Origin of the sequence: Tepidimonas fonticaldi, from assembly GCF_001675355.1 — a bacterium.
GTDB lineage: Bacteria > Pseudomonadota > Gammaproteobacteria > Burkholderiales > Burkholderiaceae_C > Tepidimonas > Tepidimonas fonticaldi.
The window spans coordinates 56,800-112,780 of sequence record NZ_LZDH01000034.1; the positions used below are offsets into that span (position 1 = coordinate 56,800).

The following is a 55,981-nucleotide window of genomic DNA, read 5'->3' on the forward strand; positions in this document are numbered from 1 at the left end:
GACGATGAGACCGATCCCCACCACGACGACCACGCCGGTGATCGCCAGCATGATGCGCTCCGTCCGCGCCACCCCGGCCGCGGCCGAGGTGGCCGCGCGCGCCGTGCCGCGCAGGTTGAACTGGTGGATCGACTCCATCGCGGCATAGGCTTTGGCGAACGCGGCCGGTGTCTCGCTGTCGAACGCATCGCGGGCCAGTTCGACCAGTTCTTCGGTCGCCCCTGCGTTCTCCAGCGCGGACAAGCCGGCTTGGGCCGCGGCGCGGTACGCATCGTGCGCCTGCCGGTAAGTGGCATACAGCGCCTTCTCCTCGTCGGCGAGCGGATCGCCGGGAAGGTACGTCTCCAATGTCTGGGCGTAAACGTCGGTGGCCTGCGCCAGCTGGCGCTCGAGCGCCTCGACCGCGGTGCGAAAGTCCGCCCATGTCCGGGTATCGCGTCCCGCCATGCGATCGGCCACCAGGCGGTAGTGATCCGAGAGCGTGCTCTTCATGATGCCGAGGTTTTCCAGCGCCGGGATCCACGAGTTGGCCACTTCGCCCGTTTCGTACTTGATGCGCTGGTTCTGCCAGAGCGTGATACCGGCGCTGAGCACGGCCAGCGCCAAAATGAGCCCGAGGCCGACGGCAATGCGCGTGCGGACACGCCAGTCGTGGATCCTCATGCGTTCACCTCGGCGGGCGGCAGCGGCGGGGGGCGGCGCCTAGCCGTGCCGGAACGGTGCAGATCTTCGACGCGCAGCCGCTGGATGTGGGCGTGCCCCTGATCAGTGGCGTCGAGCCGGAAGCGCCGCACCACCTCCGACAGTTGGCGGGCTTGCTCGCTCATGGCCGTCGCCGCCGCGGCGCTCTGCTCCACCAAAGCCGCGTTTTGTTGCGTCATCTGGTCGAGTTGCCCCAGGGCCGCGTTGATCTGGGCGACCCCCTCGGCCTGCTCGGTTGCGGCCGAGGACATGGACTGAATGATGTCGCGCACCCGCACCACCTGCTCGACGATGGCCTGCATGACCTCACCGGCGCGGTGGACCGCATCCACGCCCGCGCCGACGCGCTCGACGCTGTTTTGGATGAGGTCTTTGATCTCCCGGGCGGCCTGCGCGCTGCGCTGGGCCAAGGCCCGCACCTCGCTGGCCACGACGGCAAAGCCGCGGCCCGCTTCGCCGGCACGGGCGGCCTCCACCGCGGCGTTGAGCGCCAGGATGTTGGTCTGGAAGGCGATGCCATCGATCACGGCGATGATGTCGCCGATCTTCTGCGAGGCCTGCTGAATGTCGGTCATGGTGTGCACGACACCGCTGACCACGTCGCGGCCCTGCTCCGCGCTGCGACCAGCCGCCGTGGCCAGCTCGCTGGCCGATTGCGCGGCCTGGGCCGAGTGGCGGATGCCTTCGGCCATTTCTTCCATGCTGGCCGCGGTCTGCTCGAGGTTGCTGGCGGCCTGCTCGGTGCGACCGCTCAGGTCCTGGTTGCCCGCGGCAATCTCGTGGGCCGCCACGGTGATGTTGTCGGTGCCTTGCCGGACGTCCGCCACCACCTGCGAGAGCTGATCCCGCATGGCGTGAAGTGCATCGATCATTTGGCCAAACTCGTCGCGGCGCGTGGACGCCAGCCGCGCCGTCAAATCCCCGTCGGCAATGCGCTGCGCGAAGGTCACCGCCTCTTGCAGGGGCCGCCGGATGCTGCGGATCAGCACGGCCGCTCCGCCGATGATGGCCACGACCAGCGCGGCGACGAGAACGGCCGCGGTCAGCACATTGCGGACACGGCGCTCGGCAAACTCGGCCTGCGACTGTTGCAGCAACTGCGCCTGCAGATCGGCGAACTCCCGCAGACTGGCGATGTAGGGGGGGACGCCCGGGTTGAACCGCTGCTCGATCTCCTGCAAGGCCGCGTCGGGTTGGCCATCGGCCTTCAACTGTCGGGCCTTGGCCAAGGAGTCGAGCACCGCCTGGCGTTGCTGCGCGATGCGCGCCATCAGGGCACGCTCGGGCTCCGTCAGCGGCATGCCCTCCAGGCGTTTTTGCAGCTCCGAAATTTGCTGGACGGTCTGCGGGATCAGATCCTTGTACAACGCCTCGAGGGCAGGACTGCCCGAGACGAACGTGGCCTGCACCCGGGTGACGTTGGTTTCCGTCAGACCCGCCCACCGCGTGGCCAGCTGCACTTTCTCGCTCATCAAGGCCAGCACGGCCTCGGACTCCCGGGTCAACTGCCGCGAGGTCAGCGCCGCCAGCAAAACCACCGCGACCAAGCCCAAAACGACGGCTGCAACACCCGCCCACAGCTTGGCGCCCACCGACCAAACTTGTGTTTTTCGATCACCCACACCCATAGACGTCCTACGCATTCATGATTGTTGTGACAGCATATGCGCACGCCGCGCCACCGGTCAACGGTCGCGGCCTGGCGCTCGCCACCGTCGGTCCCAGCCCGAGTTCATCCGCCTCGCGACGCGGGGACTGACGTGGCTAAGATGACCGGAAAGCGACACGACCAAGCCAGTTCCGTGTGGTAAAAATATCACAATAATCGGTCTGTTCATTGACGGAGCCGTGTGCGGCTCACCATGATGACTGCCTCCGTGTCAGCAAAAACCATGCCGTCGACGACTTGCCACACCCGATGACGCCGCCTGCGATGACCCCAGCCTCCTCGGCCGACGACGATCCCCTGCTGTGGGGAACGGACGACGCGGGTTCAGGCGTCCCCGCCGCATCGGGATTGGGCGGCTGGCGTGTGCTGGTCGTGGACGACGATCCCGATGTGCATGCGGCCACCGATTTCGCGCTGGCCGACACCTGGTTGCTGGGCCGCCCGGTCGAGTTGCTGCACGCCCATTCGGCGCAGCAGGCCCGCGCGCTGCTGGCACACGAGCGGGATCTGGCGGTGATCCTGCTCGACGTGGTGATGGAGACGCCCGACGCCGGCCTCGGCCTGGTCGACCACATCCGGCGTGACCTGGGCATGACGGCGACGCGCATCGTGCTGCGCACCGGGCAGCCCGGCTACGCCCCCGAGCACGAGACGCTGCAGCGCTACGACATCAACGACTACAAATCGAAGGGCGAGTTCACCCGCCACCGGCTGCTGACGACCCTGACGACGGCGCTGCGCTCGTACGAGCAGATTCGCACCATCGAGGCCAGCCGCCGCGGACTGCAGCGCATCGTCGAGGGCTCCGCCTCGCTGTTGGAGATGGCGGGGCTGCAGCGCTTCGCCGACGGCGTGCTGACCCAGCTCGCCGGGCTGCTGGACGTACCGCCGGAGGGGCTGGTGTGTGCACAGGGCGCGAGTCCGACACACGGTCTGACGGTGCTGGCCGCTGCGGGGCGCTACACCAGCCTGATGGCGCAGCCGCTGGAGCGGCTGCACGACCACCCCGCGGTGGACCGGCTGCGCGACGCGCTGGACCGGCGTACCTCGCTCTTTGGCCCCGACGACACGGTGCTGTTCATCCCAGGCGGCGCCGGCGGGCTGGATTTGGCCGCCTACTTGCCCACGGGCCGCTCGTTGGATGCGGTGACGCAGCAACTGATCGACGTGTTCTGCGTCAACCTCAGCGCCTGTCTGCGCAATATGGAGCTGATCGAACGGCTGCACCACCTGGCGTACGAAGACGGGTTGTTGCGGATACCCAATCGCACCCGTCTGGTCGAACGCATCGACGAGGACGAGCGCGATGCACGACAGCCCCGCCGGCTGACACTGGTCGACATCGACGATTTCAGCGGCATCAACGAGCTGATGGGCCATGAGTTTGGCGACCGCGTGCTGCAGGCGACCGCGCAGCGCCTGCGCGCGCTGTTGCCCCCGGGTGTGCTGGTGGCCCGCGTGGCGGGCAACGCCTTTGCGGTTTACGGTCCACAGGTGGCCTTGGATCCGGCCCGCCTGAGCGCCGCGCTGGCCGAGCCGCTCGACGTCGATGGACAGCCCTTTCGGGTGCGGGTCTCGATCGGCTCGTGCGACGACGACCTGTTCGAGGGCCGGGGTGTCAACGCGGTGCGCAACGCCCAGGTCGCGCTCAAGCACGCCAAACAACAGCATCGCGGGCGCTGGGTGGCATTCGACCGCGACATGGCGGTGCGCTCCCGCCACCAGGCAGAGCTGCTCACCCGCCTGAACGCCGCGTTCAACGAGAATCAACTGTTCGTGGTCTACCAGCCGCAGATCGAGCTGGCCAGCGGTCGCCTGGTCGGCATGGAAGCGCTGGTGCGCTGGCGGCGCGAGGACGGACAGCTGATCCCGCCGGACACCTTCATCCCGGTGGCCGAGCGGTCCGGCCTGATCGATGCGCTGGGCGAATGGGTGCTGCAGACCGCTTGCCACGACCTGCTGCGGCTGTTGCGGATGGGGCTCGATCCCGGGCGCGTGGCGGTCAACGTGTCGGTGATCCAGTTCGGGGGCGCCACGTTTGCCGACCGCGTGCTGGCGACGCTGGAACGGCTGGGCCTGCCCCCGCAGCGGCTGGAACTGGAGATCACCGAGTCGGTGGCGATGCTGGGCGAAGACGTCGTGCAGAGTGTCCTGGCGCGGCTGCGCGCCGCGGGCCTGTCGGTGGCGATCGACGATTTCGGCACGGGGTACTCGTCACTGGCGTATCTGGAGCGGCTGCCGCTGGACTGCCTCAAGATCGACCGCGCGTTCGTCCGTCGTCTGCAACAGGGCGACGAGGCCCGTGTCGCCGAGCTGATCACGCAGCTCGGCCACAAGCTCGGCCTGCGCGTGCTGGCCGAAGGGGTCGAGGACGACGCTGTGCGCCAGCGGCTGTTGGCGCTGGGCTGCCACGAGGGCCAGGGCTTCGGCATCGCCCGCCCGATGGCCTTCGAGCCGCTGCAGGCATGGCTCGAAGCGCGCGCCCGCACAGCGCCAGCAGGGGCCGCCACATGAACCGGGCGACCGCGTTCACGCGCCGACGTTGGCTGGGGGCCGCCGCTGGCAGCCTCTTGGGGGTGGGTGCCAGTCCTGCCCTGCTGGGTTGCGGCCCGTCGCGCCCCCCCCGCTTGGCGCTGGTCGCGGGTCTGACCGGGCCCACCAGCGACATTGGCGTGGCCTTGCGCAACGGGGCTTTGCTGGCCGTGGCGCAGTCCAATCCGGCGGTGGAGCTGGTCGAGTTCGACGACCGGCAGCGGCCCGATCAAGCCGCCGAACTGGCCGATGCGGTGCAGGCCGCCGGCTGCGTGGCCGTGATCGGCCCGGCCACCAGCAGCATGGCCGCGGGCTGGATTCCGCAAGCCGAGCGGCGAAAGCTGCTGTCGGTCTCGCCGACGGTGACCAGTCATGACTTCGCCGGACAGGACGACCACTTCTTTCGCATCTGCTCGACGACGCGCCAATACGCGCGCCACTCGGCGCTCCACGCGGTGCGACGGCACGGCTGGCGCCGCTTCGCCCTGGTGCGCGACGACAGCAACCACGCCTACACGCGCAGTTGGAGCGAGCACTTCATCGCAGCGGTGCGCGGCGAGGGGGCGGTCGTCGTGGCCGAGACCGCCTACGGGCCAGGCACGCCCCATGACGGCGCAGAACAGGCGCTGGCTGCCGCGCTGGCCAGCGGCCCCGAAACACTGGTCATCGTGGCCAACGCGCGCGACACGGCCCTGCTCGCGCAAGCCATCACCCACCACCCGAAGCGCCCGGCGCTCATCGCCGCCGAGTGGGCCGCCACCGATCAATTGATCCTGGGCGGTGGTCGCGCCGTGGAAGGCGTGCTGGTCACCCAGTTTTTCGACCGCGACAGCCAGGCCCCGGCGTACCTGGCCTTCGCGCAGGCGTTCCAAACGCGTTTTGGGCGCATGCCCGGTTTTGCCGAGACGGCGGCCTACGACGCCACCCGGATCGTGCTGCAGGCGTTGGCCGAGCGACGCCGGGACGAGCCGCTCAAGGCCACGCTGCTGCGCTTGCGGCGCTTCGATGGGGTGCAGAACGCCATCGTGTTCGATGACTACGGTGACTGCGACCGTCCGCTGTATGTCACCGAGGTGCGTCAGCAACGCTTCATGACCGTGCCCGCATGAACCGCCGCCGCACCGTCCCGCTGCGCACGGTGCTGATTGCCCAGTTTGCGCTGGTGATCGCCGTGGCCATCGTGGCGCTCGCGGTGTTGATGGCGAACTGGCGCCTGCCCCAGGCGCGCGAGCAGCAGGCGCAGGAACAGCGCCGCGCCGCCGGACTCGCCCTTTTGCGGGTCGAGACCGACCTCGATCTGGCCGAGCGCACGCTGCGCTTTCTGGCCCGCCTTTCCGCAGAGGACCGTCCGGCCCCCACCGCCGCCAGCTCGCTGCGGCTGCAAGCCATCGCCAGCGAGGCCGCGTTCCTGGGGTTATACGACATCGCGCCGGATGGCCACATCCGGCGCGGCGCCACCACGGTGGCCCGCACACGGCCCGACCTGCGGGGTTACGACCTGGGCAATCTGCCGGTACTGCGCGCGGCCGCCCAACGCGACGGCGTGGCCTGGAGCGACCAGTACCTGTCGCCGGTGGTCGGCGAGCCGGTGGTGGCCCTGGCACTGCGCACCGAGGACGGCTTCTGGCTCGCCGAACTCTCGGTGGATCGACTGGGCGACTCGGCGCTGGGCCTGCAGGCGCTGGAAGGGGTGCACCTGCTGATCACCGACCGCGCGGGTGAGGTGATCCGTTCCCCCGACCCGACCGACCGGCTGCACCGCCGCAACCTGGGGCACCTGCCCCCGCTGTTCGACGCCCGGCTCAATGGCAGTGCGCAGGGCCGCCTGGAGCTGGCCGGCCTGCGCCTCGAAGGGTATGCGCTGCAACTGCCGCGGCTGGGGTGGGTGGTGTTCGCCGGCTATCCGCTGGAAGTGGCCGAGAGCGCGGCGCGCGGCGCCCTCTGGGTCACCGCCGTCGTGGCCGGTCTGGCCGCGCTGGCCGCCTTGGGCACCGTATCGGTCAGCTCGGCGTGGGTGCAGCGTCGCCTGCGCACCAGCATTCGCTTTGCAGAGGCCGTGGCGCGCGGCGACTACTCGCAACCGCTGCCGGACAGCCGCATCGAGGAGCTGGCGCGGCTGGAACAGGGTCTGGCGGATATGGTGCGCCAGATCCGCCAGCGGGAGCAGCAGTTGCGCTCCATCGTCGATCTCGGCCCCACGGTGGCGATCCAGGTGTACGACCGCCACACCCGCATCCTGGACTGGAACCCGGCGAGCGAAAAGATCCTGGGCTTCACCCGAGACCAAGCGCTGGGGCGCCGGCCCTTGGAACTGTACTACACCCCCGAGCAGCAGGCCCAGTTCGAGGCTATCCTGGACGAACTGGCCCGCTCGGGGGGCGCGTACGGGCCCTTCGAGGGGGAGGTTCAGACCAGCCGGGGGGAGCGCCGCTGGATTTACTCGACGACCTTTCCAATCCCTGGCCCCACCGCGGATGAACCGCTGTTCGTGTGCATGGACATCGACATCACCGAACTCAAGCGGCTGGAGGAGGAACTGCGTGTCCTCAACGCCAGCCTGGAGGAAAAGGTCCAGCACCGCACACGCAGTCTGACGGAGGCCAACGAGCGCCTGCAGCGCGCCCTGGATGAGCTGCGCCAGGCGCAGGCCCAGCTCGTCCAGGCCGACAAGCTGGCCGCGCTGGGCAGTCTGGTGGCGGGGGTCGCCCACGAACTCAACACCCCCATCGGCAACGCGCTGATGGCCATCTCCACCCTGCGCGAGCGGGCCGCGGGCTTCGCGCAGCGGCTCGACGCCGGTGTGCGGCGCTCCGACGTGGCGCGGTTGCTGGAACAGATCGGCACCGCCGAGGACATCGCCGAGCGCAACTTGCATCGCGCCTCGGAACTGCTGCGCAGCTTCAAACAGGTGGCGGTCGACCAGACGAGCACCCAGCGGCGCATCTTCGATCTGCGGGAGCTGGTCGCGGAATTGGCGCTGACTCTGCAGCCCACCCTGAAGCGCACCCCGTACCGGCTCGACATCGACATTCCCCCCGGCATTACGCTCGACAGCTACCCCGGCCCTTGGGGTCAGGTGCTGGCCAACCTGATCCAGAACGCGATCGTGCATGCATTCGAGGGGCGCGACCATGGCACCATCTCGGTCACGGCGGCGGCCGATGACGAGTCGGTGATCCTGACGGTTGCCGACGATGGCCGTGGTATGGAAGCCGAAGTGCGGGCCCGGGCCTTCGACCCGTTTTTCACCACGCGCCTGGGCCGCGGCGGCAGCGGGCTGGGGCTGCACATCGTCCACAACTTGGTGACCGGCATGCTCGGGGGGCATATCGATCTGAGCAGCGCTCCGGGATGCGGTACGACCTTTCACATCCGTTGCCCCCGCATCGCGCCCCGATCCCCCGCGGGCGAGAACCCCAACCCCGACGGCCGAGACGGTGCGGCCGCCGACACGCGCGATTGACATAGATCACCCCAACGTCAAAAAAATCGGCGACACTGGCCGCGCTTGCTGCATGACGTCGTTGAAGAAGGGGGTGACCGCGAGGTACCCCCGGACCGTTGCCTTGGAGAACCTCCGTGACCGCCGCCACCCCGCGCGACCCGTTGCTGCCCATCTACCGCCGGGGTGACCTGGCCATGCTCGTCGCGCTGGCGCTGTATGCCGTCGCATCGGTGCCGATTCTGCTGCTGATGCAGCGGCCGGGCCTGAGCCTGGGGGCGGAGCTGGCGTGGCTGGTCGGCCTGTCGCTACCGGGGGTGATCGGCTTTGCGGTGCTGCGCGGCACGCTGGCCAGCCGGCTGCTGCTGGCCACGTCGCTGTCCACGCTGGTGATGCTGCACATCCAGGTCTCGGCCGGGATGATCGAGTTCCACTTCGGCGTGTTCGTGACGCTGGCGCTGCTGATGACCTACTTGGACTGGCGCCCGGTGGTGTGGTCGGCGGGGCTGTTCGCGGTGCACCACGTGGCGTTCGACCGCCTGCAGGCGGCCGGCTGGGGCCTGTACTGCCTGAGCGAGCCGAACTTTCCGGTCATCCTCCTGCACGCGGCCTACGTGGTCGTGCAGACCGGCTTCGAGGTGATGTTGATCCTGTGGCTGGCACGCCAGGTGCGCGACAACGCCGAAGTGGCCGCGCTGGCCGACAGCCTGTCCCGTGGCGGGCATGTGGTGCTGGACGTGGCCCACCTGCGCGCCACGACGCCGCTGGCGCAGCGGCTCAAGGACGTCATCGGCCGCATCGCCAGCGCCGTGACCGGCATCCGCAGCGCCGTGCAGCAAATCGAAAATGCCGCAGGCGAGATCGCGGGCGGCACGCAGGACCTGAGCCGCCGTACCGAAAGCGCGGCGGCGAGCCTGCAGCAAACCGGTGCCAGCCTGCAGCACCTGACCGACAGCGTGCAACACAGCGCCGATGCGGCGCGCAGCGCCAACGAGCTGGCCGCGCAGGCCGCCGACACCACACGCCGCGGCGGCGAGACGGTGGCGCAGGTGGTCAGCACGATGGCCGATATTCAGACCAGCAGCCAAAAGATCGCCGACATCATCGGCGTCATCGACGGCATCGCGTTCCAGACCAACATTCTGGCGCTCAACGCCGCGGTGGAGGCCGCGCGCGCCGGCGAGGCCGGGCGCGGCTTCGCGGTGGTGGCCGGCGAGGTGCGCGCGCTGGCCCAGCGCAGCGCCCAAGCCGCGCGCGAGATCAAGGCGCTGATCGAGACCAGCGTCGCCAAGGTGCAGGCCGGCAGCGCCCAGGTGCAGCAGGCCGGTCAGACCATGGACGACATCGTGCAGGCGATCCAGCGCGTGGCCGACACGATCGGCGAGATCACCCACACCGCGCGCGATCAAAGCGAAGGCATCGGCCAAGTCAACGCCGCGATGGGCCAGCTCGATCAGAGCACGCAGCAGAACGCGGCGCTGGTGGAGCAGTCGGCCGCGTCGGCCGAGGCATTGCGCGAGCAGGCGCAACGGCTGCTGCAGGCGGTGTCGGTGTTTCAGCTGGGCGCGGCCGAGGCCACGGCGCCCGCGCCCCGCGGCCCGGCGCTGGGCGTTCCGATCAGGGCACAGCTTCCAGCGCGATGACGCCGGTGGCGGTGTTGGAGATGGGGATGTGGTAGTTGCGGTGCACCAGCCGCACGCCGCTGCCGGCCTCGGTGAGTGCGGCGCGCATGGCCAGCCACATCAACAGCTCCACCCCTTGCGTCCCGGCCAATTCCACCAGCTCGCGGTCGCTGAACTGGGTGGCCCACTCGGGGTTGGTCTCCATGCTTTGCAGAAACTGCAGGTCGAAGCGCTTGTTGATGAAGCCCGCCCGTTCGCCTTCCAACTGGTGACTCAGCCCGCCGGTGGCCATCACCGCGACGCGCCGGGCGTCGCCCCAGCGGCCGATGGCACGCCCCACCGCCCGCCCCAGCGCATACACGCGCCGGGCCGGCGGCAAGGGAAACTGCACCGTGTTGATGTGGATGGGCACGATGCGCACCGGCGCGGGGTGCTGGTCGGGCCAGAACAGTTGGAAGGGAATCGTGCAGGCGTGGTCCACCTGCATCTCTTGGCAGACCGTGAGGTCGAATTCCGCCGCGGTGAGCTGCTCGACCAGGTGCCACGACAGCTCCGGGCAACCGGCCAGCGGCGCGGTGGTCGGGATGCCCCAGCCCTCGTCGGCATGGTGGTACTCGGCCGCGGCCCCGATGGCAAAAGCCGGTAGCTTGTCGAGAAAGAAGTTCAGCCCGTGGTCGTTGTAGAACACGACGACGACCTCGGGCTGCACCTGCCGCAGCCAGGCGTGGATGGGGGGAAAGCCGTCGAAGAACGGCTTCCAGTACGGCTCGGCCTGTTTGCCTTTGGCAATCGCGTTGCCGATCGCGGGGATGTGCGAGGTGGCCAGGCCACCGACGATCTGGGCCATGGGAACGTCTCCTGGGGCGGTAGGCCTCAACACTGCTGGTTGGCGGCCACCAGCTTGGCTTGGAACTCGGCCTTGGTCACGCCGGTCTGTTGCGCGCCGATGTCCTGCATGTCCCAGCCGAAGATGCCGGCCAGCTTGGCCAGGTAATAGGCGTTGCCGCCTGCGGCCAGCATCCGCAGCACCTGACCGCTGCGCACGGCGGCTTTTTGCTCCTCGCTCAGGCCGAAGCGGGCCATGTAGGCCTCCGGGTCGGCGCGGAAGGCCTCGCGGTTGGCCGCCTCGTTGAAGGAGTAGCACATTTTGTTGAGCGCATAACCGCGCTGTGCCAGCGCGCCGTCAAAAGGTTGCGTGCCGGGGATGGTGCGCGTCGCGGGGGTGTGCGGGTTCATGGGCTTGCGGTCTCCACGGGTCGGGTCCCGCTGCGGTGCACGGCAACCGCTCGGGGGGTGTCAGAAGCGCTCGGTATCCACTTCATCCTCGCCCTGGGCGTTGTAGCGGGCGCCGCTGACGGCCTGCGGGGTGAAGGTGGCGTCCAGCTCGGCCAACAGCGCCGGGCCGGGCCGCACGCGCAGGGCCTGCAGATCCTCCTGCAGATGGTCCAGGCGGGTGGTGCCGGGCAGCGCGTGCACATGCGGCCCGCGCGCCAACACCCACGCCAGCGCCAGTTGCGCCGGGGTGCAGCCGGCCTGCTGCGCCAGCGCCGCCAGCCGCTGCTGCAGTTGCAGGTTGTGCGCCCAGTGCGGCGACTCGAAGCGCGGCATGGTGCGGCGGATGTCCTTCGGATGGAAAGCCGCCGGGTCGGGCGGGCTGGCGGTCAGCACGCCACGCCCCAGCGGGCTGAAAGCGACGAAGGCCACACCCAGCTCGCGGCAGGCCTCCAGCACCGCGATCTCGGGGTTGCGCGTCCACAGCGAATACTCCGACTGCACTGCGGCAATCGGGTGCACCGCATGCGCGCGGCGCAGCGTCGCGGCCGAGACTTCGCTCAGGCCGATCGAGCGGATCTTGCCCTCCCGCACCAGATCGGCCAGCGCGCCAACACTGTCCTCGATGGGCACGCGCCGGTCCCAGCGGTGCAGGTAGTACAGGTCGATGACGTCGGTGCGCAGGCGCTTGAGCGCCTGCTCGCAGGTGGCCTTGAGCGTGGCGGGCCGGCCGTCGATGACGCGCACCTTCACGCCGCGCTCATTGGGCTCGCCGGTCATGCCGCACTTGCTGGCCAGCACAAAGCGCTGGCGGTGCGGCGCCAGATGGCGGCCGATCCACTCCTCCGACAGGCCAAAGCCGTACAGCGCCGCGGTGTCGAAGTGCGTCACGCCCGCGTCCAGCGCGGCGAGCAGCAGCCGCGCGGCGTCGGCCTGCGGCACCGGCTCGCCGTAGGCGTGGCAGATGTTCATGCAACCCAGACCAATGGCCGAGACCTCGAACGGCCCCAGGCGCCGCGTCGGCCACGGCGTCGGCGGCGCGATGAGGGCGGGCGCCGTCTGGCCACCCACGGAACGGCCGGTCATGCTCGCATCTCCGGGCTCAGCGCGGCGCCGGGCCGTTGTCCGCCAGCAGCTGCTGCTCCAGCTGGTGCAGCACCTGGTAGCACGGCAGCACCTGCGCGACGCTGGCGTTGGGCTCGCGCCCCTCGCGGATGGCGGCGAAGAACTCGCGGTCCTGCAGCTCGATGCCGTTCATCGACACGTCCACGCCGCTGACGTCCACCGGCGTCTCCGGCCCCTTGCTGTGGCTCTGCACCAGGTCGTCGTAGCGCGCGATGTAGGTGCCCGTGTCGCCGATGTAGCGAAAGAACGTGCCCAGCGGCCCGTCGTTGTTGAACGACAGGCTCAGCGTGCAGATGGCGCCGCTGGCGGCCTTGAGCTGGATGCTCATGTCCATGGCGATCTTGAGCTCGGGGTGGTACGGCCCCTGGATCGCGTGCGCCTGCACGATCGGGCTGCGCGTCTGATAGGCGAACAGGTCCACCGTGTGCGCCGCGTGGTGCCACAGCAGGTGGTCGGTCCAGCTGCGCGGCTGGCCCAGCGCATTCATGTTGGTGCGGCGGAAGAAGTAGGTCTGCACGTCCATTTGCTGGACGGTGTAGTCACCCGCCACGACGCGCCGGTGAATCCACTGGTGGCTGGGGTTGAAGCGGCGCGTGTGCCCCACCATCGCCACCAGACCCGTCTGGCGCTGCAGGGCCAGCACCTCCTCGCCCTCGCGCAGCACGTCGCACAGGGGGATTTCCACCTGCACGTGCTTGCCGGCCTGCAGGCACGCCTTGGCCTGCGCGGCGTGCAGCTGCGTCGGCGTGCACAGGATCACGGCGTCCACCTCCTTCATCGCCAGCGCCTCGGCCAGCTCGGTGGTGGTGTGCGGCACACCGTAATGGGCGGCCACCTCGGCGGTCTTGGCCGGCTCGCGGCCGATCAGCGAGACGACCTTGACGTCGGGGATGTTTCGGATCGCGTCCAGATGTTTCTGGCCGAAGGCGCCCGGCCCGGCCAGGGCGACGTGGATGGTCATGCGGCGTTCTCCAGGATCAGGTGGCCCACGGCGGTGTTGCTCGCGGGCACGTGGTAGAAGCGGTGCGCGACGCGGGGCTTCGGGCCGCCGGCCACGTCGGCCATCGCGCCGCGCGCGATCAGCCACATGACCAGCTCGATGCCCTCGCTGCCGGCCTCGCGCACATACTCGATGTGCGGCACCTGCGCGAGGCCCGCCGGATCGTCGATCAGGCGGTCGAGGAAGCGGTTGTCCCACTCGCGGTTGATGAGGCCGGCGCGCGGGCCCTGCAGCTGGTGGCTCATGCCGCCGGTGCCCCAGATCTGCACGTTGAGGTCCTCGTCGAAGCTCTCGACGGCGCGGCGGATCGCCTGCCCGAGCGCGAAGCAGCGCCGCCCCGACGGCACCGGGTACTGCACCACGTTGACCGCGAACGGAATGACCTTGAACGGCCACTCGGACGGCTGGCCGCACATCAGCGACAGCGGCACGGTCAGGCCGTGGTCCACCGCCATCTTGTTGACGATGGTGAGGTCGAAGTCCTCTTGGATGACGCTTTGCGCGATGTGGCTGGCCAGCTCGGGGTGGCCGATCACCGGCGGCACCGGGCGCGGCCCCCAGCCTTCGTCGGCGATGGGGAATTCGGCCGCGGTACCGATGGCGAAGGTCGGGATCAGCTCCAGGCTGAACGCGGTGGCGTGGTCGTTGTAGACCAGGAACACGACGTCGGGCGTGTGCTCGCGCAGCCACTGTTTGGAAAACTCGTAGCCGGCAAACAGCGGCTGCCAGTACGGCTCGTGGGTTTTGCCCAGGTCGATGGCCGCGCCGATGGCGGGAACGTGGCTGGTGTAGACGGAGGCGGTGATGCGTGCCATGGGGGTCGTCTCCGGAAGGGTGGGGGTCAGAGCAGGCGGCCGCTGCCGTGGCCCTGCGGCTGGCGGTGCGGCTGGGCGTCGCCGTCCTCGCCGAGGCGGCGGTTGCCGTCGATGCGCCGGCCGCCGGCCAGCATCATCGCGCGGTACTCCTCCTCGGTCATGCCGGTCATCGAGCCGGCCATCTGCTGAAAGCTCTTGCCGTGCGTGGCGCCGAGCTTGGCGAGGAAATAGATGTTGCCGCCGAGCTGGATGCAGCGGTTGAGGTCGCCGTCCAGCACGGCCTGCTTCTGCTCCTCGGTCATCGGCCACTCGTCGAGGTAGGCGCGCCGGTCGGCCAGATAGCGCTGGCGGTTGGCGTCCTGCATCAGGCTCATGCAGAACTGGTTGAGCCAGTAGCCCTTGCGGCTCTGGTCGGCGTCGAAGACGACGGTGCCGGGGATGTCGGCGTAGGGCTTGTGCAGGGCCATCGCGTCAGGCTCCTTTCCACTCGTCGGGCCAGTACAGGCGCATCGGGTTGTCCACCAGCAGCCGGCGCAGGTGCGCCTCGTCCGGGACGATGGACGCCAGCCAGTCGACCAGCAGCCCGTCGTCGGGCATGTGGTCCTTCAGGTTGGGGTGCGGCCAGTCGGTGCCCCACAGCACGCGGTCGGGGAAGGTCTCCACCAGCCGGCGCGCGAACGGGATCACGTCGGCGTACGGCGGCTGCTCGGGCCCGCAGCGGCCCGGCAGCGCCGGCGGGCCCGAGACCGACAGCCGCTCCGGGCAGCTGACCTTGGTCCAGACGTTCTCGTGCTCGCGCAGCAGGCGCAGGAACAGCCCGAACTGCGCTCCGTCCACCGGCTGCGTCACGTCCGGGCGGCCCATGTGGTCGACGACGACGGTGGTGGGCAGCGCGGTGAAAAAGTCCCACAGCTCCGGCAGGTCCTGCGCCTCGAAGTACACCACCACGTGCCAGCCCAGCGGCGCGATACGCTGCGCGATCTCCAGCAGCTCGTCCTTGGGCGTGAAGTCCACCAGGCGCTTGACAAAATTGAAGCGCACGCCGCGCACGCCGGCGCTGTGCAGGGTCTGCAGTTCGGCGTCGGTGACGCTGCGCCGCACGGTGGCCACGCCACGCGCCCGCCCGCCGCTGGCGACGCAGGCGTCCACCAACGCGCGGTTGTCGGCGCCGTGGCAGGTGGCCTGCACGATGACGTTGCGCGCAAAGCCCAGGTGGTCACGCAGGGCAAAGAGTTGCTCCTTGCTGGCGTCGCAGGGGGTGTATTTGCGCTCGGGCGCGTAGGGGAAACGCTCGCCCGGGCCGAAGACGTGGCAGTGGGCGTCCACGGCGCCGGGGGGCAACTGGAAGTGCGGCTGGCTCGGGCCGTCGTACCAGTCGAGCCAGCCGGGCGTTTTGACAAAGCCACCGGTGGTGGGTCGGTCCATGCTGCCCTCCCGCTCAATCGACGTAGCGCAGGCCGGCCTTGGCCAGCGCCGGGCGCATGTCGTACATGTCCAGCCCCAGCACGCCCGCGGCGAGCTGGGCGCGCTTGTCGGCCTCGGCGGCCTCGCGCTTGCGTGCCGCCTCCAGCGTCGCGGCGGCCTTGTCGCGCGGCACCACCACCACGCCGTCGTCGTCGGCGACGATGACGTCACCCGGATTCACCAGCGCGCCGGCGCACACCACCGGGATGTTGACCGAGCCGAGCGTGGCCTTGATCGTGCCCTTGGCGCTGATGCACTTGCTCCAGACCGGAAAGCCCATCTCGGTGAGCGTGCGCACGTCGCGCACGCCGGCGTCGATCACCAGCGCGCGCGCCCCGCGCGCCTGAAAGCTCGTGGCCAGCAGGTCGCCGAAGTAGCCGTCGCAACACTCCGCGGTGAGGGCCGCGACGACCACGTCGCCGGGCTGGATCTGTTCGGCCACCACGTGCATCATCCAGTTGTCGCCGGGGTGCAGCAGCACGGTGACCGCCGTGCCGCCGACCTGCGCGCCGGGGTAGATCGGGCGCATGTAGGGCTTCATCAGGCCAACGCGGCCCATGGCCTCGTGCACGGTGGCGCTGCCAAAGGCAGCCAGCGCGTCGGCGACATCGCGTGGGGCGCGCTCAATGCGGCGGTACACGACACCGAGTTCGTAGTGCATCGGGAGTCCTCCTGCGTCAGTGGGGGTGGGTCACAGGCCGCGCGCCTTGAGCTTGGCGTCCAGGCGCGGGAAGACCCGCCGCGCGTTGGTCTCGAACACCTTGCGGCGCGCCTCATCGTCCAGGTGCGGCGTGGCCAGCACGTAGCGCTTGGTGTCGTCGTAGTGGTGGCCGGTTTCGGGATCGATGCCGCGCACCGCGCCGATCATCTCGCTGGCAAACAGGATGTTGTCCACCGGCACGACCTTGGTCAGCAAATCGATGCCCGGCTGATGGTACACGCAGGTGTCAAAGAACACGTTGCCCAGCAGGTGTTGCTGCAACGGCGGCTTTTTGAGCTCCTGCGCCAGCCCACGGTAGCGGCCCCAGTGGTAAGGCGCGGCGCCGCCACCATGCGGAATCAGAAACTTGAGCGTCGGAAAGTCCTTGAACAGGTCGCCCTGGATCAGCTGCATGAAGGCCGTGGTGTCGGCGTTGATGTAATGCGCCCCGGTGGTGTGGAAGCACGCGTTGCACGAGGTGCTGACGTGGATCATCGCCGGGATGTCGTACTCGACCATCACCTCGTAGATCGGGTACCACCAGCGGTCCGTCAGCGGCGGCTCGCGCCAGTGGCCGCCGGAGGGGTCGGGGTTGAGGTTGAGGCCGACGAAGCCGTACTGCTCGACGCACTTGCGCAGCTCGGGGATGCAGGTGCGCGGATCGACGCCGGGCGACTGCGGCAGCATCGCCGCGCCGGCGAAATGCTCGGGGAACAGCTGCGTGACGCGGTAGACCAGCTCATTGCAGATCGCCGCCCACGTGGCCGAGGTGTTGAAGTCGCCGATGTGGTGCGCCATGAAGCTGGCGCGCGGGCTAAAAACGGTGAGGTCGCTGCCGCGCTCGCGCATCTTGGCGAGCTGGTTGGTCTCGATCGATTCGCGGATGGCGTCGTCGGGAATGTGCAAATCGGCCGCGGTGGGCGCGACGGCCGGGTCTTGCAGGCCGGCGATCTGCCGGTTGCGCCAATCTTCCAGCGCCTTCGGCGCGGTGGTGTAGTGGCCGTGGACGTCGATGACGAGCGGGGGTCGCATGGGGGGTTCCTGGGGAATCGGACGGGGATCACGCCGGGCGCATGCCCTGGCGGCGTTTGGCGGCCTCGGCCGCTGGCGAGGCCATGAAGGCGAGCAGCGCACGCACCGCCTCGGGGTGCTGGCTGGTGCGGGCCACGGCCCCGGAAAACACGGTGACGATGCCGATTTCGGGCGGCAGCGTGCCCAGCAACCGAATGCCCTCGACGTGGATGAGTTCGCTCAGTTGCTGAAAGCCGAGATCGATTTCGCCCCGCGCCACCAACGTGCCCACGGGCACGCCCGGCGGGGGCACCACCAGCTTGGGCGCAACCTGGTCGGCGATGCCCCAGCGCGCAAAGCGTTGCGCCAGCGCCTGCCCGCTCGGGCCGGTCGAATACCCGATGCGCCGGGCGGCCAACACCGCGGCACGCACCGCGGCCTCGGTGCCGATGTCCGGCGCCGGGGCATCGGCGCGCACCGCCACGCCCACGTCGGAGCGCACCAGATCGACCCGGCTGCCGGGCAGCAGATGGCCGGCCGCCATCAAGCGGTCGATGGCATCGGCCGCCAAAATCACCACATCCACGGGCTCGCCCGCCTCGACGCGGCGGGCGGCATCGACCCCGCCCAGCGATTCGATCTCCACCGGGCCGCCGCCCGCGGCGCGCCACGCGTCCACCAAGTCGGCCAGCACCAGCCGCGTCGCCATGGAGGACAGGCCACGCAAGGGGGGTGGAACTACGGCCGACGGCAGGGAATGGGGCATGGACGGAATGGCGGTGTCGCGGGTCACAGGGCACCATTCTGGCGCGGATTGGGTTATGCCAGAATACGCTTAGCAGTCTATCTGGTATCGCAATTTTGTATCTATAGGAGCCGCCGACGCGGCGGGACAGCCGTGGATCTGAAGCAGTTGGAATACTTCGTGCGCGTGGCCGAGCTGGGCAGCTTCACGCGCGCGGCGCATGCCCTGGGCGTCGCCCAACCCGCGCTGAGCCGGCAAATCCGCCAACTGGAGGTGGAGCTGCGCCACAACCTGCTGCTGCGCAACGGCCGCGGGGCCGTCCCGACCGAGGCCGGCCAGGTGCTGCTGGCGCACGGACGCGGCATCCTGCACCAGGTCGAGCGCGCGCGGGAGGAGCTGGGCCGCGTGCGCGGGGCGCTGGCGGGGCGCGTGGCCATCGGCCTGCCCCCCAGCCTGGCCCGGCTGCTGGCGGTGCCCCTGACGCGCGCCTTCCGCCGCGCCCTGCCGGAAGCCACGCTCACCATCGCCGAGGGCCTGTCCGCCGCCATGTGGGACCAGGTGCACCAAGGCCGGCTCGACCTGGCGCTGGTCTACAACCCGCCCGTGTCGGCCGACCACCAGGTCGAGCCCCTGTTCGACGGGACGCTGGCGCTGGTGCAGGCCCGACCGCCGGGCCTGGCCGACGATCCGCCGCTGCCCATTCCCCTGGCCGACGTCGCCGCCCTGCCCTTGATCATCCCCAGCCGCCCCAACGCGCTGCGCATGCAGGTGGAGACGGCCCTGGCGGCGCTGGGGCACAAGCCGCACGTGGTGCTGGAAATCGACGGCGTGGCCGCGATCCTGGAACTGGTGGCCGAGGGGCTGGGCTGCGCCATCCTGTCGTCCCATGCGGTGGCGAGCTGGACGCGGCCAAGCGCCCTGCAAACCCGCCCGATCACCCAGCCGGAGCTGCGCCCGCGCGTGGCCCTGGTCAGCAGCGCCCACCGGCCCGGCACGCGCACCCAGCAGGCCGCCGCCGATGTGATCCGCGCGCTGTGCCAGGAACGCCTGGGCGCGATCAACGGGGCATCGGATCGTCGCCCGGGCGCCGTGCCGCCAGCAGCGCATCCGCCCACTGCTGCCACACCGCCGGATCGCTGACCCCGGCAAACGCGCCGGCGCGCCGCTGCGCCGCCATCCAGTCGTCCTTGTCGGCGATGGCACGGGCCATCAGCGGCTCGAAGCCCGCCTCGGCCACGGTGCGGGCGACTTCGCGCATCTCCTCCGCGCGACGCTGACCGTGCTGCGCCACCCGGCTGTAAAAATAGGCCGCCTGCGCCGGCCAGTCGATGCCCGGAAACGTCTCTTGCAGCGTGGCGATCATCGCCTGCTCCACCCCGTAGTGGCGGGCCGCGGTGAAGCTCTCGATGACCAGGGCCTCCAGCCCTTTGATCATGACGCTGCGGCACATCTTGGTGGCCGACGCCACGCCCAGGCGGTCGGACGCCACCTGCACCTGCATGCCCCAGCCTTGAACGATGGGCTGCAACGCCGCGGCGTGGGGGCCGCCCAGCAACATGGGCACGCGAATGCCGTAGGGCGGCACCGAGGTCATTACCCCGGCCTCCACGTAGCGCCCACCGGCCGCCTCGATGGCGGCGGCCGCCTGCTGCTTGGTGCCCGGCGAGGCGGAGTTCAGGTCCAGAAACCAGGTGCCCGGCCGCAGATGCCGGGCCGCCTCCTGCGCGACGGCCAGCGTGTTGGCGGCCGTCACGGCGCAGACGATGCATTCGGCCTGCGCACACAGCGCGGCCATGCCGTCGCACGGCTGCACGCCGGCCGCCTGGGCGCGCGCGAGCACTTCGTCGCGGGTGTCGGCGTGGGCGAGCTTGACGTCCCAACCACCCAGCCAACGCAGGCCCTGGGGAGCCAGGGCCCGGCCCAGGATCGTCCCCACCTCCCCCAGCCCGACCAGGCCGACGCGCGTGACCGCCGGCTCGGTCTCTGCGGCATCGCTCACGACGTTATCCACAGCGCAAACAGGGTGATGCTGGGGAAGGCCGCCAGGATGGCCGTGCGCACCAGATCGCTGATCACGAACGGCATGACCCCGCGGTAGGTCTGCACGATCGGCACGCTGCGCGCCATGTTGTTGATGACGAACAGGTTCATGCCCACGGGCGGGGTGATCAGACCGACCTCCACCACGATCAGGACCAGGATGCCGAACCAGATGGCGGTCTCCTCCGGCGTCATGCCGAAGTCCAGCCCCATGATCATCGGGAAGAAGATCGGGATGGTGAGCAAAATCATGGACAGCGAGTCCATGACGCAGCCCAGCAGCAGATAAATCACCAGGATCAGGGTGAGCACCAGCCACGGGCTCAGGCCCTGGCCGATGACCCATTGGGCCAGTTCCTGCGGCAGTTGCGACAGCGCCAAGAAGGTGTTGTACAGCCCCGCGCCCAGCACGATCATGAAAATCATGCCCGTGGCGATGGCGGTGCCGTAGATGGCCTCGCGCAGCGTCTTGGCATTGAGCCCGCCCGCCAGCCACGCCGCCAACCCGGTGCCGAAGGCGCCGACCGCGGCCCCTTCGGTCGGGGTGAAGAGGCCGGTGTAAATCCCGCCCACGACGGACAGGAAGATGACGATCACCGGCCAGGTGCTGCCCAGGGCTTTCCAGCGCTCGGCCATGGGCACGGGCGCCATGCGCCCGGCGCTGTCGGGCTTGAGGCGCACATAAATCGAAATCACGATGATGTAGCCGACGGCGGCCAGAATGCCCGGCACGAACGCCGCGAGGAACAGCTTGGCGATGTTCTGCTCGGTCAGGATGGCGTAGATGACCAGCACCACCGACGGCGGGATGAGGATGCCGAGCGTACCGCCCGCGGCCAGACAGGCCGTGGACAGGGCGCCGGAATAGCCGGCCCGCCGCAGCTCGGGCAAGGCCACCTGCCCCATGGTGGCCGCCGTGGCCAGCGAGGAGCCGCAAATGGCCCCAAAGCCCGCGCATGCCCCGACGGCGGCCATGGCGACACCGCCCTTGTAGTGGCCGATCCAGGCCTCTGCCGCCTTGAACAGCGACCGCGACAGCCCCCCCAGCGCGGCAAACTGCCCCATCAGCAGGAACAGCGGGATCACCGACAGGTTGTAGTTGGAAAAGGTGGTGAACGTCACCTGCTTGAGCTGATTGAGCAGCGGCACGGGGGTGCCGTACACCAGGTACGCCCCGACCAGACCGCACACGGCCATGGCCAGCCCGATGGGCACGCGAATGAAGATCAGCGCCAGCAGGACCGGAAACGACCACGCGGCCAGTTCGATTCCCGTCATCTCAATGCACCCCCGCGGATTCGACCGGCCAACCCTCGGGATAGCGCGCCAGTCCGAGATTGATCAACGTCTTGGTGAGGTAGGCCAGGCAGCCGATGACCGCGCCCACGAAACACGCGGCATAGGCCCACCAAACCGGCATTTGCAGGATGAAGGTGGTCTCCAGGTACTCGCGCTTTTCGAGCATGCCGTCCCACAGCTTCCAGGTCAGTGCCAGCCACAAGACCAGCATCAAAACATCGCACACCATCGAGACCGTCTTTTGCAAAAAGGCCGGCAGGTGGTTGTAGAGCAGGTCCACGGTCGCGTGCCCGCCGCGCAGATAGGTCCACGGCAGGAACAAAAACACCGCCACGCCGGTGCCGACCTCCACCAGCTCGAAATCGCCCGGCACCGGTCCGAGCCCCACGCCGGAGAGCGCCCGGCCGGTGATGCTGGTCACGCTCATGAGCGTGATGGCGCACAGCACCACGCCGCCCACGATGGCCGACCAGCGCGCGAGTCGAAATACCCAAGTCGTCATGTTGATCTTCTCGTCTGTGAGGCGCCCCGGCGCGGGGGCTGCAGTTGGCAAAACGCGCATGGCGAATCGCCATGCGCGCGCCCACTGCACGACAGTTTACTTGGCGTACTTGGCCAGCAGGGCGCGGGCCTCCCTCGCCAGTTGCGCACCGTCGATGCCCTTGGCCCGGACTTCCTTGACCCAGTCGTCCTCCACGCTGCCTGCGATGCGCAGCCAGCGCTGGGTCTCGGCCAGCTCGAGCTGGGTGATCTTGTTGCCGGCCTTGGTGGCGATTTCCCGGCCGCTCTTGTCACCCTGGTCCATGGCCTTGCCAAAGAAGGCCGACGTCTCCGCCCCGGCGTTGTCGTCGATGACCTTCTTGAGATCGGGCGGCAGCGACTCGTACTTGGCCTTGTTCATCGAAAACGCAAAGGCCATGTTGTAGAGCGCCTTGTCGCCGGCGAAGGTGGTGTGGTTCTTCACCATCTCGTGCACGCGCAGGGACGGGCCCACCTCCCAGGGAATGGTGGTGCCGTCGATCACGCCCTTGGACAGCGCCTCGGTGACCTGCGGCACGGGCATGCCCACGGGCGTGGCGCCCAGTTTGGTCAGCATGTTGTTGACGATGCGCGTTCCACCGCGGATTTTCATGCCGCGCACGCTCTCCAGCCCGGTGACGGGCTGCTTGGTGTGGAACAGGCCCGGGCCGTGGGTGTGCACCGCAATCAGCTTGACGTCCTTGAACTCGTCGGCCGCAAAGCGTTGCGCGAACTCCCAGGCCGCTCGCGAGGTGATTTCGCCGGCGCGGTCGCTGTTCGGGGTGATGAAGGGCAGCTCGAACACCTCCATCTTCGGGAAACGGCCGGGGGTGTAGCCCAGCACCGTCCAGGTCACATCGGCCACGCCGTCGCGCGCCTGGTCGAACAACTGCGCCGGCGTGCCGCCCATCTGCATGGCCGGGAAGATCTGCACTTTGATGCGGCCGCCGGACTCGGCCTCGATCTTTTTGGCCCACGGCTCGATGGCCAGGCGCGGCACGTTGGCCTGCGCGGGCAGGAAGTGGTGCACGCGCAGCGTCACCTGCTGTGCCCACGCGGCACCGGCCAACACCGCGCCACCGAGGGCGACGGTCAGTGCACGAAGCGACCAGGGGGTTTTCATGTCATGTCTCCTGCGGATTGCGATGGCGCGGGTGGCCGCGCGAGGGTGGGTATGCCGAAAATAAACAGCACACTGACGATTATTGCAATGAATCAATCGGTGTGTCGATTTCCAACCTAGGGGTTTGCCCTAGGCGCCCGGGACCGTCGGCCCAACGGTCGTGCGCATGAACTGTAGTGCGTGCCGTTGGCTTGCAAAATTGCCATGGCAAACAAACTGCTATAGCAAAACGCAATACCCGGTTCAACGGCACGCCATGGCCCGGCGGCCGGTCCTCGGGGTGGGGGCCCATCATCAGCCGCGGGCGGGCAGCACCGTGCCCCGGCACTCGCCAAAGCCGATGCGCGCCGCGCCCGGCGCCTCGCACCAGCCGCGCAACACGACCGTGTCGCCGTCCTCCAGAAAGGTGCGCTGCTCGCCACCGGGCAGGCTCAGGGGCTGTTTGCCGCCGAGCGTGAGCTCGATGAAAGCCGCCGCCTGCTCCAGCGTCGGGCCGGAGAGCGTGCCGGTGCCCAACAAATCCCCCGGCTGCAGATTGCAGCCATTGACCGTGTGGTGGGCCACCATCTGCGCCACGGTCCAATAGGCGTGGCGGTAGCTGGTCTGCGCCACCACGTGATCGGCCATCCCCTGCTCGCGCATGCGCGGCGTCTGCCAGCCGATCGACAGGCGGATGTCGAACGCCCCCTGCGCGCGGTTGGCCGGATCGTCCAGATACGGCAGCGGCTGGGGGTCGGTGACCGGCCGCTCGAAGGGGACACGGTACGGGGCCAGCGCCTCCAGCGTCAAGACCCAGGGCGAGATCGTGGTGGCAAAGTTCTTGGCCAGGAACGGCCCGAGCGGCTGGTATTCCCAGGCCTGGATGTCGCGCGCCGACCAGTCGTTGAGCAGCACGATGCCGAACACATGCGCCTCGGCCTCGGCCACGGGGATCGCGTCACCCAGCGCGTTGCCGGGCCCGACGAAGACGCCCAGTTCCAATTCGATGTCCAGCCGCCGGCTGGGCGCGAGGGTGGGGGCATCGGCGTCCGGCGCCTTGACCTGCCCGCGCGGCCGGTAAAAGGCCTGCGGCGACACCCCGATGCTGGAGCTGCGGCCGTGGTAGCCGATGGGCACCCATTTGTAGTTGGGCAGCAGCGGGTTGTCGGGCCGGAACTGGCGGCCGATGTTGGTGGCGTGGTGAACCGAGGTGTAGAAATCGGTGTAGTCGCCGATGCGCGCCGGCAGGCCGTACTCGGCCTCGGCCTGCGGCACCAGACAGGGCTCGATGACGGTGCGCTGGGGGCTGCCCTCGCGCAGCGCCCGCGACAGGGCCAGCCGCAGCGCGCTCCAGTGGGGCGGCCCCAAGGCCATCAGCGCATTGAGCTGCGGCTGTGCCGCCGCAGCCAGCGCCTCGGCGGCCAGACCCTCGAACGGGTGGGCCCGGTGCAGCGCCGCCAGATCGACGATGGCGTCGCCGATCGCCACCCCGCCGCGCCAGGATTCGCCGCGATCGCGTCGGCGAAAGCTGGCAAACGGCAGGTTCTGGATGGGAAAGTCGTGACCCGGGCGGTTGGCACCGTCCACCCAGCTGCGCAGGGCGGGGTCGTGGGTTTCGTTGAGCAAGGACATGGGCGGCAAGGGTGTGGGCGGGGGTATCGCGCTCGAAGGCATCCGGCCGGGGTGGCGTTCAGCCGGCCGTCGCGAGGGTGTTGGCGCGGGCCAGCGCGATCGCCTCGGACAGCACGGCGCGGTCGCCGACGTGGTTGGCCAGAATCAGCACGAGCTTGGCCAAGAACATCTCCGCCTGCTCGTCCTGGAGGTCGCGCTGGGCGTGGATCAGTTCCTCGTAAAAGGCGTCGGGCTCGGCGATGTTGGGTTGACGGTTCAGAGACATGGCTTCACGGTGCGTTGGCAGTCGGGAGGTCAGGCGACGATCAGGCAAGGCTGCGGCCGAGCGCCCGAGCGAGGGCGGCCTCGGCCGCGGCGCGGTCGAAGCGGCGCCAGCGGGCTGCGACGTACTGGTCTGGGCGGATCAGGTAGACCGTGCCCGGCTGACCATCGTAGCGCTGGGTGAGCACGCCGGCGCGGTCGACGATGTCCCGGCCGACCTGCAAGACCGCGGCTTCGACGTTGCCGACGCGCACCGGCTCGGCGGGCCCGAAGCTCAGCAGGACGAAACCCCGGCCGAGCTCGTTCAGCAGCCAGCCCGGACGGCCGTCGACTTCGACCGGGGCATCGGCGCAGTTGGTTCCCGGCGTCATGCGGCCGGCGAACGATTCGGCATCCGGCGTGTTCAGCGGCGAGTGCACGTAGGGCGTCGGCGTCGACAGCCGCCCGCTGTTGACCAGCGGGCGCGCGAACGGCTCGGTGCGCGCCAGCTCCAGCACCGCATTGCGCAGGCGCAGCGAGGTGCGGCTCTTGGGCGTGATGAAGTCCGTCGAGCGCGTGGAGTTGAGCAGGTTGTCGTCGGCGGCAAAGGCGCGCTCGTCGTGGTAGGTGTCCAGCAGGGCCTCGGACGCGTCGCCGTCCAGCACCGCCTTGAGCTTCCAGCTCAGGTTGTCGCAGTCCTGCACGCCGCTGTTGGCCCCGCGCGCGCCGAAGGGCGAGACCTGGTGCGCCGCATCGCCGGCGAAGATCACGCGGCCGTGGCGGAAGCGGTCGATGCGCCGGCACGCGAACTGGTACACCGACACCCACTCCAGCTCGAACGGCACGTCCGGCCCCAGCATGGCCTGGATGCGGGGGATGACCTTCTCGGGCTTCTTCTCCTCGTTGGGGTCGGCATCCCAGCCGAGCTGGAAGTCGATGCGCCAGACGTTGTCGCACTGCTTGTGCAGCAGCACGCTCTGGTTGCGGTGGAAGGGCGGGTCGAACCAGAACCAGCGCTCGGTCGGGAAGTCGGCCTTCATCACCACGTCAGCGATGAGGAAGCGGTCCTGGAAGAACTGGCCGGTGAAGTCCGCGCCGATCATGCGGCGCGTGTCGCTGCTGGCGCCGTCGCAGGCGATCAGCCACGACGCCTCGGTCTTGAAGATGCCGTCGGGCGTCTCGATCGTCAGCACCACGTGGTCGTCGTGCGTCTCGATCGCCAGCACCTTGTGCTTCCAGCGCAGGTCCACCAGCGGCGACTCGTCGCACGCGCGCACCAGCCGCTCCTCCAGGTAGTACTGCTGGAGGTTGATCATCGCCGGCATCTTGTGGTGGTCTTCGGGCAGCAGGTCGAACTGGTAGACCAGCTCGTCGCGGAAGAACACCTTCCCCACCTTCCATTGCACCCCCTGGGCCACCAGATCGTCACCCAGGCCCAGGCGATCCCAGATCTCCAGCGGGCGCTTGGCGTAGCAGACGGCTCGCGAGCCGATGCTCACGGTGTTGTTGTCGTCCAGCACCACGGTGGGAATGCCACGGGCCGCGCAGTCCAAGGCCTGGGTCATGCCGACGGGGCCGGCGCCGATCACCACCACGGGGTGGCGCACACGCTCGCCGCTGCGCTGTTCGTCGCTCTGCCGATACTCGTACTTGGGATAGGTGTAGGTGTGCAACATGGTCAAGGGTTCCTCAGGGCGAAACCAGCCCAGGCCGCTGGCGAAGCGGCCGACGGGTCACTGTCACGCGGAAATCGGGCGGCTCAGTCGAGCGCGTGGAATTCCTTCTCGTGCATCCAGGCGGCGTGCTTCGGCGCGCGCTTGGTCTGGGCCCACTCGTTGAGCATGTCCCACTTGACCGCATCGAGCTTCCCGTACATGTCGGGCGTGCCGACATCGGCCGCCAGTTCCACGCGGTGGCCGTTCGGGTCGAAGAAGTAGATGCTCTTGAAGATGGTGTGGTCCGTCACGCCAACGACGGGGATGCCGGCCGCCTCCAGGCGCGCCTTCGTGGCCTCGAGCGTCTCCACGCTGTCCACCTTGAACGCGATGTGCTGGACCCATTCGGGCGTGTTCTCGTCACGGCCCATGGCCGGCGAGTTGGGCAGCTCGAAGAAGGCAAGCACGTTGCCCTGGCCGGCGTCCAGGAACACGTGCATGTAGGGATCGGGTGCCTTGGTGGACGGCACCTGGTCCTCGGCGATCGCCAGGACGAAGTTCATGTTCAGGTGCTTCACGTACCACTCGACGGTTTCCTTGGCGTCCTTGCAGCGGTAGGCGACGTGATGGATGCGTTCGATCTTCATGATCTGTCTCCTCTGAGGTGGTGCGGGATCAGCCTTCCAGGGTTTCCCACATTTGCCGGTCGCGCTCGGCGGTCCACACCCGCGGGTCGGGGTATTGCGTGGCCTCGTCGTAGCAGCGCGTCACGTCGAACGGCATGCAGTGGTCGAAGATGACCCAGTGGCCGTACTTCGGCTGCAGCCGCGCGTAGGTGTCCTTGTAGACCGTCTTGAGGTCCTTGCCGGCCTTCACCCCTTCCTGGACGCAGGCGTACACGTCGGAGATGAACGCCTTGGTGCCGGCCAGGCCCGCCTGCACTTCCTCGGGCGTTTGCAGCGCTGCACCGCGGCCGGGCACGAGCTTCTCGGGCCGGAGCGCGGCGATGTTGTCCAGCGTCTGCGGCCAGTCCTTGAAGTAGGCATCCCCGGCATAGGGCGTGGCGTCGAACTCGACCAGGTCGCCGGAGAACAGGATCTTCTGCTGGGGCAGCCAGGCCACCGTGTCGCCCTTGGTGTGGCCGCGGCCCAGTTGCAGCAATTGCACTTCCAGCTTGCCCAGCCAGATCGTCATCTTGCCGGTGAAGGTGATGGTCGGCCAGGTCAGGCCGGGCGGCACCGACTCGACCGCACGGAAGAGACGCGGGAAGCGGCCGATCTCGCTGGCCTTGTCCTGCTCGCCGCGCTCGACGATGAGGTCGTAGGTGTCCTGGCTGGCGATGATGTGCTCCGGCTGGTAGGCCGAGGCGCCCAGCACGCGCACCGCGTGGTAGTGCGACAGCACCACGTACTTGATCGGCTTGTCGGTGACCTCACGGATGCGGCGGATGACGTCCTGCGCCATGACGGGCGTGGCCTGGGTGTCGATCACCATCACCGCGTCGTCGCCGACGATGACGCCGGTGTTGGGGTCGCCCTCGGCGGTGTAGGCGTAGGCGTGGTCGGACAGCTTCGTGAAGCTGACCTGCTTGTCCTGCAGGTCGGCCTGGCTGGCAAAGGCTTTGGTGCTCATCGGGGGACTCCGTGGGCGCAGGCCGGAAATTTATCCATACCTAACGCATTTGTCATACAACAACGCGGATGATACGCGAGGTCGTTGTACCATGTCTAACGAATTCGACTACGTGAAAACCCTGACGCCGGTGCGCCCGCGCGACCCGACCGGCGGCCCGACAATGATGGACATGAATCCAGCACGGCAACCCTCCCTGGCGACGGACGGCGGTCTGGGCGACGAGGCCGAGTCGCGCGGACCGCGCGGCATTCAGAGCGTGGAGGTGGGGGGGCAGTTGCTCAAGGCGCTGGTGCGCAGCGGCTCGGCCCTGCCGCTGAAGGACTTGGCGCGCGCCGCGGGCATGGCCGCGGCCAAGGCGCACCCCTATCTGGTGAGCTTTGGCAAGATCGGCCTGATCGAGCAAGACCCGGTCAGTGGTCACTACGGCCTGGGGCCGTTGGCGTTGCAGCTGGGGCTGATCGGGCTGCAGCAGGTGGACCCGGTGCGGCTGGCGGTGGCCGAGCTGCCTGCGCTGGCGCAAGCGGTGGGTTGCACGGTGTCGGCCGCGGTGTGGGGGCCGGTGGGCCCCATCATCGTGCATGTGGAGCACGGCCCCACGGCTGTGCACGTGGCCATGCGCCACGGCACTCCGGCGTCGCTGCGCCACACGGGCACGGGCAAAATCTTTGCCGCCTTTGCGCCCCCCGCGGCGGTGACCGAGGCCCTGGCGCGCGAGGGCGAAACGCACGCCCTGCAGGATCCGGCCTTCGTGGCCGAGCTGGACGCCATCCGACGCGAGCGCCTGAGCCGCGTGCGCGACGAGCTGCTGCCCGGCATCAGCGCGATGGCGGTGCCGGTGTTCGACGGCTTTGGCCGCCTGGCCCTGGCGATTGCCGCCATCGGCCCCAGTGCCCTGCTCGACCTGAGCCCCGGCAGCACCCAAGCCCACGCCCTGCGCACCGCCGCCGAACGGCTGTCGCAACGGCTGGGGGCCATTGGCGGTCTGTGACCGTCGCGCGGGATCAACGGCCCTCGAAGCGGGCGGGGCGGCGCTCGGCAAACGCCGCTCGGCCTTCGGCGAAGTCGCGGCTGGCGTGGGTCGCCACCTCGCGCGCGCGCCAATCGTCCGGGCGGCGCTCCCCCAGGGCGATGTCGTGCAGTGTCTGTTTCATGCCCTGGACGGCCAGCGGTGCCAGGGCCAGCACCTGCGCGCACCGGCGGCGCACGGCGGCGTCCAAGTCGGCGGGCTCGACCAACTCATCCAGATAGCCCAGCGCCAGCAGTTCGGCCGCGCCCAGCGGTTCCGCGAACAGGAACAGCCGGCGCGCCGCCGACAACCCCAGCGTGGCCACGCAGCGGCGCATGCCGCTGGGGTAGTAGTGCAGGCCCAGCGCGGCTGTGGGCATGCGCAGCTCCATCCCCTGGACACCGATGCGAAAGTCGCACGCCAAGGCCAGGTCGGTGGCCCCGCCATAGACACTGCCGGCCAAGGCCGCGACCGTGACCGGGCGCGCCCGGGCCAGCGCGTCGGCTGCATGGGCAAAGGCATCGACGGCCGCCCCGGCATCCGCCCCGAATCCGCCCAGGTGGAAACCGGCACTGAACACCGGCGCATCCGGCAGCACACGCGCACCGAGCACGAGCACCCGCACCGAGGCGTCGCGGTTGGCCGACTCGACATGGCGCACCAGCGCGCGCAAGTCTTCGTCGTGCAGGCGATTGCGGTGGCGCGGACGGTTGAGGGTGATCGTGGCCACACCGTCATGGACCGCATAGAAGGGGCTGGAAGTGTCGTCGTGCATGGCACGGGAGTATGCCGCTCCCGCTCGGGCTCTTCGGGTGGCCCTGGGATCGGGGAGATGGCGTCTGCGGGTTTTCCTGGATCCGAAACGGGGCGTGAAACCGCTACATTCGCCATATCGTTATTTTTTGTAACTGTATTCATGAATGCCACCCCCGATCTCCAAGCCGTCGACGTTACCCTGGACGGCGCCGTCGCCATCGTTCGGTTGCGGCGCCCGGCCAAGCGCAATGCCCTGTCGGATGGGCTGATCCTGGCGCTGCGCCAAACCTTCGAAACCCTGCCGGAGGCCGCGCGCGCCGCAGTCATCTGCGGCGAGGGCGAGCACTTCTGCGCCGGGCTGGATCTGTCGGAACTGCGCGAGCGCGATGCTGGGGAAGGCGTGATGCACTCCCGCCTGTGGCACACGGCGCTGGAAGCCATCGAGAAGGGCCGCGTGCCCGTGGTGGCGGCCCTGCATGGCGCCGTGGTCGGGGGCGGGCTGGAGCTGGCCAGCGCCTGCCATGTACGCGTGGCGGACGACAGCGCGTACTTTGCCCTGCCCGAAGGCTCTCGCGGCATCTTCGTGGGCGGCAGCGGTTCGGTGCGCATCCCCAAGCTGATCGGCGTGCCGCGCATGATGGACATGATGCTGACCGGCCGGGTCTACGACGCCGAGGCCGGCGAGCGCATCGGGCTGGCGCAGTACCGCGTGCCGGCCGGCCAGGCGCTGCCCAAGGCGCTGGAGCTGGCCCGCCGCATCGCCGAGAACGCCCCGCTGACCAACTTTGCGCTGATGCACGCCCTGCCCCGCATTGCCGAGCAGGCCAGCGACCACGGCCTGTTCACCGAGGCGCTGATCTCCGCCATTGCCCAGGCGGCACCGGAGGCCAAGGCCCGGCTGCGCGCCTTCCTGGAAGGCAAGGCCGCCAAAGTGCGCAAAGACGCCTGAGCCGGCCGCCCACGACACGCACGACCAGAGAGGACGAGGAGACATGAACGCGATGGACATTCCACCGGGGCCGCCCGATGCCGCACAGGCGCCGTTTCGCCCGCTGCGCTTTGGCGTGACGCGCGTGCAGGTGCGCGACGGCGAGCGCGGCACCCATTACCTGCGTGCCGAGCAGGCGCTGCACCCCTACCCCGACCGCTTGACGGATCGCCTGCGGCACTGGGCGCACACCCGGCCGCAGCGCACGCTGTTCGCCCGCCGCCGGCGCGAGGTGCGCGCCGACGGCACGACGGGGCTGGGCGACTGGCAGCACGTCACGTTTGCCGAGGCCTGGCAGACCGCGCGCGCGATTGCCCAGGGCCTGCTGTCGCGGGGACTGTCCGCCGAGCGGCCGGTGCTGATTCTGAGCGAAAACAGCCTGGAGCACGCGCTGCTGGCGCTGGGCTGTCTGGTGGCGGGCGTGCCCTGGGTGCCGGCGTCCCCGGCCTATGCGCTGCTCAGCAGCGACTTCGACAAGCTGCGCCACGTCTGGCGCACGGTCACCCCGGGCCTGGTGTTCGCCCAAGATGCCCGCTACGCCCGCGCCATCCAGGCCGTGGTGCCCACCGAGGTGGAGACGGTGCTGGCCGAAGGCGCGCTGCCCGATCGGCCCGCCACGGCGTTCTCGGCGCTGGCGTCCACCCCTGCGACCGACGCCGTGGACGCCGCCATGGCCGCCACGGGGCCGGACACCATCGTCAAGTTTTTGTTCACCAGCGGCTCGACCAAAGCGCCCAAGGCCGTCATCAACACCCAGCGCATGTGGTGCGCCAACCAGCAGCAAATGACGCAGTCCATGCCGGTACTGGCCGAAGGCGACCTGGTGCTGGTGGACTGGCTGCCGTGGAACCACACGTTTGGCGGCAACCACAACTTCGGCATGGTGCTCTACCACGGCGGCACGCTCTACATCGACGACGGCAAACCCACCCCGGCGCTGATCGGCGAGACGCTGCGCAACCTGCGCGAGATCGCACCGACCGTGTATTTCAACGTGCCGACCGGGTTCGAGGCGATCGCCCACGCGATGAAGACCGACGACGCCTTGCGCCGCACCCTGCTGTCGCGCGTGCGCATGTTCTTCTATGCCGGCGCGGCGCTGGCCCAACCCATCTGGGACAGCCTGTACGAGAGCGAGGTGCGCGAGACCGGCGAGCGCATCGTCATGACCTCCGGCCTGGGCATGACGGAGTCGGGGCCGTTTGCGCTCTTCGTCACCAGCCCGGATGTGCGCGCGGGCGACCTGGGCATCCCCACCCCGGGCCTGGAAGTGAAGCTGGTGGACATCGAGGGCAAGACCGAGGTGCGCTACCGCGGCCCCAACGTCACGCCCGGCTACTGGCGCAACCCCGACGAGACCGCGGCCGCCTTCGACGAGGAAGGGTTCTTCCGCTCCGGCGACGCGGTGCGCTGGATCGACGAAACCGACGTGCACCGCGGGCTGCGCTTCGACGGCCGCATCGCGGAGGACTTCAAGCTCGCCACCGGCACCTTCGTCAGCGTCGGCCCGCTGCGCGCACGCCTGATCGCAGCGGGCGCCCCCTACGTGCAGGACGGGGTGATCACGGGCCTGAACCGCAACGAGGTGGGCGCGCTGGTGTTCCCCACCCCCCGGGTGCGCGAGCTCTGCCCGCTGCCGCCCGATGCCTCGCTGCACGACGTAGTTGAACACCCGGCGGTGCTGGCGCACTTCCAGCGCGTGGTCGACGAGCTGGCGCGGCAGGCCACCGGCAGCGCCAACCGCATCGCCCGGCTGGTACTGCTGGCCGATCCGCCCACCATCGACCGCGGCGAGATTACCGACAAAGGCTCGATCAACCAACGGGCGGTGCTCACCCACCGCGCCGAGACGGTGGAGCAGCTGTACGCCGATGCGCTGCGCCACATCGTCAAGCCCACCGTCTAGCCCCCGACCGACACCCCCTCCACGAGGACCTTGCCATGAGCGACCCCCTGCGCCAGCCGCGCGGCCTGTTCAACCTGTTCGACGACTGCTGGATTTTGGACGGCGCGCGCACGCCGATGGTGGACTACTGCGGCGCCTTCGGCAGCCTGTCGCCCACCGACCTGGGCATCCACGCCGCGCGCGCGGCGCTGCAGCGCGCCGCCGTGGCTCCCGAGGCGGTCGGCGCCGTGCTGGCCGGCAACATGGCCCCCGGCGATAGCTTTCAGTACATGCTGCCGCGCCACATCGGCCTGTACGCCGGCGTGCCGATCGACGTGCCGGCGCTGATGGTACAGCGCATCTGCGGCACCGGCTTCGAGCTGTTCCGCCAGGCCGGGCTGCACCTGCGCGACGGCGTCGACGTGGCGCTGTTGGCGGGGACCGAGAGCATGACGCGCAACCCCATCGCCGCCTTCGAGCACCGCACCGGCTTCAAGCTCGGCGCCCCAGTCAAGTTCGAGGATTTCATGTGGGAGGCGCTGAAGGACCCGGCCGCCGGCGTCGACATGATCGGCACGGCCGAGAACCTGGCGCGCCGCTATGGCATCACCCGCGCCGAGGTGGACGCCTATGCGGCGCGCTCGTTCGAGCGGGCATTGGCGGCGCAGGCAAGTGGCTTTTTGGCCGGCGAGATCGAGCCCGTCACCCCCACCACCTTCGAGCGCGAGGGCTACGCGCCGCGGGCGCTGCGCCTGCCGCCGAAAGTGGAGCGCGTGGACACCGACACCCACCCGCGCCCCTCGCCGCTGGAGGCGCTGGCGCGCCTGCGCCCGGTGCACCCGGGCGGGGTGCAGACGGCCGGCAACAGCTCGGCGCTGGTGGATGCGGCGGCGGCCGCCGTGGTGGCGGGTGGCGCGTTCACCCGCGACTGGCAAACGCGCACCGGACGTGCGCCGCTGGCGCGCGTGGCGGCCGCCGCGGTGGTCGGCGTGCCGCCGGAGATCATGGGCATCGGCCCGGCACCCGCAATCCGCCTGCTGCTGCAGCGCGCCGGGCTGACGCTGGACGCCATCGACCGCTTCGAGATCAACGAGGCGCAGGGCGCGCAGGTGCTGGCCGTGGCGCGCGAGCTGGGGCTGGACGAGGCGCACCTGAACGTGCACGGCGGCGCCATCGCGCTGGGGCATCCGCTGGCGGCCACCGGCGTGCGGCTGACGCTGACCTGCGCGCGCGCGCTGCGCGCCTGCGGCGGGCGCTACGGCGTAGCCTCGGCCTGCATCGGCGGCGGCCAGGGCATCGCGCTGCTGCTGGAAAACCCCGACGCCCCGACCGCCGCCTGATCGAACACCCACCCCCAACGCTGGGCCGCCCTCCCCGCGGCCCCCAGGAGACACCGATGCAACTGAATGGACAAACCGCCCTGGTCACCGGCGCCGGCTCCGGCCTTGGCGAGGCCACGGCGCGCGAGCTGGCTGCCCGTGGCGCACGCGTGGCCGTCATCGACCTGTCGGGCGAAGCCGCCGCGCGCGTCGCCGCCGACTTGAACGCCGCCCACGGCGCCGGCACGGCACTGGCGCTGGCTGCCGATGTCGCCAGCGCCGACGGCCTGCGCGACGCCTTTGCCCAGGCCGCCGCCGCGCTCGGCCCGGCGCGCATCCTGATGCACGTGGCCGGTATCGGCACCGCGCGGCGCATCGTCGGCAAAGACGGCCAGCCCGCCCCGCTGGAGGACTTCGAGCGCGTCGTGCGCGTCAACCTGATCGGCACCTACAACGCCGCGCGCCTGTTCGCCGCCGCCTGCGCCGCCCTGCCCCCGCTGGAGGATGGCGAGCGCGGCGTGATGGTATTCACCGCCTCCGTGGCGGCCTTCGACGGCCAGGTCGGCCAGCAGGCCTACAGCGCGTCCAAGGGCGGCGTGGTGGGCATGACGCTGCCCATGGCGCGCGATCTGGCGCAGCATGGCATTCGGGTCTGCACCATCGCGCCCGGGCTGTTCGACACGCCGCTGATGCGCACCTTGCCCGAGGCCGTGCAGCAGTCGCTGGCGGCCAGCATCCCGTTCCCGTCGCGGCTGGGCCGCCCCCAGGAGTTTGCCGATCTGGCCTGCCACATCGTCACCAACGGCCACCTCAATGGCGAGGTGATCCGGCTGGACGGCGCGCTGCGCCTGCCGCCGCGTTGACCCCCTGGAGCCCGGCATGAGCAGCAAAACCACCGTGTGGGAGGTCGACGTCCTGTTTGGCGACTGCGACCCCGCCGGTATCGTCTTTTTTCCCAACTTCTGCAAGTGGATGGACGCCGCCTCGCTGCACTTCTTCGTGCAGTGTGGCGTGCCGCCGTGGCGCGAACTCATCAAAACCACCGGCATCATCGGCACGCCCTTGTTGGAAATCCATACGCACTTTTACCGCCCCGCCACCTACGGCGAGCGGCTGCACGTGCACACGCGCGTGCAGGAGTGGCGCGACAAGGTCTTCATCCAGCACCATCAGGTGCGCCGTGGCGACGAGCTGCTGTGCGAAGGGCGCGAAACGCGCGCCTTTTGCATCCGTCACCCGGACGACCCGGGCCGCATCAAAGCCATCCCGATCCCCGCGGACATCCGCGCCCTGTGCGGAGGCTGAAGGAATGACGCAACCCTATCGCCCCGACGCGGCGCTGTCCGCGCGCTGGCTGCTGGACGTGCTGGATGCGCCGGCCACTTGGCGCGAGCTGTCGGCGCTGGCCGAGCACGCCGACGCCGACCTCACCCGCCAGGTGCTGGAGGAGGCCGCCACCTTCGTGCACGAGGTGGTGGCGCCGCTGAACCGCGTCGGCGACGAGACCGGCGCGCGCTGGCACGACGGCGCGGTGACGATGCCGCCCGGCTTTCGCGACGCCTACCAGGCGTTCTGGCGCGCCGGCTGGCCGGCGCTGTCGGCCCCGCCGGCGCTGGGCGGCCAGGGCCTGCCGGTGGCGCTGGAGTTCGTGCTCTACGAGTGGTTGAGCGCCGCCAACCACGGCTGGACCATGGCGCCCGGCCTGCTGCACGGCGCGGTGGAGTGCCTGCGCCACCACGCCAGCCCCGCGCTGCAGGCACGCTACCTGCCCCAGCTGGTCAGCGGCGAGTGGCTGGCCACCATGGCGCTGACCGAGCCGCACGCCGGCAGCGACCTGGGCCTGGTGCGCACGCGCGCCACGCCGGCGGGCGACGACGGCTACCGGATCGAGGGCACGAAGATCTTCATCTCCGGCGGCGAGCACGACCTGACCGACAACATCGTGCACCTGGTGCTGGCGCGGCTGCCGGACGCCCCGCCCGGCCCGAAGGGCCTGAGCCTGCTGCTCGCCCCGAAGTGGCTGCCGGACGGCCGGCGCAACGCCATCGTCTGCGAACGCATCGAGGCCAAGATGGGCCTGCACGCCAGCCCTACCTGCGTGCTGCGCTTCGACGGCGCCGAGGGCTGGCTGGTCGGCGCGCCACACCAGGGACTGGCGGCGATGTTCGTGATGATGAACGCCGCGCGGCTGCACGTGGCGCTGCAGGGCATCGGCCTGCTGGACGCCGCGTGGCAGAAGGCGCACGCCTACGCGCACGAGCGGCGCCAGATGCGCGCGCCGCAGCGGCGCGACCCGGCGCAGGCGGCCGACCCGATCATCGACCACCCGGCGGTGCAGCGGCTGCTGGACACGCAGCGCGCCTGGATCGACACCGGCCGGCTGCTGGCCTACCGCACGGCGCTGGCACTGGACGTCGCCCACCACCACCCGGACGGCGCGCGCCGCCAAGCCGCGCAGCGCTGGTGCGCGCTGATCACCCCGGTGCTGAAGGCCGCGTGGACCGAGCAGGCCTTCCACGGCGCCAGCGACTGCCTGCAGGTGTTCGGCGGCCACGGCTATGTGCGCGAGTGGGGCATCGAGCAGATCGTGCGCGACGCGCGCGTGACGATGATCTACGAGGGCACCAACGAGATCCAGGCGCAGGACCTGCTGCTGCGCAAGACGCTGCCGGACGGCGGCGCGGCGCTCGCGGCGCTGCTGCGCGAGCTGCAAGCCGACGCGCCGGCCGACGCCGCGTGGCACGCCGGCGCGCAGCGGCTGCACGCGCTGCTCACCCGGCTGGCGGCGGCCGACGAGGCGCAGCGGCTGGCGTTGTGGCCCGTGGCGGGGGACTTCCTGCGGGCGGTGGCGCTGACGCTGATGGGCTGGGCGCGCGCCCGGCTGGGCCGGCACGACGCGGCGTGGGACAGCGAGGTCGGCGCGGCCTTCGACCGCTGGGTCTGGCCCGAACAGGCCTGGCGCTGCGAGATGGTCGAGCGCGCGCTCGGCTAAGCCGTGCGCCAGCGCCGCCGCCACGCGCCGTAGATGCGGTCGGCCAGGCGGTAGCTGGCGGCCTGGTGGGTGGCGGTGGCGGCGCGCATCGCCGCCGGCGCCTGCACCGTCTGCGGGTGCGCGCCGACCGCGTCCGGGTACACCTCCCCGGGGTTGGCGAGCCAGCTCTCGATCTTCAGCGGCGTGATCTCGATGTGGAACTGCATGCCCAGATGGGGCCCGAGCGCGAACGCCTGCACCGCGCAGGCGGCCGAGGCCGCGAGCACGGCCGCCCCCGGCGGCAGCGCCACCACGCCGTCGTAGTGCCACTGGTAGACCACCGGGGCGGGTTCCTCGCCCAGCCATTCGCGCGCCGCGGCGCTGCCGTCGTGCCGGATCGGCAGCCAGCCGATCTCCGGCCGCGGCAGGCGCTCAACCCGGCCGCCCAGCGCGCGCGCCATCAGCTGCGCGCCGAGGCAATGCCCCAGCACCGGGATGCCCGCCGCGTCGGCCTCGCGGATCAGTGCCTCGGCGTGGCGCAGGCTGGCGCGCTCGTCGTTGGCGCTCCACTCCCCGCCCAGCACCGCCAGCGCCCGGTAGCCGGCCACCGAGTCCGGGTAGACCTGCCCGGCCTCGGCGCAGAACACATCCCAGCGCGCCCCGACGGCGTCCAGCCACGTGGCCAGGTAGCCGGGCGGGTCTTCCAGCGTGTGCTGCAGCACCAGCACATCGGCGCGGGCCGCGCTGGCGGCGGCAGGGGTCGAGAGCGCATCGGTCATGGTGGCCGGCATGGTAGCCGCCACAGGCCCGCCCCCGGCGGTTGGCAGGTGCCATTGCCCGCCCCGCGCAGCGGACCACCCCGGCGAGGGCACCCCAGTCCGGGCCGCGCGCGCAGTCGCGCTAACATCCCGGCCGTGGATACCCCGCAACCCTCCCCGCGCTGCGGCGAAGACGCCGCCGACGCCCCCGCCCCGCGCCTGGACACGCGTTTTCTGGAGTCGCTGATCGGCTACAACGCGCGCCGTGCGGCGCTGGCCATCATCGGCCATGTGCTGCAGCGGCTGGCCCCGTTTGGCTTGCGGGTGGTGGATTTTTCGGTGCTGACCGTCATCGCGCATAACCCGGGCATCACCTCGCGGCAGGTTTGCGCGGCACTGGACATCCTGCCGCCCAATCTGGTGGGGCTGGTGCGGGCGCTGGAACGGCGGGGCTGGGTGGAAAAACGCGGTCACCCCACGGATCGCCGGGCGCAGGGGCTGTATGTGACGCCGCAGGGGGCCGAAGTGCAGGCGCAGGCGCAGGCGCAGGTGGGCGCGCTGGAAACCTCCGACGTCACCCACCTGGACGCCGGGGAACGCGCCACCCTGATCCGGCTGCTGCGCAAAATCTACCTGGGACCCGACGCCTGAACGCCCCGCCTAGCCGGGGGCCGGGGGTGGCCGTTCAGGCCGGCACGGGCGCCGCGACGATGCGCTGTCGCTGTTCGCCCAGCACGGGGCTGCCCAGCGTGACGACATCACCCGCCTGCAGGTACACCGGCGGACGCTGGCCCATGCCCACACCGGGGGGCGTGCCGGTGAGGATCACATCGCCCGGCAGCAGCCGCATGAAGCGGCTGAGGTAGCTGACGATCTGCGCCACGCCAAAGATCATGGTGCGGGTGTTGCCCCGCTGGCGCGCCACCCCGTTGACGTCCAACCACAGGTCCACCGCCTGCGGATCGGGGATCTCGTCGGCCGTCACCAGCCAGGGCCCCAGGGGACAATGCGTGGGGTAGCTCTTGCCCTTGATCCACTGCCCTTCCATCTCGATCTGATGGGCGCGCTCGGACACGTCGTTGGCCAGACAGTAGCCCGCCACGTGTTGCAGCGCCGCTTCGGGCGGCACATGCCACGCCGGCTGGCCGATGACGACCGCCAGCTCGACCTCCCAATCCAGCTTGTGCGCCCCCGGCGGCAACCACACGTCGTCGTGTGGCCCGCTCACCGCGGCCGTGTGTTTGCTGAAGACGATGGGCTGCTTCGGGATGGGCAGACCGGCTTCGGCCGCGTGGTCGGCATAATTGAGGCCGATGGCGATCACATTGCCGATCTGCCCGACGCAGGGCCCCAGCCGCTCGGCCGGGTCCACCTCGGGCAGCCGGGCGGGGTCGAGGCGCGCCAGCCGGGCCTGGGCATCGGGCCCCAGCGTGTGCGGGGCCAGATCGCCGATCACCCCGGACAGGTCGCGGCGCACCCCTTGCGCATCCAGCAAACCCGGGCGCTCGTTGCCGGGGGCCCCATGACGGAACAGTTTCATCTGCGTGGCTCCTTCGCCGTCGATTCTGACACGATCCCCGCCAGCCCCCCTTGAACCGCCGTCGCGCGCCCCCATCTGGCCCAACTGGTGTCGAACGCCTCTCGCACAACGACCATGACGACGACCATGACGAATCCCGAAAACTCTCCGACCCCCACCCCCGGCGCCGATGCGCCCGCCTCGTCGTCCGCTGCGCAGGACACGGCCGCGGCCGATTTGCAGGCCGAGCTGGACGCGCTGCGCCAGCGCAATGCCGAGCTCAACGACCAGCTGCTGCGCGCGCTGGCCGATGCCGACAACACCCGTCGCCGCGCCGAGGAGGAAATCGCCAAGGTGCGCAAGTTTGCCGTCGAGGCGTTTGCCGAGAGCCTGCTGCCGGTGGTGGACAGCCTGGAGGCCGGGCTTGCCGTGCAGGAAGCCACGCCGCAACAAATCCGCGAAGGCGCCGAGGCGACGCTGCAGCAGCTGCTCTCGGCCCTGGCGCGCCACAAGGTCACGCCCATCGCGCCCGCCGCGGGGGCGCGCTTCGATCCGCACCAGCACCACGCCATCAGCATGGTGCCGGCCGATCAGCCCGCCAACACCGTGGTCAGCACGCTGCAAAAAGGCTACCTGATGGCCGAGCGGGTGCTGCGCCCCGCCCTGGTGACGGTCGCGGCGCCCCAGTGACCGCGCGACACCGCTCTTGAATGGCGCGCAGGCGTCCCCACATTCGAAACAGTTTCAACATTCCCTCGATTCAGAACCGATCAGGAGCACCAACATGGGCAAGATCATCGGCATCGACCTGGGCACCACCAACTCGTGCGTGGCCATCATGGAAGGCGGCGCCCCCAAAGTCATCGAAAACTCCGAAGGCGCGCGCACCACGCCCTCCATCGTCGCGTACATGGAGGATGGCGAAATCCTCGTCGGCGCGCCGGCCAAGCGCCAGGCCGTCACCAACCCCCGCAACACGCTGTTTGCGGTCAAGCGCCTGATCGGCCGTAAGTTCGATGAGAAGGAAGTCCAGAAGGACATCGACCTGATGCCCTACTCCATCGTCAAGGCCGACAACGGCGACGCCTGGGTGGAAGTGCGCGGCCAGAAGCTCGCCCCGCCGCAGGTCAGCGCCGAGGTGCTGCGCAAGATGAAGAAGACCGCCGAGGACTACCTCGGCGAGCCGGTGACCGAAGCCGTCATCACCGTGCCGGCCTACTTCAACGACGCGCAGCGCCAGGCCACCAAGGACGCCGGGCGCATCGCGGGGCTGGAGGTCAAGCGCATCATCAACGAGCCGACCGCCGCGGCGCTGGCCTTCGGTCTGGACAAGGCCGGCAAGGGCGACCGCAAGATCGCCGTCTATGACCTGGGCGGTGGCACGTTCGACATCTCGATCATCGAGATTGCCGACGTCGATGGCGAAAAGCAGTTCGAAGTGCTGTCCACCAACGGCGACACCTTCCTGGGTGGCGAGGACTTCGACCAGCGCATCATCGACTACATCATCGGCGAGTTCAAGAAGGAACAGGGCGTGGACCTGACCAAGGACGTGCTCGCCCTGCAGCGCCTGAAAGAAGCCGCCGAGAAGGCCAAGATCGAGCTGTCGTCCAGCCAGCAGACCGAGATCAACCTGCCCTACATCACCGCCGATGCCTCGGGGCCCAAGCACCTGAACATCAAGCTCACCCGTGCCAAGCTCGAGGCCCTGGTTGAGGACCTGATCGAGCGCACCATCGAGCCGTGCCGCATCGCGATCAAGGACGCGGGCGTCAAGGTCAGCGAGATCGACGACGTGATCCTGGTCGGCGGCATGACGCGCATGCCCAAGGTGCAGGAGAAGGTCAAGGAGTTCTTCGGCAAGGAGCCGCGCAAGGACGTCAACCCCGACGAGGCGGTGGCGGTCGGTGCGGCCATCCAGGGCTCGGTGCTGTCGGGCGAGCGCAAGGACGTGCTGCTGCTGGACGTGACCCCGCTGTCGCTCGGTATCGAGACGATGGGTGGCGTCATGACCAAGATGATCAAGAAGAACACCACGATTCCGACCAAGTTCAGCCAGGTGTTCTCCACCGCCGAGGACAACCAGCCGGCGGTGACCATCAAGGTCTACCAGGGCGAGCGCGAGATGGCCGCGGGCAACAAGCTGCTGGGCGAGTTCAACCTGGAGGGCATCCCGCCGGCGCCGCGCGGCATCCCGCAGATCGAGGTGACCTTCGACATCGACGCCAACGGCATCCTGCATGTGTCGGCGCGCGACAAGGGCACCGGCAAAGAGAACAAGATCACCATCAAGGCCAATTCGGGTCTGACGGAGGACGAAATCGAGCGCATGGTGAAGGACGCCGAGCTCAACGCCGCCGAGGACAAGAAGAAGGTCGAGCTGGTGCAGGCCCGCAACCAGGCCGACGCGCTGGTCAGCTCGGTGCGCAAGAGCCTGAAGGACTACGGTGACAAGCTCGACGCGGGCGAGCGCGACCGCATCGAGGCCGCGATCAAGGAGGTCGAAGACGCCGTCAAGGGCGACGACAAGGCCGCGATCGAAGCCAAGACCGAGGCCCTGATGAGCGCCAGCCAGAAGCTGGGCGAGAAGATGTACGCCGACATGCAGGCGGCCCAGGCCACGGCCGACGCGCAGGCGGGCGGTGCCGGCAGCGCGGGCGGCAGCGGTGCCAAGGGCGGCGCGGACGACATCGTCGACGCCGAGGTCAAGGAGGTCAAGCGCGACTGATCGCCGTCGCTGCTTGGACGACCCCACGCCGCGCACGGGCCTCCTCCCGGCGCGGCTTTCGTGCTCATGACATCCGTGGATCGACATGGCCAAACGTGACTATTACGAGATCCTGGGCGTGGCCCGCAACGCCAGCGATGACGACATCAAAAAGGCGTACCGCAAGCTGGCCATGAAGTACCACCCCGACCGCAACCAGGGCGATTCGGCCAAGGCGGCGGAGGAGAAGTTCAAGGAGGTCAAGGAAGCCTACGAGATGCTCTCCGACCCCCAGAAGCGCGCCGCGTACGACCAGTACGGGCACGCCGGGGTGGACCCCAACATGCGCGCCGGCGGCGCGGGCGGGGACGGCTTTGCGGGCTTCTCCGAGGCGTTCGGCGACATCTTCGGTGACATCTTCGGCGCCCCGCGCGGCGGTCGCGGCCGGCAGATGTACCGTGGCAGCGACCTGTCGTACGCCATGGAAATCACGCTGGAGGAAGCCGCCCGCGGCAAGGATGCGCAAATCCGCATCCCGAGCTGGGAGGACTGCGACACCTGCCACGGCACGGGCGCCAAGCCCGGCACCAGTGCCAAGACCTGCCCGACCTGCCACGGCAATGGCGTGGTGCAGATGCGCCAAGGCTTCTTCAGTGTGCAGCAGACCTGCCCGCACTGCCATGGCAGCGGCAAGATCATCCCCGAGCCCTGCCCCACTTGCCGCGGCGAAGGCAAGATCAAGCGCCACAAGACGCTGGAGATCAAGATCCCGGCCGGCATCGACGACGGCATGCGCATCCGCTCCAGCGGCAACGGCGAGCCCGGGCGCAACGGCGGCCCGCCGGGCGACCTGTACATCGAGATCCGCATCCGCAAGCACGACCTGTTCGAGCGCGACGGCGACGACCTGCATGTGCAGGTGCCCATCAGCATCACGACCGCGGCGCTGGGCGGCGAGGTGGACGTGCCGACCTTGGACGGCAAGGCCACGATCGACATTCCCGAAGGCACGCAGCACGGCAAGACCTTCCGCCTGCGCGGCCGCGGCATCAAGGGCGTGCGCTCCAGCTACCCCGGGGATTTGTACGCCCACATCGCGGTGGAAACCCCCGTCAAGCTGACCGAGCACCAGCGCCGGCTGCTGCGCGAGCTGGACGAATCGCTCAAAAAGAACGGCAACAAACACAGTCCCAACGAAAAGGGCTGGTTCGAGAAGGCGCGGGATTTTTTCTCGTGACCGGACGGGCGGCCCGCGCCCAGGCCGCCTCCGCCCTGCGCGGCCTGCGTCGCCCCCGGGACCGTTGAACAGGCAACCACCCCGGCCAGCACGCCGTCCGGTACGATGCGCGCATGGACGTGCGCATTCAATTCCTCGGTGGCGCGGGCACCGTCACCGGCTCCAAGTATCTGGTGCAGCACAACGGCGACGCGCTGCTGGTGGATTGCGGCCTGTTCCAGGGCTACAAGGCGCTGCGGCTGCGCAACCGCAACCCGCTGCCCATCGTGCCGGGGCAGATCCGCGCCGTGGTGCTGACCCACGCCCACATCGACCACAGCGGCCACCTGCCGCTGCTGGTGCGCGAAGGGTTCCACGGCAAGATCTGGTGCACCGCCGGCACGCGCGATCTGTGTGAGATTCTGCTGCCCGACAGCGCCCACCTGCAGGAGGAGGACGCCGCCTTTGCCAACCGGCACGGCTTCTCCCGCCATTCGCCCGCATTGCCGCTGTACACGGTGGACGACGCCATGCGCGCGCTGCGCCACCTTCGCGCGCAGCCGCTGTACCAGCCGTTCGAGCCGATCCCTGGCTGGCGGGTGCAGTTCTTTGGCGCAGGGCACATTCTGGGGGCCGCATCGGTGCTGATCACGGTCGGCGGGCGGCGCCTGCTGTTCTCGGGCGATCTGGGCCGCGTGGACGACACGCTGATGTTCCCGCCCGATCCCCCGCCGGCGGCCGACGTGGTGGTGGTGGAATCCACCTACGGCAACCGCCTGCACCCAGCGGGCAATTTGATCGACGAGCTGGCGCCGCTGCTGGCGCGCGTCGCCGCCCGCGGCGGCACCGCCGTCATCCCGGTCTTCGCCGTGGGGCGGGCGCAGGCGGTGATGCATGCGATCGACCAGCTCAAGCGCCAGCAGCGGCTGCCGCGGTCGCTGCCGGTCTATCTGGACAGCCCGATGGCCATGCAGGCGACGGCACTGCTCGCCGACCATCCGGGGGAGCACCGCCTCAGCGCGGCCCAGGTGCACCACATGGCCCACGGGGTGCAGGCGGCGCGCACGCCGGACGAATCCAAGGCCATCGCGCGCCACCACGGCCCCAAGGTGATCCTTGCCGGCAGCGGCATGGCCACGGGCGGTCGGGTGCTGCACCACCTCAAGCTCTACCTGGGGGACCACCGGCACATGGTCATTCTCACCGGCTACCAGGCGCCGGGCACGCGCGGCGATGCGCTGCAGCGCGGCGCCCCGACGGTCCGCATCCACGGTCAGGACTGGGCCGTGCAGGCCGAAGTGGCGCTGCTACAGACCGCGTCGGCCCATGCCGATGCCGACGGGCTGATGGCCTGGTTGCGCGCCATCCCGGGCGAACCCCGCCGCGTCTTCGTCACCCACGGCGAGGCGGATGCGGCCGACACCCTGCGCGGCCGCATCGAGCGGGAGCTGCACCGCCCGGCGCTCGTCCCCGAGCACGGCTCCACTTGGGCAGTGTGAGCCCGGCCGCGCCCTCGCCTCACCTCCGCCTGCCCCGGCGGGGCCGCGCCGTCAACGCCCGCCCGTGGCCTCGGACAAAAAGCGCCACAGCGCCTCGTCTTCGCAGAAGGCGACATTGAAACGCAGCCATGGGCTGGGTGACAAATCCAGCCCAAACAAGTGACCCGGCCCGAGCAGGATGTCCTGCTCCGCCGCCTGATAGGCCAGCGTCGAGGCGTTATCGATCGCCGGGTGCCGCGCCCACAGGAACATGCCCGCCGCGGGCTGCGCAAACAGCCCGAAGCCCTTGCGCTCCAGCCGCTCGGCGGTACGCTGGTGCGCATCGGCCAGACGCTGGCGCAGCACGCGCAGGTGCTTGCGCCAGCGCCCGTCGATCAGCGCCCCGTAGGCCAGGCGCTCCGAAAACTCCGATGACGTCAGCCCCGAGATCATCTTGAGCTGCGCCAAGTCCTCCAGCACATCGGGGTGCGCGGCGACGTAGCCGACGCGCAGGTTGGGCGAGATCGTTTTGGAAAAACTGCCGATGTGCACCACGCGCTGCAACTGGTCCAGGCTGGCGAGCGACGGACGCGGCTCCGGGTCCAGATCGGCGTAGATGTCGTTTTCCACGACGCGCAGTTGGTGGCGTTCGGCCAGTTGCACCACCCGGTGCAGATGGGACAGATGCGCCACGGACCCGGTGGGGCTTTGCAACCGCGGCTGGGTGAAAAAAACCTTGGGCCGGTGCTCCAGAATGCGCGCTTCCAGCGCGGCTAGGTCCCAGCCCTGCGGGGTGCGGGGCACGCCGATCAGCCGCGCTCCCAAAAAACGCAGCGAGAACAGCAGGTTTGGGTAGCCGGGCTCGTCCACCAACACCGCATCGCCCGGCTGCACCAAGCGCCGCGCCACCAGATCCATCGCCTGGCTGGAGCCGTGCGTCAGCAGCACCTGGTCGCTGGTCAGCACGATTTCCTGCTCAGCCAGCAGGTCGCGCACCAGTTGCCGCAGCGGGGTAAAGCCCTTGGGCTCGCCGTATCCGCCCAAATCCACCGAATCGCCCGCCAGCGCACGCAGGCTGCGCTTGAGTCCGTCGCCAAACAGCCAGTCGTTGGGCAGCCAGCCGCAGCCGGGCTTGAGGCGCAGGTTGCGGTTCTCGAACACCCGCCGTAAATACCACATGGAGTCGAAGTGGTACTGGGGCCCTGGCCCGGCCGCCGCCTCCGCCTGGCTCTCGCGGCTGCGCACGAAAAACCCCGAGTGCGGCCGCGAGACGAAGTACCCCAGCGCCACCAGCCGATCGTAGGCATCGACCACGGTGTACACGCTCACGCCATGTGCATGCGCAAACTGCCGGATCGATGGCGCCTTGGCCCCGGGGCGCAGCACGCCGGCGCGGATCAGCTCGCGAAAACCATCGACGATCTGCAGCACCAGGGGCGTGGGGTGTTGGGGGTCCAGGGTAAACATCGGGGCCAATCTGTATCGGGCTGTATCGGGCGTCGGGGCAATACAGTGCATCGGCACAAAAGACGCCTCTGTATATGTTATCGGGCCAGTGGGCCGATACAGTGCCATCCATCGTGGCGGCCGTTCCCTCGCGCCGCCGTCCCTCGACCGGAGACCCCCATGCACAGCGACCCCCAACTGCAATCCGCCGCCAAGACCAACGCCGCGCTGATGGCCCGCCGCCGCGCCGCCCTGCCCGCCGGCCTGGGCCAGACCTACGAGGTCTTTGCCGACCATGCCGAAGGCGCCGAGATCTGGGACGTCGAGGGCCGCCGCTACATCGACTTTGCCGGCGGCATCGCCGTGCTCAACACCGGCCACCGCCACCCCAAGATCGTCGAGGCCGTCAAGGCCCAGCTCGACAAGGTGCACCACACCTGCTTCCAGGTACTGGCCTACGAGCCGTATGTCGAGCTGGCCGAGCGCCTGATCGCCAAGGCGCCGGGCAACTTCGCCAAGAAAGCCTTCTTCCTGTCCACCGGGGCCGAGGCGGTGGAAAACGCCATCAAAATTGCGCGCGCAGCCACCCAGCGCCAGGCCGTGATCGCCTTCGGCGGCGGCTTCCACGGCCGCACCCTGCTGGGCATGGCGCTGACCGGCAAGGTGGCGCCGTACAAAGCGGGCTTTGGCCCCTTCCCGGCCGAGATCTACCACGCCGAATACCCCAACCCGCTGCACGGCATCAGCGTGGCCGACGCCCTGCGCTCGGTGGAGCACATCTTCAAATACGACGTGGAGCCGCAGCGCGTGGCCGCCATCATCCTGGAGCCGGTGCAAGGCGAGGGCGGCTTCTACGTGGCCCCGCGCGAGTTCGCCCAGGCCCTGCGCGCGCTGTGCGACCAGCACGGCATCGTGCTGATCGCCGACGAGGTGCAAACCGGCGCCGGCCGCACCGGCACCTGGCTGGCCTGCGAACAGTGGGGCGTGGCGCCCGACCTCATCACCATGGCCAAGAGCATGGCGGGGGGCTTTCCCCTGTCCGCAGTCATCGGCAAGGCCGAGATCATGGACAAGCCCCTGCCGGGCGGCCTGGGCGGCACTTACGCCGGCAACCCGCTCGCCTGCGCCGCCGCGCTGGCCGTGCTGGACGTGTTCGAGGAAGAGCGGCTGCTGGAGCGCTCCCGCGCCGTGGGCGAGCGCCTGCAAGCCGGACTGCGCGCCCTGGCGCAACAGCACCCCGAGATTCAGGACGTGCGCGGCCTGGGTGCCATGGTGGCCATCGAACTGTTCGACGGCGGCGACCACAGCAAGCCCGCCGTTGAACTCACCAAGCGCATGTGCGCCGAAGCGCTCAAGCGCGGGCTGGTGCTGCTGTCGTGCGGCGTGTACGCCAACGTCATCCGCATTCTGGTGCCCCTGACCGCCAGCGATGCGCTGCTGGACGAAGGGCTGGCCATCATGGGTGAGGCGCTGAAGGCGGCCAAGGGGTGAGGGGGAGTGCGGCTTGGCCGCACTCTCTCAAAACCCGTGAAACAGAAAATCCAACGCCCCGTTGATCACATCCTGTTGCGCTGACCAGTTATCCACCCGGCGGCGCAGCAGTCGGCGTGGAATAGCGCCCAACTTGGGGGTCTCCAGCACCAGCTCTACCTCATCGAGCACGAAAACGGGCATCAACCGCTCCGGTGGCCGCATCCCCCGAAGGCGTCCAGGCGCCGCAGGGGAATGACGACGGTGGTGTCCAGACCATCCAGGAGGTCGCTCTGGACCTCAAGCAAGTAGGGCGTGGTAGTCGCCAACTGACCGGGATTGGCGAATACGTCAAAGCGAGCCATCAGAAGCTCTGCCACTCCTGCAAGGGCAGCCCCTCGGCCTCGACGATGCGGTTGTAGGCGGCCAGAAATGCGATATGTTCGGCACGCCAGCGCCGCTCCTGCTCCCGGCGAACCACCTCACGCAGGTGTGCATCCCAAACCTGGGACACGTTTACACCCAGCCGTTTGGCGTCTTCCAGCACATCCGCGCTCAGGCTGAGATTGACCGCTCGCTTGGCTGGCTGAGAAGCCCCTGCGCGGGCCGCGGAGCGGTTGCGCACTCGGCGAGACGTGGGGCTGGACGAGGCGAACATGTGCAAAGTCCTTGACAGACGGAATGCGCATAGTGTATGCGTAAAACATCGGCGCCCGGCCATCAACGCCCACACTCCCCCATCACCCACGCCCTGAACGCCGACAGCGCCGGCCGCTCGGTCACCTGCGGCTGCACCAGATAGTACGCCCGCTGGGCTTTCAAGGGCCGCGGGCACGCCACCACCAGCGCGCCGCTGGCCAGCTCCGCCTGCACCAGCAGGGTGGGCATGAGGGCCACGCCCAGGCCGGCCATGGCGGCGGCGGCCTGCATGGAAAAGAGTTCGTATCGGGGGCCCGCCATGGCGCGGGGGGCGTCAACACCTTGGGCGTCGAACCACTGGCGCCAGGCCTCGGGCCGGGTGGACTGCTGCAGCAGAGGCCATTCGGCCAGCGCGGCCGGCTCGACGGGCTGGCCCTGGGGCAGCAGGCGCGGGCTGCACACCGGCAGCACGTCTTCGTCCATCAGGTGGGTAGCCTGGGTGCCGGCCCATTGCTGCAACTGCTGCGGGGTACCCGCCCACAAGGCGGCGTCGATGCCGGTGTCGGTGAACAGAAAGGGCCGGGTGCTGGTTTCCAGATGCACCAGCAAGTCGGGGTGTTGCGCGGCCAGCCGGGGCAGGCGGGGAATGAGCCAGCGGGTGGCGAAGGTGGGCACGGTGGCCAGCGTCAGGCTGTCGCCCTGCCCGCGGCGGCCCATCAGATCCACGGCGTCGCGCTCCAGGGCGTCGAGCCGCTGACGCACCTGGCGGGCATAGTCGGCCCCGGCGGGGGTGAGCGCCATGCCGTGCTGGGTGCGCTTGAACAGCGGCACACCCAGAAATGCCTCCAACGCCGCCACCTGACGCGAGACGGCGCCTTGCGTCAGGTTTAGCTCTTGCGCGGCGCGGGTGAAGCTCTGGTGGCGGGCTGCGGCTTCGAAGCAGTTCAACGCTTGGGTGGAGGGGAGCTTGCGCCTCATGGTCACGCCTCGGGTCATCGTGCAGACCAGCACGCCTTTTATTCGATTCGATCATATCTGACCGAAAATTTTTCGTTTGCCAAGCCCGATTCCCCGCCTTAGGATGGGCCCGTTCGCAACCCCTCCAGATGTGAGACATCCCCATGGCTTCCCACGCCCGCTTTTCCTGGTCCGACCCCTTCCTGCTGGACGAGCAGCTCACCGACGACGAGCGCCAGGTGCGCGACGCCGCCCATGCCTACTGCCAGGAGCGCCTGCTGCCCCGCGTGCAGGAGGCCTTCCGCCACGAAAAGACCGACCGCACCATCTTCAACGAGATGGGTGAACTGGGCCTGCTGGGCCCGACCATCCCCGAGCAATACGGCGGCGCGGGCCTGAACTACGTCTGTTACGGCCTGGTGGCGCGCGAGGTGGAGCGCGTCGACAGCGGCTACCGCAGCATGATGAGCGTGCAAAGCTCGCTGGTGATGGTGCCGATCTACGAATTCGGCACCGAGGCCCAAAAGCAGAAATACCTGCCCAAGCTGGCCACCGGCGAATGGGTGGGCTGCTTTGGCCTGACGGAGCCCAACCACGGCTCCGACCCCGGCAGCATGATCACCCGGGCCAAGAAGGTGCCGGGCGGCTACTCCTTGAGTGGCGCCAAGATGTGGATCACCAACTCCCCCATCGCCGACGTGTTCGTCGTCTGGGCCAAGGACGATGAGGGGCAGATTCGCGGCTTCATTCTGGAGAAGGGCTGGAAGGGCCTGAGCGCCCCCGCCGTGCACGGCAAGGTGGGGCTGCGGGCGTCCATCACCGGCGAAATCGTGATGGACGAGGTGTTTTGCCCCGAAGAAAACGCCTTCCCCGAGATTCGCGGCCTCAAAGGCCCGTTCACCTGCCTCAACAGCGCGCGCTACGGCATCGCGTGGGGGGCGCTGGGCGCGGCAGAGGACTGCTACTTCCGAGCCCGCCAGTATGTGCTGGACCGCCAGCAGTTTGGCCGCCCGTTGGCCGCCAACCAGCTCATCCAGAAAAAACTGGCCGACATGCTGACCGAAATCAGCCTGGGCCTGCAAGGCTGCCTGCGCCTGGGGCGGCTGAAGGATGAGGGCAAGGCCGCGGTGGAAATCACCTCCATCCTCAAGCGCAACAGCTGCGGCAAGGCGCTGGAGATTGCCCGCATGGCCCGCGACATGATGGGCGGCAATGGCATCAGCGACGAATACGGCGTGGCCCGCCACCTGGTGAACCTGGAGGTGGTCAACACCTACGAAGGCACGCACGACATCCACGCGCTGATCCTGGGCCGCGCGATCACGGGCATTGCGGCCTTCTCGGCCTGATGCGCCATGGTGCCGAATGCCACTTCGGGCGCCCCAGGCGCCGGTACCGAGCCTCCCCGCCCGCTGGCGGGCGTGCGGGTGTTGGACCTGTCGCGCGTGCTGGCCGGCCCGTGGGCCAGCCAAATCCTGGCCGACTACGGGGCCGACGTGATCAAGGTGGAGCGGCCCGGCAGCGGCGACGACACCCGCGCCTGGGGACCGCCCTGGTGGCAGCCCGACCCGGCGCGGGGGGATGCGCGCGTGGCGGCCTACTTCGTCTGCGCCAACCGCGGCAAACGCTCGGTCGCCATCGACATCGCCAGCCCCGAGGGCATCAAGCAGGTGCGTGAACTGGCGCGCGAAGCCGATGTGCTGATCGAAAACTACAAGGTCGGCCAACTGGCCAAATACGGCCTGGATGCGCGCAACCTGCAGGCCATCAACCCGCGGCTGATCTACTGCTCCATCACCGGTTACGGCCAGAATGGCCCGCTGGCGCACAAAGCCGGCTACGACTTTGCCATCCAGGCCGAAGGCGGGCTGATGAGCATCACCGGCGAGCCCGACGGCGAACCGCAGAAGGTGGGCGTGGCCGTGACGGACCTGATGACGGGGGTGTACGCAGCCACCGCCATCCTGGCCGCGCTGCACGAGCGCCAGCACACCGGCCGCGGCCGGGTACTGGATGCGTCGCTGTTCGATGTGCAGGTGGCCATGCTGGCCAACCAGGCCAGCAACCAGCTCATCGGCCAGCGCACACCCCGGCGCATGGGCAATGCCCACCCCAACATCGTGCCCTATCAGGCGTTCCCCACCCGCGACGGGCACCTGGTGCTGGCCGTGGGCAACGACGGGCAGTTTCAGCGCTTTTGCGAAGTGGCCGGCCACCCCGAGGTGGCCCGCGATGCGCGCTTTGCCACCAACCCGGCGCGGGTGGAACACCGCGGCCTCCTGGTGCCGCAGATCGCCGAATGGACCCGCACACGCGACACGGCCGATTGGGTGCGGCAACTGGACACGGCCGGCGTGCCCTGCGCGCCGATTCATGACATTGGGCAGGTGATGGCCCACCCGCATGTGCAGGCGCGCGGCATGGTGCTGCCCGCCGCACCGGGCCGCCCCCCGATGGTGGCGCATCCAGTGCTCTTCGACGGCCAGCGGCCCACGGCGCAGCGCCCGCCCCCGGCGCTGAACGCCGACCGGGCAGTATGGGCAGACGGCTCCAGCGGGCGCTGAGCGTGGCATGCCGGCGGACGGTGCACCCCATGGGGGCATGGCCGCGGCGGCATGCACCATCTGCCAGCACGGCGCTGCCACAACCGCCCTCGGCGCACCATAGGGGTTTCCCTGTAGTGGAGGTGACAGCAGCACACCCGGGCCGACGAGCGGCCCCAACTGTATCGGCGATGGGGTCCATTGCCCGGTAGATTCGCGCCAGTGGTACTTGACAACGACGCATGACGACACAAGCCCCCCTGGTCACCTTCTCCGGCGTCCAGAAGACCTACGACGGCGAGCACCTGGTGGTGCGCGACCTGCACCTCGACATCGAAGCGGGGGAGTTTCTCTCGCTGCTGGGGCCGTCCGGCTCGGGCAAGACCACCACGCTGATGATGCTGGCCGGCTTCGAAACCCCCACCGCAGGCGAGATCCGGCTGCGCGGGCGCGACATCACCCACACGCCGCCGCACAAGCGGCACTTCGGGATGGTGTTCCAAAACTACGCGCTCTTTCCCCACATGACGGTGGCGGACAACATCGCCTATCCGCTGACCGTGCGCCGCATGCCGCGCGCGGAGCGCGAGGCCAAAGTCAAGCGCGCACTGGACATGGTGCAGATGGGGCGCATGGCGGACCGTTACCCAGCGCAACTCTCCGGCGGTCAGCAGCAGCGCGTGGCCCTGGCCCGGGCGCTGGTGTTCGACCCCCAGCTCGTGCTGATGGACGAACCGCTGGGCGCCCTGGACAAGCAGTTGCGCGAGCACATGCAAATCGAGCTGAAGGCGCTGCACCGGCAACTGGGCATCACCTTCGTTTACGTCACGCACGACCAGTCCGAGGCGCTGACCATGTCGGACCGCGTGGCCGTGTTCAACGAGGGGGTGATCCAGCAGATCGACCGCGTCGACCGCCTGTACGAAACGCCTGTCAACCGCTTCGTCGCCTCCTTCGTCGGTGACAACACGGCGCTGGAGGGCCGCGTGGTGGAGACCGCGGGCACGGACGCCATCGTGGCGCTGCCCGATGGCACCCGGCTGCGCGGCCTCAACGTCAACGGCGCAGCTGCCGGCGACGCCGTGCACTGCTGCGTGCGGCCCGAACGCATCGAGGTGCTGGAACACGACAGCCCCAGCCCCGATGGCAACGTGATCGACGCCGTGCTGGACGATGTCATCTACTTCGGCGATCACCTGCGGCTGCGCTGCCGGCGCCCCGGCGGCACGGAGGTGACGGCCAAACGCCCGCTGTCGCAGCGGCCCCATGCCCCCGGCGACACCCTGCGGCTGCATCTGCCGGCGGCCCATGTGCGCTGCTACCGCTGACACCCCTTTCCCCCCCACCCACAGGAGAACCCTGACCATGCGTCTCACCGCCACGCTCCTTGCGATCGCCGCCCTGTGCGGCACCGCCGCCCATGCGCAGCAATCTCTTACCGTGGTCAACTTCGGCGGCGCCAACGGCGCGGCCCAGAAGAAGGCCTACTTCGAGCCGTTCGAGAAGGCCCACAACGTGCGCATCACCGGTGTGGAGTACAACGGTGAACAGGCCCGCATCAAGGCCATGGTCGAGGCCAAGAAGGTCACCTGGGATGTGGTCGAGGTCGAAAGCCCCGACGTCAACCGTGGCTGCGACGAAGGTCTGTTCGAGCGCCTGGACTGGGGCAAGATCGGCAACAAGGCCGACTTTCAGCCCGCCGCGGTACATGAGTGCGGCGTGGGCATCTTCATTTGGTCCACGGTTCTGGCCTACGACGGCGACCGCCTGAAGACGGCTCCGACGAGCTGGGCGGACTTCTGGAACGTGCAGAAATTCCCGGGCAAGCGCGCCATGCGCAAGGGCGCACGCTACAACTTGGAGTTCGCACTGATGGCCGATGGCGTCAAGCCCGCCGACGTGTACAAGGTGCTGGCCACCAAGGAAGGCGCGGACCGGGCGTTTCGCAAGCTGACCGAGCTCAAGCCCCACATCCAGTGGTGGGAAGCGGGCGCACAGCCGCCGCAGTTCCTGGTCGCGGGCGACGTGGTCATGTCCACCGCCTACAACGGCCGCATCGACGCCGCCCAGCGCGAGGGCCGCAACCTCAAGATCAGCTGGAGCGGCGGCATCTACGACCTGGACTACTGGGTCATCCCCAAGGGCTCGCCCAACCGCGATCTGGCGTACCGCTTCATCGCCGCCGCGAGCACGCCCGAGGCGCAGGCCGAGTACGCCAAGCTGATCTCTTACGGCCCCACCAACAACAAGGCACTGGCGCGGCTGGACGCCAAGGTGCAGGAGCAACTGCCCACCTCGCCGGCCAATGGCAAGGATGCGCTGCGCTTTGACATCCGCTTCTGGGCCGACCAGGGCGAGGCTCTGGAGAAGCGCTTCGCGGCGTGGGCGGCGCAATGACGGCGGCGGTGGCGATCCCGGGCGGCGCCGACTTGGCGCGGCAATTGCGCCGCGCCCAGCGCCGGCAGCAGTGGCGCGCGGCGGCGCTGACCGCTCCGCTGTTGCTGTTCCTGCTGGTGTTCTTCCTGGTGCCGCTGGGCAGCCTGCTCGTGCGCGCGGTGGAAAACCCGGAGGTCGCCGACGCCCTGCCGGCCACCGCGCGGGCCCTGGCCGACTGGGACGGCAACACCGCGCCGCCCGCGGCCGCTTACGCGGCCATCGCCTCCGACCTGGGCGCCATCACCGAAACCGCGCGGGCCGGCGCCCTGGCCCGCCGCCTCAACAGCGAGGCGCCCGGCGCGCGCTCGCTGATCATGGGCACTTACCGCGCCGTGCGCGATTGGCCGGCCCCGCCCGGCAATGCCGATCAGGCCCGCCAGGCCCTGCTGGAGCTGGACGCCCGCTGGGAGGAACTGCCCTACTGGCAAGCCATCGCCAAGAACACGCAGCGCTGGACGCCGGACTACCTGCTGGCGTCGGTGGACCTGCGCCGATCGGTGAACGGCGCGATCGAGCGCATCCCCGCCGACGAGGCGGTGTTCTCGCAGATTCTGTGGCGCACCTTCGAGATCAGCGCGGTCGTGACGCTGGTCGCGCTGCTGATGGCCTACCCGCTGGCCTACTGGCTCAGCACCCTGCCCGAGCGGCGCGCCAATCTGCTGCTGATCCTGGTGCTGCTGCCGTTTTGGACGTCGGTGCTGGTGCGCATTGCGGCCTGGATCGTGCTGCTGCAGAACAACGGCCTCATCAACCACTGGCTGCAAACCATCGGGCTGACCAACGGGCCGCTGCCGCTGCTGTTCAACCGCACCGGCGTCATCATCGCCATGGTGCACATCCTGCTGCCGTTCATGATTCTGCCGCTGTACAGCGTGATGAAGACGGTGCCGCCCAACTACCTGCGCGCCGCCGTCTCGCTGGGCAGCCATCCGCTGGCGGCCTTCGTGCGCGTGGTGCTGCCGCAGACCTACCCGGGCATCGCTGCGGGCAGCCTGCTGGTGTTCATTACCTCCATCGGCTACTACGTGACGCCCGCGCTGCTGGGCGGCGCCAGCGATCAGATGCTCAGCTACTACATCGCCCAGTACACCAACGTCGAAGTCAACTGGGGCATGGCCTGCGCCCTGGGGGCCGTGCTGTTGTCGGCCACGCTGGTGCTGTTCGTGTTCTACCGGCGTGTCTCGCGCGGCGGGCTCAGCCTGGGTTGAAGGGGAATCCGACGATGCGACGCTGGCTGCCCGACCTGCCTTCGCACTACCGCTGGTTCGACCGGCTGGGCTGGTGGCTGCTGCGCCTGGCGGCGCTGGCGGTGCTGGCCTTCCTGATCCTGCCGATCGCGGCCATCGTGCCGCTGTCGTTCAGCGACAGCACCTTCCTGGCCTACCCCATCGAGAACTGGTCGCTGCGCTGGTACCGCGAGATGTGGCATGCGCCCGAGTGGATCCGCGCCGCGCGCAACAGCTTCATCGTCGCGCCGGCCGCCACCGTGATCGCCACCGTCCTGGGCACGCTGGCCGCCATGGGCTTGGCGCGCACGCGCTTTCCAGGCAAGGAGTTGATCAACAGCATCGTGGTCGCGCCCATGGTGGTGCCCATCGTCGTCGTGGGGGTCGGCACCTATCTGTACTTCGCGCGGCTGGGGCTCAACGACTCGTACCTGGGGCTG

General features: G+C 69.4%; 53 protein-coding genes (2 of these 53 running past the window's edge). 24 read left to right on the top strand and 29 right to left on the bottom strand.

Annotation, left to right across the window (positions count from 1 at the left end; translation table 11 throughout):
• Both A9O67_RS03770 and A9O67_RS03775 read right to left on the bottom strand, forming a co-directional pair.
• A protein-coding gene (locus A9O67_RS03770; RefSeq protein WP_068607483.1) for a methyl-accepting chemotaxis protein crosses the window boundary here: on the bottom strand, positions 1-663 show its 5' end (the start). It extends 921 nt beyond the left edge of the window; only the first 663 of its 1,584 coding nucleotides appear in the window; it begins with the start codon at positions 661-663; its stop codon lies off the left edge, out of view.
• A complete protein-coding gene (locus A9O67_RS03775; protein ID WP_197484425.1) occupies positions 660-2,294 on the bottom strand; it encodes a methyl-accepting chemotaxis protein in 1,635 nt (544 codons plus the stop codon). Before A9O67_RS03775 ends, A9O67_RS03770 begins: the two co-directional genes overlap by 4 nt.
• Positions 2,295-2,635: 341 nt before the next feature.
• On the opposite strand from A9O67_RS03775, the gene A9O67_RS03780 reads away from it, so the two are divergent.
• The 4 genes from A9O67_RS03780 (at position 2,636) to A9O67_RS13935 (ending at position 9,988) form a co-directional block, all read left to right on the top strand.
• Positions 2,636-4,885 (top strand): putative bifunctional diguanylate cyclase/phosphodiesterase, encoded by a 2,250-nt coding sequence (locus A9O67_RS03780; RefSeq protein ID WP_068607485.1) that lies wholly within the window; start codon positions 2,636-2,638, stop codon positions 4,883-4,885.
• Positions 4,882-6,012, top strand: a complete 1,131-nt coding sequence (locus tag A9O67_RS03785) for an ABC transporter substrate-binding protein (RefSeq protein WP_197484426.1) — start codon at positions 4,882-4,884, stop codon at positions 6,010-6,012. Before A9O67_RS03780 ends, A9O67_RS03785 begins: the two co-directional genes overlap by 4 nt.
• A complete protein-coding gene (locus A9O67_RS03790) occupies positions 6,009-8,366 on the top strand; it encodes an ATP-binding protein (RefSeq protein ID WP_068607489.1) in 2,358 nt (785 codons plus the stop codon). Before A9O67_RS03785 ends, A9O67_RS03790 begins: the two co-directional genes overlap by 4 nt.
• Positions 8,367-8,482: 116 nt before the next feature.
• Complete coding sequence (locus A9O67_RS13935) at positions 8,483-9,988, top strand: methyl-accepting chemotaxis protein (protein ID WP_068607490.1); 1,506 nt, start codon at positions 8,483-8,485, stop codon at positions 9,986-9,988.
• On the opposite strand, the gene A9O67_RS03800 is transcribed toward A9O67_RS13935, so the two are convergent.
• From A9O67_RS03800 to A9O67_RS03845, 10 genes are read right to left on the bottom strand one after another with little or no spacing between them, the layout of a single operon-like run.
• A complete protein-coding gene (locus A9O67_RS03800) occupies positions 9,963-10,814 on the bottom strand; it encodes a class III extradiol dioxygenase family protein (RefSeq protein WP_068607492.1) in 852 nt (283 codons plus the stop codon). The two genes, A9O67_RS13935 and A9O67_RS03800, sit on opposite strands and share 26 nt — an antisense overlap.
• Before the next feature lie 26 nt (positions 10,815-10,840).
• Positions 10,841-11,203 (bottom strand): protocatechuate 4,5-dioxygenase subunit alpha, encoded by a 363-nt coding sequence (locus tag A9O67_RS03805; protein ID WP_068607493.1) that lies wholly within the window; start codon positions 11,201-11,203, stop codon positions 10,841-10,843.
• Between the two features lie 60 nt (positions 11,204-11,263).
• Positions 11,264-12,325: an aldo/keto reductase gene (locus tag A9O67_RS03810; protein WP_082955342.1), complete on the bottom strand. Its 1,062-nt coding sequence runs from the start codon at positions 12,323-12,325 to the stop codon at positions 11,264-11,266.
• Positions 12,326-12,341: 16 nt separating this feature from the next.
• Positions 12,342-13,325 carry a Gfo/Idh/MocA family oxidoreductase gene (locus tag A9O67_RS03815; RefSeq protein WP_068607495.1) on the bottom strand — a complete coding sequence of 328 codons (984 nt, stop codon included), beginning with the start codon at positions 13,323-13,325 and terminating at the stop codon, positions 12,342-12,344.
• Positions 13,322-14,179, bottom strand: coding sequence for a class III extradiol dioxygenase subunit beta (locus A9O67_RS03820; protein ID WP_068607497.1), 858 nt, complete (start codon positions 14,177-14,179; stop codon positions 13,322-13,324). The genes A9O67_RS03815 and A9O67_RS03820 overlap by 4 nt, the downstream gene beginning before the upstream one ends.
• 26 nt (positions 14,180-14,205) lie before the next feature.
• A complete protein-coding gene (gene ligA / locus A9O67_RS03825; protein ID WP_068607499.1) occupies positions 14,206-14,646 on the bottom strand; it encodes a protocatechuate 4,5-dioxygenase subunit alpha in 441 nt (146 codons plus the stop codon).
• A gap of 4 nt (positions 14,647-14,650) precedes the next feature.
• Positions 14,651-15,604, bottom strand: a complete 954-nt coding sequence (locus A9O67_RS03830; protein ID WP_068607501.1) for an amidohydrolase family protein — start codon at positions 15,602-15,604, stop codon at positions 14,651-14,653.
• A 13-nt stretch (positions 15,605-15,617) separates the two neighbouring features.
• Positions 15,618-16,304 carry a 4-carboxy-4-hydroxy-2-oxoadipate aldolase/oxaloacetate decarboxylase gene (gene ligK, locus A9O67_RS03835; protein WP_068607504.1) on the bottom strand — a complete coding sequence of 229 codons (687 nt, stop codon included), beginning with the start codon at positions 16,302-16,304 and terminating at the stop codon, positions 15,618-15,620.
• Between the two features lie 30 nt (positions 16,305-16,334).
• A complete protein-coding gene (locus tag A9O67_RS03840) occupies positions 16,335-17,375 on the bottom strand; it encodes an amidohydrolase family protein (protein WP_068607506.1) in 1,041 nt (346 codons plus the stop codon).
• 28 nt (positions 17,376-17,403) lie between these two features.
• A complete protein-coding gene (locus A9O67_RS03845) occupies positions 17,404-18,063 on the bottom strand; it encodes a substrate-binding domain-containing protein (protein ID WP_068607508.1) in 660 nt (219 codons plus the stop codon).
• A 189-nt stretch (positions 18,064-18,252) separates the two neighbouring features.
• Between A9O67_RS03845 and A9O67_RS03850 the strand changes: the two genes are divergently transcribed.
• Positions 18,253-19,239, top strand: a complete 987-nt coding sequence (locus A9O67_RS03850) for a LysR substrate-binding domain-containing protein (RefSeq protein WP_068607510.1) — start codon at positions 18,253-18,255, stop codon at positions 19,237-19,239.
• Here A9O67_RS03850 and A9O67_RS03855 read toward each other — a convergent pair.
• The 9 genes from A9O67_RS03855 to A9O67_RS03895 form a co-directional block, all read right to left on the bottom strand.
• On the bottom strand, positions 19,157-20,098 hold the full coding sequence (locus A9O67_RS03855) for an NAD(P)-dependent oxidoreductase (RefSeq protein WP_068607512.1): 942 nt from the start codon (positions 20,096-20,098) through the stop codon (positions 19,157-19,159). The genes A9O67_RS03850 and A9O67_RS03855 overlap by 83 nt on opposite strands.
• On the bottom strand, positions 20,095-21,417 hold the full coding sequence (locus A9O67_RS03860; protein WP_068607514.1) for a TRAP transporter large permease: 1,323 nt from the start codon (positions 21,415-21,417) through the stop codon (positions 20,095-20,097). The genes A9O67_RS03855 and A9O67_RS03860 overlap by 4 nt, the downstream gene beginning before the upstream one ends.
• 1 nt (position 21,418) lies before the next feature.
• Positions 21,419-21,940 carry a TRAP transporter small permease gene (locus A9O67_RS03865; RefSeq protein ID WP_068607516.1) on the bottom strand — a complete coding sequence of 174 codons (522 nt, stop codon included), beginning with the start codon at positions 21,938-21,940 and terminating at the stop codon, positions 21,419-21,421.
• A 96-nt stretch (positions 21,941-22,036) separates the two neighbouring features.
• Positions 22,037-23,080 (bottom strand): TRAP transporter substrate-binding protein, encoded by a 1,044-nt coding sequence (locus A9O67_RS03870; protein ID WP_068607518.1) that lies wholly within the window; start codon positions 23,078-23,080, stop codon positions 22,037-22,039.
• 294 nt (positions 23,081-23,374) lie between these two features.
• Complete coding sequence (gene fahA, locus A9O67_RS03875) at positions 23,375-24,691, bottom strand: fumarylacetoacetase (protein WP_068607520.1); 1,317 nt, start codon at positions 24,689-24,691, stop codon at positions 23,375-23,377.
• A gap of 58 nt (positions 24,692-24,749) precedes the next feature.
• Positions 24,750-24,956, bottom strand: a complete 207-nt coding sequence (locus A9O67_RS03880) for a DUF2783 domain-containing protein (protein WP_068607522.1) — start codon at positions 24,954-24,956, stop codon at positions 24,750-24,752.
• Positions 24,957-24,996: 40 nt separating this feature from the next.
• On the bottom strand, positions 24,997-26,607 hold the full coding sequence (locus A9O67_RS03885; RefSeq protein ID WP_068607524.1) for an FAD-dependent oxidoreductase: 1,611 nt from the start codon (positions 26,605-26,607) through the stop codon (positions 24,997-24,999).
• 83 nt (positions 26,608-26,690) lie between these two features.
• Positions 26,691-27,233, bottom strand: coding sequence for a VOC family protein (locus A9O67_RS03890; protein ID WP_068607526.1), 543 nt, complete (start codon positions 27,231-27,233; stop codon positions 26,691-26,693).
• Positions 27,234-27,261: 28 nt separating this feature from the next.
• Positions 27,262-28,218: an MBL fold metallo-hydrolase gene (locus tag A9O67_RS03895; RefSeq protein ID WP_068607529.1), complete on the bottom strand. Its 957-nt coding sequence runs from the start codon at positions 28,216-28,218 to the stop codon at positions 27,262-27,264.
• 166 nt (positions 28,219-28,384) lie between these two features.
• On the opposite strand from A9O67_RS03895, the gene A9O67_RS03900 reads away from it, so the two are divergent.
• Positions 28,385-29,209 carry an IclR family transcriptional regulator gene (locus tag A9O67_RS03900; RefSeq protein WP_068607641.1) on the top strand — a complete coding sequence of 275 codons (825 nt, stop codon included), beginning with the start codon at positions 28,385-28,387 and terminating at the stop codon, positions 29,207-29,209.
• 13 nt (positions 29,210-29,222) lie between these two features.
• Here A9O67_RS03900 and A9O67_RS03905 read toward each other — a convergent pair whose 3' ends face one another.
• Positions 29,223-30,002 (bottom strand): enoyl-CoA hydratase/isomerase family protein, encoded by a 780-nt coding sequence (locus A9O67_RS03905; RefSeq protein WP_068607531.1) that lies wholly within the window; start codon positions 30,000-30,002, stop codon positions 29,223-29,225.
• A 141-nt stretch (positions 30,003-30,143) separates the two neighbouring features.
• Between A9O67_RS03905 and A9O67_RS03910 the strand changes: the two genes are divergently transcribed.
• The 6 genes from A9O67_RS03910 to A9O67_RS03935 are packed head-to-tail and all read left to right on the top strand — an operon-like array spanning position 30,144 to position 37,167.
• The gene (locus A9O67_RS03910; RefSeq protein WP_068607534.1) at positions 30,144-30,932 is read left to right on the top strand and encodes a crotonase/enoyl-CoA hydratase family protein; all 789 of its coding nucleotides are present in this window, start codon (positions 30,144-30,146) and stop codon (positions 30,930-30,932) included.
• A gap of 43 nt (positions 30,933-30,975) precedes the next feature.
• Positions 30,976-32,877, top strand: coding sequence for a feruloyl-CoA synthase (locus A9O67_RS03915; protein WP_082955344.1), 1,902 nt, complete (start codon positions 30,976-30,978; stop codon positions 32,875-32,877).
• A gap of 35 nt (positions 32,878-32,912) precedes the next feature.
• On the top strand, positions 32,913-34,196 hold the full coding sequence (locus tag A9O67_RS03920) for a thiolase family protein (protein ID WP_068607536.1): 1,284 nt from the start codon (positions 32,913-32,915) through the stop codon (positions 34,194-34,196).
• 56 nt (positions 34,197-34,252) lie between these two features.
• A complete protein-coding gene (locus A9O67_RS03925) occupies positions 34,253-35,038 on the top strand; it encodes an SDR family NAD(P)-dependent oxidoreductase (protein WP_068607538.1) in 786 nt (261 codons plus the stop codon).
• A 16-nt stretch (positions 35,039-35,054) separates the two neighbouring features.
• Complete coding sequence (locus A9O67_RS03930; protein WP_068607540.1) at positions 35,055-35,480, top strand: acyl-CoA thioesterase; 426 nt, start codon at positions 35,055-35,057, stop codon at positions 35,478-35,480.
• 4 nt (positions 35,481-35,484) lie between these two features.
• Positions 35,485-37,167 carry an acyl-CoA dehydrogenase family protein gene (locus tag A9O67_RS03935; RefSeq protein WP_068607542.1) on the top strand — a complete coding sequence of 561 codons (1,683 nt, stop codon included), beginning with the start codon at positions 35,485-35,487 and terminating at the stop codon, positions 37,165-37,167.
• Here A9O67_RS03935 and A9O67_RS03940 read toward each other — a convergent pair.
• Positions 37,164-37,925 (bottom strand): type 1 glutamine amidotransferase, encoded by a 762-nt coding sequence (locus A9O67_RS03940; protein WP_068607645.1) that lies wholly within the window; start codon positions 37,923-37,925, stop codon positions 37,164-37,166. The genes A9O67_RS03935 and A9O67_RS03940 overlap by 4 nt on opposite strands.
• A gap of 126 nt (positions 37,926-38,051) precedes the next feature.
• Here A9O67_RS03940 and A9O67_RS03945 point away from each other — a divergent pair, with 126 nt between their 5' ends.
• Positions 38,052-38,555: a MarR family winged helix-turn-helix transcriptional regulator gene (locus A9O67_RS03945; RefSeq protein WP_068607647.1), complete on the top strand. Its 504-nt coding sequence runs from the start codon at positions 38,052-38,054 to the stop codon at positions 38,553-38,555.
• A 34-nt stretch (positions 38,556-38,589) separates the two neighbouring features.
• Here A9O67_RS03945 and A9O67_RS03950 read toward each other — a convergent pair whose 3' ends face one another.
• Positions 38,590-39,444 (bottom strand): fumarylacetoacetate hydrolase family protein, encoded by an 855-nt coding sequence (locus tag A9O67_RS03950; protein WP_068607544.1) that lies wholly within the window; start codon positions 39,442-39,444, stop codon positions 38,590-38,592.
• A gap of 126 nt (positions 39,445-39,570) precedes the next feature.
• On the opposite strand from A9O67_RS03950, the gene grpE reads away from it, so the two are divergent.
• The 4 genes from grpE to A9O67_RS03970 all read left to right on the top strand — a co-directional run bounded on the left by grpE (position 39,571) and on the right by A9O67_RS03970 (position 44,845).
• Positions 39,571-40,113, top strand: a complete 543-nt coding sequence (grpE, locus tag A9O67_RS03955) for a nucleotide exchange factor GrpE (protein WP_068607649.1) — start codon at positions 39,571-39,573, stop codon at positions 40,111-40,113.
• A gap of 94 nt (positions 40,114-40,207) precedes the next feature.
• Positions 40,208-42,151: a molecular chaperone DnaK gene (dnaK, locus tag A9O67_RS03960; protein WP_068607546.1), complete on the top strand. Its 1,944-nt coding sequence runs from the start codon at positions 40,208-40,210 to the stop codon at positions 42,149-42,151.
• A gap of 85 nt (positions 42,152-42,236) precedes the next feature.
• Positions 42,237-43,367 (top strand): molecular chaperone DnaJ, encoded by a 1,131-nt coding sequence (gene dnaJ / locus A9O67_RS03965; RefSeq protein WP_068607548.1) that lies wholly within the window; start codon positions 42,237-42,239, stop codon positions 43,365-43,367.
• 113 nt (positions 43,368-43,480) lie between these two features.
• Positions 43,481-44,845 (top strand): MBL fold metallo-hydrolase, encoded by a 1,365-nt coding sequence (locus A9O67_RS03970; RefSeq protein ID WP_068607550.1) that lies wholly within the window; start codon positions 43,481-43,483, stop codon positions 44,843-44,845.
• A gap of 51 nt (positions 44,846-44,896) precedes the next feature.
• Here A9O67_RS03970 and A9O67_RS03975 read toward each other — a convergent pair whose 3' ends face one another.
• Positions 44,897-46,291 (bottom strand): aminotransferase-like domain-containing protein, encoded by a 1,395-nt coding sequence (locus tag A9O67_RS03975; protein ID WP_068607551.1) that lies wholly within the window; start codon positions 46,289-46,291, stop codon positions 44,897-44,899.
• A gap of 159 nt (positions 46,292-46,450) precedes the next feature.
• Here A9O67_RS03975 and gabT point away from each other — a divergent pair, with 159 nt between their 5' ends.
• A complete protein-coding gene (gabT, locus tag A9O67_RS03980; RefSeq protein ID WP_068607553.1) occupies positions 46,451-47,761 on the top strand; it encodes a 4-aminobutyrate--2-oxoglutarate transaminase in 1,311 nt (436 codons plus the stop codon).
• A gap of 27 nt (positions 47,762-47,788) precedes the next feature.
• On the opposite strand, the gene A9O67_RS13940 is transcribed toward gabT, so the two are convergent.
• The 4 genes from A9O67_RS13940 to A9O67_RS03995 all read right to left on the bottom strand — a co-directional run bounded on the left by A9O67_RS13940 (position 47,789) and on the right by A9O67_RS03995 (position 49,357).
• Positions 47,789-47,944, bottom strand: coding sequence for a CcdB family protein (locus A9O67_RS13940; protein ID WP_197484427.1), 156 nt, complete (start codon positions 47,942-47,944; stop codon positions 47,789-47,791).
• A complete protein-coding gene (locus A9O67_RS13945) occupies positions 47,944-48,105 on the bottom strand; it encodes a CcdB family protein (RefSeq protein WP_156682242.1) in 162 nt (53 codons plus the stop codon). Before A9O67_RS13945 ends, A9O67_RS13940 begins: the two co-directional genes overlap by 1 nt.
• Positions 48,105-48,398 (bottom strand): type II toxin-antitoxin system CcdA family antitoxin, encoded by a 294-nt coding sequence (locus A9O67_RS03990; RefSeq protein ID WP_082955345.1) that lies wholly within the window; start codon positions 48,396-48,398, stop codon positions 48,105-48,107. Before A9O67_RS03990 ends, A9O67_RS13945 begins: the two co-directional genes overlap by 1 nt.
• A gap of 62 nt (positions 48,399-48,460) precedes the next feature.
• The gene (locus tag A9O67_RS03995) at positions 48,461-49,357 is read right to left on the bottom strand and encodes a LysR substrate-binding domain-containing protein (protein WP_068607651.1); all 897 of its coding nucleotides are present in this window, start codon (positions 49,355-49,357) and stop codon (positions 48,461-48,463) included.
• A 143-nt stretch (positions 49,358-49,500) separates the two neighbouring features.
• Between A9O67_RS03995 and A9O67_RS04000 the strand changes: the two genes are divergently transcribed.
• From A9O67_RS04000 to A9O67_RS04025, 6 genes are all read left to right on the top strand, one after another.
• Positions 49,501-50,685, top strand: coding sequence for an acyl-CoA dehydrogenase (locus tag A9O67_RS04000; protein WP_068607557.1), 1,185 nt, complete (start codon positions 49,501-49,503; stop codon positions 50,683-50,685).
• 6 nt (positions 50,686-50,691) lie between these two features.
• Positions 50,692-51,900 carry a CaiB/BaiF CoA transferase family protein gene (locus A9O67_RS04005; RefSeq protein ID WP_068607560.1) on the top strand — a complete coding sequence of 403 codons (1,209 nt, stop codon included), beginning with the start codon at positions 50,692-50,694 and terminating at the stop codon, positions 51,898-51,900.
• 221 nt (positions 51,901-52,121) lie between these two features.
• Positions 52,122-53,207, top strand: coding sequence for an ABC transporter ATP-binding protein (locus A9O67_RS04010; protein ID WP_068607562.1), 1,086 nt, complete (start codon positions 52,122-52,124; stop codon positions 53,205-53,207).
• A gap of 37 nt (positions 53,208-53,244) precedes the next feature.
• Positions 53,245-54,276 carry an ABC transporter substrate-binding protein gene (locus A9O67_RS04015; protein ID WP_068607564.1) on the top strand — a complete coding sequence of 344 codons (1,032 nt, stop codon included), beginning with the start codon at positions 53,245-53,247 and terminating at the stop codon, positions 54,274-54,276.
• The gene (locus A9O67_RS04020; RefSeq protein WP_068607566.1) at positions 54,273-55,523 is read left to right on the top strand and encodes an ABC transporter permease; all 1,251 of its coding nucleotides are present in this window, start codon (positions 54,273-54,275) and stop codon (positions 55,521-55,523) included. The genes A9O67_RS04015 and A9O67_RS04020 overlap by 4 nt, the downstream gene beginning before the upstream one ends.
• Before the next feature lie 14 nt (positions 55,524-55,537).
• On the top strand, positions 55,538-55,981 hold the 5' portion of the coding sequence (locus A9O67_RS04025) for an ABC transporter permease (protein ID WP_068607568.1). Its footprint extends 378 nt past the window's final position; the window shows 444 of its 822 coding nt (coding positions 1-444); it begins with the start codon at positions 55,538-55,540; its stop codon lies off the right edge, out of view.

Excerpts from the sequence above, each read along its gene's own strand:
- grpE (WP_068607649.1), top strand. The coding sequence starts at position 39,571 with ATGACGAATCCCGAAAACTCTCCGACCCCCACCCCCGGCGCCGATGCG.
- A9O67_RS13945 (WP_156682242.1), bottom strand. The coding sequence starts at position 48,105 with ATGGCTCGCTTTGACGTATTCGCCAATCCCGGTCAGTTGGCGACTACC.
- ligK (WP_068607504.1), bottom strand. The coding sequence starts at position 16,304 with ATGCACTACGAACTCGGTGTCGTGTACCGCCGCATTGAGCGCGCCCCA.
- A9O67_RS03900 (WP_068607641.1), top strand. The coding sequence starts at position 28,385 with ATGGACATGAATCCAGCACGGCAACCCTCCCTGGCGACGGACGGCGGT.
- A9O67_RS03940 (WP_068607645.1), bottom strand. The coding sequence starts at position 37,925 with ATGACCGATGCGCTCTCGACCCCTGCCGCCGCCAGCGCGGCCCGCGCC.
- A9O67_RS03790 (WP_068607489.1), top strand. The coding sequence starts at position 6,009 with ATGAACCGCCGCCGCACCGTCCCGCTGCGCACGGTGCTGATTGCCCAG.
- A9O67_RS03800 (WP_068607492.1), bottom strand. The coding sequence starts at position 10,814 with ATGGCCCAGATCGTCGGTGGCCTGGCCACCTCGCACATCCCCGCGATC.
- A9O67_RS03885 (WP_068607524.1), bottom strand. The coding sequence starts at position 26,607 with ATGTTGCACACCTACACCTATCCCAAGTACGAGTATCGGCAGAGCGAC.
- A9O67_RS03895 (WP_068607529.1), bottom strand. The coding sequence starts at position 28,218 with ATGAGCACCAAAGCCTTTGCCAGCCAGGCCGACCTGCAGGACAAGCAG.
- A9O67_RS03910 (WP_068607534.1), top strand. The coding sequence starts at position 30,144 with ATGAATGCCACCCCCGATCTCCAAGCCGTCGACGTTACCCTGGACGGC.
- A9O67_RS03915 (WP_082955344.1), top strand. The coding sequence starts at position 30,976 with ATGAACGCGATGGACATTCCACCGGGGCCGCCCGATGCCGCACAGGCG.
- A9O67_RS03840 (WP_068607506.1), bottom strand. The coding sequence starts at position 17,375 with ATGCGACCCCCGCTCGTCATCGACGTCCACGGCCACTACACCACCGCG.
- A9O67_RS03870 (WP_068607518.1), bottom strand. The coding sequence starts at position 23,080 with ATGAAAACCCCCTGGTCGCTTCGTGCACTGACCGTCGCCCTCGGTGGC.
- A9O67_RS03950 (WP_068607544.1), bottom strand. The coding sequence starts at position 39,444 with ATGAAACTGTTCCGTCATGGGGCCCCCGGCAACGAGCGCCCGGGTTTG.
- A9O67_RS03890 (WP_068607526.1), bottom strand. The coding sequence starts at position 27,233 with ATGAAGATCGAACGCATCCATCACGTCGCCTACCGCTGCAAGGACGCC.
- A9O67_RS03880 (WP_068607522.1), bottom strand. The coding sequence starts at position 24,956 with ATGTCTCTGAACCGTCAACCCAACATCGCCGAGCCCGACGCCTTTTAC.
- A9O67_RS03970 (WP_068607550.1), top strand. The coding sequence starts at position 43,481 with ATGGACGTGCGCATTCAATTCCTCGGTGGCGCGGGCACCGTCACCGGC.
- dnaJ (WP_068607548.1), top strand. The coding sequence starts at position 42,237 with ATGGCCAAACGTGACTATTACGAGATCCTGGGCGTGGCCCGCAACGCC.
- A9O67_RS03815 (WP_068607495.1), bottom strand. The coding sequence starts at position 13,325 with ATGACCATCCACGTCGCCCTGGCCGGGCCGGGCGCCTTCGGCCAGAAA.
- A9O67_RS03860 (WP_068607514.1), bottom strand. The coding sequence starts at position 21,417 with ATGACGGGAATCGAACTGGCCGCGTGGTCGTTTCCGGTCCTGCTGGCG.
- A9O67_RS03780 (WP_068607485.1), top strand. The coding sequence starts at position 2,636 with ATGACCCCAGCCTCCTCGGCCGACGACGATCCCCTGCTGTGGGGAACG.
- A9O67_RS04015 (WP_068607564.1), top strand. The coding sequence starts at position 53,245 with ATGCGTCTCACCGCCACGCTCCTTGCGATCGCCGCCCTGTGCGGCACC.
- dnaK (WP_068607546.1), top strand. The coding sequence starts at position 40,208 with ATGGGCAAGATCATCGGCATCGACCTGGGCACCACCAACTCGTGCGTG.
- A9O67_RS03805 (WP_068607493.1), bottom strand. The coding sequence starts at position 11,203 with ATGAACCCGCACACCCCCGCGACGCGCACCATCCCCGGCACGCAACCT.
- A9O67_RS03925 (WP_068607538.1), top strand. The coding sequence starts at position 34,253 with ATGCAACTGAATGGACAAACCGCCCTGGTCACCGGCGCCGGCTCCGGC.
- A9O67_RS04000 (WP_068607557.1), top strand. The coding sequence starts at position 49,501 with ATGGCTTCCCACGCCCGCTTTTCCTGGTCCGACCCCTTCCTGCTGGAC.
- A9O67_RS03905 (WP_068607531.1), bottom strand. The coding sequence starts at position 30,002 with ATGCACGACGACACTTCCAGCCCCTTCTATGCGGTCCATGACGGTGTG.
- A9O67_RS03935 (WP_068607542.1), top strand. The coding sequence starts at position 35,485 with ATGACGCAACCCTATCGCCCCGACGCGGCGCTGTCCGCGCGCTGGCTG.
- A9O67_RS03995 (WP_068607651.1), bottom strand. The coding sequence starts at position 49,357 with ATGAGGCGCAAGCTCCCCTCCACCCAAGCGTTGAACTGCTTCGAAGCC.
- A9O67_RS03865 (WP_068607516.1), bottom strand. The coding sequence starts at position 21,940 with ATGACGACTTGGGTATTTCGACTCGCGCGCTGGTCGGCCATCGTGGGC.
- A9O67_RS03845 (WP_068607508.1), bottom strand. The coding sequence starts at position 18,063 with ATGGCGACGCGGCTGGTGCTGGCCGACTTGGTGGACGCGTGGCGCGCC.
- A9O67_RS03990 (WP_082955345.1), bottom strand. The coding sequence starts at position 48,398 with ATGTTCGCCTCGTCCAGCCCCACGTCTCGCCGAGTGCGCAACCGCTCC.
- A9O67_RS03785 (WP_197484426.1), top strand. The coding sequence starts at position 4,882 with ATGAACCGGGCGACCGCGTTCACGCGCCGACGTTGGCTGGGGGCCGCC.
- A9O67_RS13940 (WP_197484427.1), bottom strand. The coding sequence starts at position 47,944 with ATGCCCGTTTTCGTGCTCGATGAGGTAGAGCTGGTGCTGGAGACCCCC.
- A9O67_RS03810 (WP_082955342.1), bottom strand. The coding sequence starts at position 12,325 with ATGACCGGCCGTTCCGTGGGTGGCCAGACGGCGCCCGCCCTCATCGCG.
- A9O67_RS03920 (WP_068607536.1), top strand. The coding sequence starts at position 32,913 with ATGAGCGACCCCCTGCGCCAGCCGCGCGGCCTGTTCAACCTGTTCGAC.
- A9O67_RS04005 (WP_068607560.1), top strand. The coding sequence starts at position 50,692 with ATGGTGCCGAATGCCACTTCGGGCGCCCCAGGCGCCGGTACCGAGCCT.
- A9O67_RS04020 (WP_068607566.1), top strand. The coding sequence starts at position 54,273 with ATGACGGCGGCGGTGGCGATCCCGGGCGGCGCCGACTTGGCGCGGCAA.
- A9O67_RS03830 (WP_068607501.1), bottom strand. The coding sequence starts at position 15,604 with ATGGACCGACCCACCACCGGTGGCTTTGTCAAAACGCCCGGCTGGCTC.
- A9O67_RS04010 (WP_068607562.1), top strand. The coding sequence starts at position 52,122 with ATGACGACACAAGCCCCCCTGGTCACCTTCTCCGGCGTCCAGAAGACC.
- ligA (WP_068607499.1), bottom strand. The coding sequence starts at position 14,646 with ATGGCCCTGCACAAGCCCTACGCCGACATCCCCGGCACCGTCGTCTTC.
- fahA (WP_068607520.1), bottom strand. The coding sequence starts at position 24,691 with ATGTCCTTGCTCAACGAAACCCACGACCCCGCCCTGCGCAGCTGGGTG.
- A9O67_RS03930 (WP_068607540.1), top strand. The coding sequence starts at position 35,055 with ATGAGCAGCAAAACCACCGTGTGGGAGGTCGACGTCCTGTTTGGCGAC.
- A9O67_RS03820 (WP_068607497.1), bottom strand. The coding sequence starts at position 14,179 with ATGGCACGCATCACCGCCTCCGTCTACACCAGCCACGTTCCCGCCATC.
- A9O67_RS03975 (WP_068607551.1), bottom strand. The coding sequence starts at position 46,291 with ATGTTTACCCTGGACCCCCAACACCCCACGCCCCTGGTGCTGCAGATC.
- gabT (WP_068607553.1), top strand. The coding sequence starts at position 46,451 with ATGCACAGCGACCCCCAACTGCAATCCGCCGCCAAGACCAACGCCGCG.